General features: G+C 71.0%; 58 protein-coding genes (1 of these 58 running past the window's edge). 28 read left to right on the top strand and 30 right to left on the bottom strand.

The window, feature by feature from the left end; translation table 11 throughout:
* Positions 1–86: the final stretch of a low temperature requirement protein A gene (locus ACPYOG_RS03850; RefSeq protein WP_481292933.1), read on the top strand. 1,090 nt of this gene lie to the left of the window's left edge; only the last 86 of its 1,176 coding nucleotides appear in the window; the start codon falls outside the window, past its left edge; its stop codon occupies positions 84–86.
* Between the two features lie 76 nt (positions 87–162).
* Here ACPYOG_RS03850 and rpsO read toward each other — a convergent pair whose 3' ends face one another.
* The 4 genes from rpsO to pdxR form a co-directional block, all read right to left on the bottom strand.
* Positions 163–432 (bottom strand): 30S ribosomal protein S15, encoded by a 270-nt coding sequence (gene rpsO, locus ACPYOG_RS03845; RefSeq protein WP_090036365.1) that lies wholly within the window; start codon positions 430–432, stop codon positions 163–165.
* 134 nt (positions 433–566) lie between these two features.
* Positions 567–1,328 (bottom strand): VOC family protein, encoded by a 762-nt coding sequence (locus ACPYOG_RS03840; protein ID WP_481292932.1) that lies wholly within the window; start codon positions 1,326–1,328, stop codon positions 567–569.
* An 81-nt stretch (positions 1,329–1,409) separates the two neighbouring features.
* Complete coding sequence (locus tag ACPYOG_RS03835; protein ID WP_481292931.1) at positions 1,410–2,054, bottom strand: acyl-CoA-like ligand-binding transcription factor; 645 nt, start codon at positions 2,052–2,054, stop codon at positions 1,410–1,412.
* Between the two features lie 7 nt (positions 2,055–2,061).
* Positions 2,062–3,516, bottom strand: a complete 1,455-nt coding sequence (gene pdxR / locus ACPYOG_RS03830; protein WP_481292930.1) for a MocR-like pyridoxine biosynthesis transcription factor PdxR — start codon at positions 3,514–3,516, stop codon at positions 2,062–2,064.
* 78 nt (positions 3,517–3,594) lie between these two features.
* Between pdxR and ACPYOG_RS03825 the strand changes: the two genes are divergently transcribed.
* Entirely contained in the window at positions 3,595–4,035 is a 441-nt protein-coding gene (locus ACPYOG_RS03825) for a carboxymuconolactone decarboxylase family protein (RefSeq protein ID WP_481292929.1), read from the top strand.
* A gap of 66 nt (positions 4,036–4,101) precedes the next feature.
* Here the strand turns inward: ACPYOG_RS03825 and ACPYOG_RS03820 are convergent, their stop codons facing one another.
* Positions 4,102–4,476: an FKBP-type peptidyl-prolyl cis-trans isomerase gene (locus ACPYOG_RS03820; protein WP_481292928.1), complete on the bottom strand. Its 375-nt coding sequence runs from the start codon at positions 4,474–4,476 to the stop codon at positions 4,102–4,104.
* Positions 4,477–4,640: 164 nt separating this feature from the next.
* Positions 4,641–6,038 carry an FAD-binding oxidoreductase gene (locus tag ACPYOG_RS03815; protein ID WP_481292927.1) on the bottom strand — a complete coding sequence of 466 codons (1,398 nt, stop codon included), beginning with the start codon at positions 6,036–6,038 and terminating at the stop codon, positions 4,641–4,643.
* 228 nt (positions 6,039–6,266) lie between these two features.
* Between ACPYOG_RS03815 and ACPYOG_RS03810 the strand changes: the two genes are divergently transcribed.
* The 5 genes from ACPYOG_RS03810 (at position 6,267) to ACPYOG_RS03790 (ending at position 10,762) form a co-directional block, all read left to right on the top strand.
* Positions 6,267–7,793, top strand: coding sequence for a DNA-3-methyladenine glycosylase 2 family protein (locus ACPYOG_RS03810; RefSeq protein ID WP_481292941.1), 1,527 nt, complete (start codon positions 6,267–6,269; stop codon positions 7,791–7,793).
* A 35-nt stretch (positions 7,794–7,828) separates the two neighbouring features.
* Positions 7,829–8,590, top strand: coding sequence for a glycosyltransferase family 2 protein (locus ACPYOG_RS03805; protein WP_481292926.1), 762 nt, complete (start codon positions 7,829–7,831; stop codon positions 8,588–8,590).
* Between the two features lie 35 nt (positions 8,591–8,625).
* Positions 8,626–9,501, top strand: a complete 876-nt coding sequence (locus ACPYOG_RS03800) for a fumarylacetoacetate hydrolase family protein (RefSeq protein ID WP_481292925.1) — start codon at positions 8,626–8,628, stop codon at positions 9,499–9,501.
* 37 nt (positions 9,502–9,538) lie between these two features.
* Positions 9,539–10,471, top strand: coding sequence for an alpha/beta fold hydrolase (locus ACPYOG_RS03795; protein WP_481292940.1), 933 nt, complete (start codon positions 9,539–9,541; stop codon positions 10,469–10,471).
* 138 nt (positions 10,472–10,609) lie between these two features.
* Complete coding sequence (locus ACPYOG_RS03790) at positions 10,610–10,762, top strand: hypothetical protein (RefSeq protein WP_481292924.1); 153 nt, start codon at positions 10,610–10,612, stop codon at positions 10,760–10,762.
* 298 nt (positions 10,763–11,060) lie between these two features.
* Here ACPYOG_RS03790 and ACPYOG_RS03785 read toward each other — a convergent pair whose 3' ends face one another.
* The 4 genes from ACPYOG_RS03785 to ACPYOG_RS03770 form a co-directional block, all read right to left on the bottom strand.
* Positions 11,061–12,569 (bottom strand): aspartate ammonia-lyase, encoded by a 1,509-nt coding sequence (locus tag ACPYOG_RS03785; protein WP_481292939.1) that lies wholly within the window; start codon positions 12,567–12,569, stop codon positions 11,061–11,063.
* Between the two features lie 227 nt (positions 12,570–12,796).
* The gene (locus tag ACPYOG_RS03780; protein WP_481292923.1) at positions 12,797–14,179 is read right to left on the bottom strand and encodes an aldehyde dehydrogenase family protein; all 1,383 of its coding nucleotides are present in this window, start codon (positions 14,177–14,179) and stop codon (positions 12,797–12,799) included.
* A 52-nt stretch (positions 14,180–14,231) separates the two neighbouring features.
* On the bottom strand, positions 14,232–14,930 hold the full coding sequence (gene trmB, locus ACPYOG_RS03775; protein ID WP_481292922.1) for a tRNA (guanosine(46)-N7)-methyltransferase TrmB: 699 nt from the start codon (positions 14,928–14,930) through the stop codon (positions 14,232–14,234).
* Between the two features lie 34 nt (positions 14,931–14,964).
* Complete coding sequence (locus tag ACPYOG_RS03770) at positions 14,965–16,413, bottom strand: NCS2 family permease (RefSeq protein WP_481292938.1); 1,449 nt, start codon at positions 16,411–16,413, stop codon at positions 14,965–14,967.
* Between the two features lie 112 nt (positions 16,414–16,525).
* Between ACPYOG_RS03770 and ACPYOG_RS03765 the strand changes: the two genes are divergently transcribed.
* On the top strand, positions 16,526–17,803 hold the full coding sequence (locus ACPYOG_RS03765) for a uracil-xanthine permease family protein (protein ID WP_481292921.1): 1,278 nt from the start codon (positions 16,526–16,528) through the stop codon (positions 17,801–17,803).
* A 14-nt stretch (positions 17,804–17,817) separates the two neighbouring features.
* On the opposite strand, the gene ACPYOG_RS03760 is transcribed toward ACPYOG_RS03765, so the two are convergent.
* From ACPYOG_RS03760 to ACPYOG_RS03750, 3 genes are all read right to left on the bottom strand, one after another.
* Complete coding sequence (locus ACPYOG_RS03760) at positions 17,818–18,150, bottom strand: peptidase (protein ID WP_481292920.1); 333 nt, start codon at positions 18,148–18,150, stop codon at positions 17,818–17,820.
* Complete coding sequence (locus ACPYOG_RS03755; RefSeq protein ID WP_481292919.1) at positions 18,147–19,361, bottom strand: inorganic phosphate transporter; 1,215 nt, start codon at positions 19,359–19,361, stop codon at positions 18,147–18,149. The genes ACPYOG_RS03760 and ACPYOG_RS03755 overlap by 4 nt, the downstream gene beginning before the upstream one ends.
* Before the next feature lie 154 nt (positions 19,362–19,515).
* Positions 19,516–22,122 carry a DEAD/DEAH box helicase gene (locus tag ACPYOG_RS03750; protein ID WP_481292918.1) on the bottom strand — a complete coding sequence of 869 codons (2,607 nt, stop codon included), beginning with the start codon at positions 22,120–22,122 and terminating at the stop codon, positions 19,516–19,518.
* Positions 22,123–22,209: 87 nt separating this feature from the next.
* Between ACPYOG_RS03750 and ACPYOG_RS03745 the strand changes: the two genes are divergently transcribed.
* The 9 genes from ACPYOG_RS03745 to ACPYOG_RS03705 are packed head-to-tail and all read left to right on the top strand — an operon-like array spanning position 22,210 to position 30,818.
* Positions 22,210–23,736, top strand: a complete 1,527-nt coding sequence (locus ACPYOG_RS03745) for a molybdopterin-dependent oxidoreductase (RefSeq protein WP_481292917.1) — start codon at positions 22,210–22,212, stop codon at positions 23,734–23,736.
* Between the two features lie 29 nt (positions 23,737–23,765).
* Positions 23,766–24,896 carry a ThiF family adenylyltransferase gene (locus ACPYOG_RS03740; protein WP_481292916.1) on the top strand — a complete coding sequence of 377 codons (1,131 nt, stop codon included), beginning with the start codon at positions 23,766–23,768 and terminating at the stop codon, positions 24,894–24,896.
* 31 nt (positions 24,897–24,927) lie between these two features.
* Positions 24,928–26,157 (top strand): molybdopterin molybdotransferase MoeA, encoded by a 1,230-nt coding sequence (locus ACPYOG_RS03735; RefSeq protein ID WP_481292915.1) that lies wholly within the window; start codon positions 24,928–24,930, stop codon positions 26,155–26,157.
* Positions 26,154–27,197, top strand: coding sequence for a bifunctional molybdenum cofactor biosynthesis protein MoaC/MoaB (moaCB, locus tag ACPYOG_RS03730; RefSeq protein WP_481292914.1), 1,044 nt, complete (start codon positions 26,154–26,156; stop codon positions 27,195–27,197). Before ACPYOG_RS03735 ends, moaCB begins: the two co-directional genes overlap by 4 nt.
* A complete protein-coding gene (locus ACPYOG_RS03725; RefSeq protein WP_481292913.1) occupies positions 27,194–27,607 on the top strand; it encodes a molybdenum cofactor biosynthesis protein MoaE in 414 nt (137 codons plus the stop codon). The genes moaCB and ACPYOG_RS03725 overlap by 4 nt, the downstream gene beginning before the upstream one ends.
* A 52-nt stretch (positions 27,608–27,659) precedes the next feature.
* Complete coding sequence (locus ACPYOG_RS03720; RefSeq protein ID WP_481292912.1) at positions 27,660–28,070, top strand: TOBE domain-containing protein; 411 nt, start codon at positions 27,660–27,662, stop codon at positions 28,068–28,070.
* Positions 28,067–28,858: a molybdate ABC transporter substrate-binding protein gene (modA, locus tag ACPYOG_RS03715; RefSeq protein ID WP_481292911.1), complete on the top strand. Its 792-nt coding sequence runs from the start codon at positions 28,067–28,069 to the stop codon at positions 28,856–28,858. The genes ACPYOG_RS03720 and modA overlap by 4 nt, the downstream gene beginning before the upstream one ends.
* A gap of 53 nt (positions 28,859–28,911) precedes the next feature.
* Positions 28,912–29,730, top strand: coding sequence for an ABC transporter permease (locus ACPYOG_RS03710; RefSeq protein ID WP_481292937.1), 819 nt, complete (start codon positions 28,912–28,914; stop codon positions 29,728–29,730).
* The gene (locus ACPYOG_RS03705; RefSeq protein ID WP_481292910.1) at positions 29,727–30,818 is read left to right on the top strand and encodes a sulfate/molybdate ABC transporter ATP-binding protein; all 1,092 of its coding nucleotides are present in this window, start codon (positions 29,727–29,729) and stop codon (positions 30,816–30,818) included. The genes ACPYOG_RS03710 and ACPYOG_RS03705 overlap by 4 nt, the downstream gene beginning before the upstream one ends.
* 162 nt (positions 30,819–30,980) lie before the next feature.
* Here the strand turns inward: ACPYOG_RS03705 and ACPYOG_RS03700 are convergent, their stop codons facing one another.
* On the bottom strand, positions 30,981–31,226 hold the full coding sequence (locus tag ACPYOG_RS03700) for a MoaD/ThiS family protein (RefSeq protein ID WP_481292909.1): 246 nt from the start codon (positions 31,224–31,226) through the stop codon (positions 30,981–30,983).
* The gene (gene moaA / locus ACPYOG_RS03695) at positions 31,219–32,313 is read right to left on the bottom strand and encodes a GTP 3',8-cyclase MoaA (RefSeq protein WP_481292908.1); all 1,095 of its coding nucleotides are present in this window, start codon (positions 32,311–32,313) and stop codon (positions 31,219–31,221) included. The genes ACPYOG_RS03700 and moaA overlap by 8 nt, the downstream gene beginning before the upstream one ends.
* 78 nt (positions 32,314–32,391) lie before the next feature.
* On the opposite strand from moaA, the gene ACPYOG_RS03690 reads away from it, so the two are divergent.
* Genes ACPYOG_RS03690 through ACPYOG_RS03680 form a run of 3 tightly spaced genes read left to right on the top strand, consistent with a single transcriptional unit; the run spans position 32,392 to position 34,015 of the window.
* On the top strand, positions 32,392–32,985 hold the full coding sequence (locus ACPYOG_RS03690; RefSeq protein WP_481292907.1) for a sulfite oxidase-like oxidoreductase: 594 nt from the start codon (positions 32,392–32,394) through the stop codon (positions 32,983–32,985).
* A gap of 14 nt (positions 32,986–32,999) precedes the next feature.
* Positions 33,000–33,752 carry an FAD-binding oxidoreductase gene (locus ACPYOG_RS03685; protein ID WP_481292936.1) on the top strand — a complete coding sequence of 251 codons (753 nt, stop codon included), beginning with the start codon at positions 33,000–33,002 and terminating at the stop codon, positions 33,750–33,752.
* Entirely contained in the window at positions 33,749–34,015 is a 267-nt protein-coding gene (locus ACPYOG_RS03680) for a DUF6510 family protein (RefSeq protein WP_481292906.1), read from the top strand. The genes ACPYOG_RS03685 and ACPYOG_RS03680 overlap by 4 nt, the downstream gene beginning before the upstream one ends.
* A 42-nt stretch (positions 34,016–34,057) precedes the next feature.
* Here ACPYOG_RS03680 and ACPYOG_RS03675 read toward each other — a convergent pair whose 3' ends face one another.
* Together ACPYOG_RS03675 and ACPYOG_RS03670 are read right to left on the bottom strand one after the other, a co-directional pair.
* Positions 34,058–36,073 (bottom strand): APC family permease, encoded by a 2,016-nt coding sequence (locus ACPYOG_RS03675; protein WP_481292905.1) that lies wholly within the window; start codon positions 36,071–36,073, stop codon positions 34,058–34,060.
* A 115-nt stretch (positions 36,074–36,188) separates the two neighbouring features.
* Entirely contained in the window at positions 36,189–37,691 is a 1,503-nt protein-coding gene (locus tag ACPYOG_RS03670) for an SDR family NAD(P)-dependent oxidoreductase (protein WP_481292904.1), read from the bottom strand.
* Between the two features lie 29 nt (positions 37,692–37,720).
* Between ACPYOG_RS03670 and ACPYOG_RS03665 the strand changes: the two genes are divergently transcribed.
* Entirely contained in the window at positions 37,721–38,134 is a 414-nt protein-coding gene (locus tag ACPYOG_RS03665; RefSeq protein WP_481292903.1) for a DUF1622 domain-containing protein, read from the top strand.
* A gap of 18 nt (positions 38,135–38,152) precedes the next feature.
* On the opposite strand, the gene ACPYOG_RS03660 is transcribed toward ACPYOG_RS03665, so the two are convergent.
* Positions 38,153–38,539 (bottom strand): DUF5997 family protein, encoded by a 387-nt coding sequence (locus tag ACPYOG_RS03660; protein ID WP_481292902.1) that lies wholly within the window; start codon positions 38,537–38,539, stop codon positions 38,153–38,155.
* A gap of 33 nt (positions 38,540–38,572) precedes the next feature.
* On the opposite strand from ACPYOG_RS03660, the gene ACPYOG_RS03655 reads away from it, so the two are divergent.
* Positions 38,573–39,229, top strand: coding sequence for a LysR family transcriptional regulator substrate-binding protein (locus tag ACPYOG_RS03655; protein ID WP_481292901.1), 657 nt, complete (start codon positions 38,573–38,575; stop codon positions 39,227–39,229).
* Between the two features lie 25 nt (positions 39,230–39,254).
* Here ACPYOG_RS03655 and ACPYOG_RS03650 read toward each other — a convergent pair whose 3' ends face one another.
* From ACPYOG_RS03650 to ACPYOG_RS03635, 4 genes are all read right to left on the bottom strand, one after another.
* Positions 39,255–39,662: a cupin domain-containing protein gene (locus ACPYOG_RS03650; RefSeq protein ID WP_090036291.1), complete on the bottom strand. Its 408-nt coding sequence runs from the start codon at positions 39,660–39,662 to the stop codon at positions 39,255–39,257.
* Positions 39,663–39,722: 60 nt separating this feature from the next.
* The gene (locus tag ACPYOG_RS03645) at positions 39,723–40,646 is read right to left on the bottom strand and encodes an NADP-dependent oxidoreductase (protein WP_481292900.1); all 924 of its coding nucleotides are present in this window, start codon (positions 40,644–40,646) and stop codon (positions 39,723–39,725) included.
* Positions 40,647–40,748: 102 nt separating this feature from the next.
* On the bottom strand, positions 40,749–41,777 hold the full coding sequence (locus ACPYOG_RS03640) for a 6-phosphofructokinase (protein WP_481292899.1): 1,029 nt from the start codon (positions 41,775–41,777) through the stop codon (positions 40,749–40,751).
* A 98-nt stretch (positions 41,778–41,875) separates the two neighbouring features.
* Positions 41,876–42,490, bottom strand: a complete 615-nt coding sequence (locus ACPYOG_RS03635; protein ID WP_481292898.1) for a CYTH domain-containing protein — start codon at positions 42,488–42,490, stop codon at positions 41,876–41,878.
* A 76-nt stretch (positions 42,491–42,566) separates the two neighbouring features.
* On the opposite strand from ACPYOG_RS03635, the gene ACPYOG_RS03630 reads away from it, so the two are divergent.
* Together ACPYOG_RS03630 and ACPYOG_RS03625 are read left to right on the top strand one after the other, a co-directional pair.
* On the top strand, positions 42,567–42,959 hold the full coding sequence (locus ACPYOG_RS03630; protein WP_481292897.1) for a DUF3224 domain-containing protein: 393 nt from the start codon (positions 42,567–42,569) through the stop codon (positions 42,957–42,959).
* A gap of 43 nt (positions 42,960–43,002) precedes the next feature.
* Positions 43,003–43,188, top strand: coding sequence for a hypothetical protein (locus tag ACPYOG_RS03625; RefSeq protein WP_481292896.1), 186 nt, complete (start codon positions 43,003–43,005; stop codon positions 43,186–43,188).
* Between the two features lie 54 nt (positions 43,189–43,242).
* Here ACPYOG_RS03625 and ACPYOG_RS03620 read toward each other — a convergent pair whose 3' ends face one another.
* From ACPYOG_RS03620 to ACPYOG_RS03610, 3 genes are all read right to left on the bottom strand, one after another.
* Positions 43,243–45,402, bottom strand: a complete 2,160-nt coding sequence (locus ACPYOG_RS03620) for a DEAD/DEAH box helicase (RefSeq protein ID WP_481292895.1) — start codon at positions 45,400–45,402, stop codon at positions 43,243–43,245.
* Between the two features lie 169 nt (positions 45,403–45,571).
* Positions 45,572–45,919 carry a DUF6804 family protein gene (locus tag ACPYOG_RS03615; RefSeq protein WP_481292894.1) on the bottom strand — a complete coding sequence of 116 codons (348 nt, stop codon included), beginning with the start codon at positions 45,917–45,919 and terminating at the stop codon, positions 45,572–45,574.
* Between the two features lie 118 nt (positions 45,920–46,037).
* Positions 46,038–46,466 (bottom strand): RbsD/FucU domain-containing protein, encoded by a 429-nt coding sequence (locus tag ACPYOG_RS03610; RefSeq protein ID WP_481292893.1) that lies wholly within the window; start codon positions 46,464–46,466, stop codon positions 46,038–46,040.
* A 187-nt stretch (positions 46,467–46,653) separates the two neighbouring features.
* Here ACPYOG_RS03610 and ACPYOG_RS03605 point away from each other — a divergent pair, with 187 nt between their 5' ends.
* Genes ACPYOG_RS03605 through ACPYOG_RS03595 form a run of 3 tightly spaced genes read left to right on the top strand, consistent with a single transcriptional unit; the run spans position 46,654 to position 48,822 of the window.
* Positions 46,654–46,932: a metal-sensitive transcriptional regulator gene (locus tag ACPYOG_RS03605; protein WP_090036273.1), complete on the top strand. Its 279-nt coding sequence runs from the start codon at positions 46,654–46,656 to the stop codon at positions 46,930–46,932.
* A 10-nt stretch (positions 46,933–46,942) separates the two neighbouring features.
* The gene (locus ACPYOG_RS03600) at positions 46,943–47,473 is read left to right on the top strand and encodes an O-acetyl-ADP-ribose deacetylase (RefSeq protein WP_481292892.1); all 531 of its coding nucleotides are present in this window, start codon (positions 46,943–46,945) and stop codon (positions 47,471–47,473) included.
* Positions 47,470–48,822, top strand: a complete 1,353-nt coding sequence (locus ACPYOG_RS03595; RefSeq protein WP_481292891.1) for a M20/M25/M40 family metallo-hydrolase — start codon at positions 47,470–47,472, stop codon at positions 48,820–48,822. The genes ACPYOG_RS03600 and ACPYOG_RS03595 overlap by 4 nt, the downstream gene beginning before the upstream one ends.
* A 107-nt stretch (positions 48,823–48,929) precedes the next feature.
* Here ACPYOG_RS03595 and ACPYOG_RS03590 read toward each other — a convergent pair whose 3' ends face one another.
* From ACPYOG_RS03590 to ACPYOG_RS03570, 5 genes are all read right to left on the bottom strand, one after another.
* On the bottom strand, positions 48,930–49,541 hold the full coding sequence (locus ACPYOG_RS03590) for an SGNH/GDSL hydrolase family protein (RefSeq protein WP_481292890.1): 612 nt from the start codon (positions 49,539–49,541) through the stop codon (positions 48,930–48,932).
* Between the two features lie 90 nt (positions 49,542–49,631).
* Positions 49,632–50,492: an aldehyde dehydrogenase family protein gene (locus ACPYOG_RS03585; RefSeq protein ID WP_481292889.1), complete on the bottom strand. Its 861-nt coding sequence runs from the start codon at positions 50,490–50,492 to the stop codon at positions 49,632–49,634.
* Positions 50,489–51,985 carry an aldehyde dehydrogenase family protein gene (locus tag ACPYOG_RS03580; protein ID WP_481292888.1) on the bottom strand — a complete coding sequence of 499 codons (1,497 nt, stop codon included), beginning with the start codon at positions 51,983–51,985 and terminating at the stop codon, positions 50,489–50,491. Before ACPYOG_RS03580 ends, ACPYOG_RS03585 begins: the two co-directional genes overlap by 4 nt.
* 13 nt (positions 51,986–51,998) lie before the next feature.
* Complete coding sequence (gene deoC / locus ACPYOG_RS03575) at positions 51,999–53,051, bottom strand: deoxyribose-phosphate aldolase (protein ID WP_481292887.1); 1,053 nt, start codon at positions 53,049–53,051, stop codon at positions 51,999–52,001.
* 31 nt (positions 53,052–53,082) lie between these two features.
* Entirely contained in the window at positions 53,083–54,048 is a 966-nt protein-coding gene (locus ACPYOG_RS03570; RefSeq protein ID WP_481292886.1) for a sugar-binding transcriptional regulator, read from the bottom strand.
* Positions 54,049–54,139: 91 nt separating this feature from the next.
* Here ACPYOG_RS03570 and ACPYOG_RS03565 point away from each other — a divergent pair, with 91 nt between their 5' ends.
* A complete protein-coding gene (locus ACPYOG_RS03565) occupies positions 54,140–55,114 on the top strand; it encodes an ROK family protein (protein ID WP_481292885.1) in 975 nt (324 codons plus the stop codon).
* The last annotated feature ends 193 nt before the right edge of the window (positions 55,115–55,307 follow it).

The following is a 55,307-nucleotide window of genomic DNA, read 5'->3' as shown; positions in this document are numbered from 1 at the left end:
TGGTCGGCGTGACGATCGGGATCGCCCTGGTCGCCGCCGCACTCGTCGCCGCGACGCTGCTGGATCAGGCGGCTGCCCGCCGGTAGCGGCCGGACACGCAGAACGGGCCGCCACCCGAAGGTGACGGCCCGTCCGTAAGAAGTTCGCGGAGTCGATCGAAGACTAGCGACGAAGGCCGAGACGCTCGATCAGCGAGCGGTAACGGCTGATGTCGATGTCCGCCAGGTAACCCAGCAGACGGCGACGCTGTCCGACCAGGAGGAGCAGGCCACGACGCGAGTGGTGGTCGTGCTTGTGCTCCTTGAGGTGCTCGGTGAGATCCTTGATCCGCTTCGTCAGGATCGCGACCTGGACCTCGGGGGATCCGGTGTCACCGGGGTGGGTAGCGTACTCTTCGATGATCGCCTTCTTGGTGTCTGCATCAAGCGCCATAGAGGGATCCCCTTTCAGTTCGTTGCGCGGTGCCCGGGGCCGTATGCCTGGGCTCTCTTGATCCGCGGCCGTTCGACGGCAACTTGTCGAGTCTACCAGAAGGGCCGGATGCGACCGGCCGCGCGACGACGGGCTCAGGCGGGCTCCGGCTCCGGTTCCAGAAGGGCGAAAGCGGCGCCCTGAGGATCGACGATCTCGACCCAGCGGCCCACTCCCGGCGCCGACATGGGCTCGGTGCGCAGCGTCCCTCCGAGCTCGGTCGCACGCGCGCCCGCGGCGTCGAGGTCCGGGACGTTGAAGTAGACGAGCCAGTGGGCCCGCTCCCCCGAATCGGAGCGGTATGCGCCCGCGACGCTCGTCTCCCCCACATCTAAGAGGCCGTAGGGCTCCGTGCCGACGCGCATCTCGCTGATGCCGACGCCCAGCACGGACTCGTAGAACGGGAAGGTGGATGCCGGATCCGCTGCGACGAGCTCCAGCCAGTCGACGGCGCCCGGCTCGTCGCGCAGCCACGGGTCGGCGCGCCGCTGCCAGAGGCCGAACACCCCGCCGGCCGGATCGGCGACGATCGCCAGCCGGACGCCGGGCGACACCTCACCCGGTTCCATCAGGATCGAGCCATCGGCCGCCCGTGCGGCATCCACCGCGACGTCCAGGTCGTCCACCGAGAAATAGACCGTCCAGGTCGCATGGACGTTCCCGGGAGGCAGCGGTCCGATCGCTGCGACGGGCGTACCGCTGAGGGAGGCCATTCCGTATCCGCCGGTGTCCGGGGAAGCGGGGGCCACCTCCCAGCCGAACAGGTCGCGGTAGAACGTGGAGGCGGCGGGCTGGTCACCGGTCTGGAGATCCGCCCAGATGGGAGTGCCCTGCGGGAAGTCGTCTTCGATCGGCATGCGCACACGCTACTCGCGCACGCTGCACGGGTCGAGAGGGGCAGCGGGATGGGCAGCCGACGCGGTACTGCCGGGTCCGGGTCAGATGCCGCGGAGCAGCTCGTCCATGGCCGCCAGCACGACCTCGGCCGGCGACCCGTCGCTGTGGCGCGCCCACCAGAGCAGCGCGGAGAAGTGGGCCGAGCCGAGGGCGTCCGCCAGCACCTGTACGCGCAGGCCTGACGGGTCGGCCTCGAGCCGGCGCGCCAGGAAATCGACCAGGATGTGACGATTCGCCGCGATGGCAGTGAAGCCGAAAGCGATCAGAGCGGGATGCGTTCCCATCAGGGTCATCCGCCGCCGCGTCGCCTCCTCCGCCTCCGGCGTCATGGCCAGCGACTCGCTGATGGCGCGTTCCAGCACGTCGCGGGTCGTCTCGTCGTCGCCGGCCGCATCGAGGACGGCGTGCATCCGGCCGACGACGGGTTCGATGCCGCCCCAGACCAGCGCAGGCTTGCTCGGGAAGTAGCGGAACAGCGTCCTCCGGCCGATGCCGGCCAGGCGCGCGATGTCGTCCATCGTGGTCTGCTCGTAGCCGTGCTCGTCGAAGTGCCGGAGGGCCAGCAGCGCCACGCGCTCGGGGTCGACGTCGGCGGGGCGGCCGCGGCGGCGAGCCCGCGCAGGCGCGGCCTCGGGCGCGGCAGTCTCGGGTGCGGATGCCGCCGCGCGCGAGTCGGGCGAGGTCATCCTCCGATCATGGCACCGGATGGCCGGCCTGCGACGCGCGCTCCCGGTCCACGGCCTGCGCGAGGATCCGGAGCGCATCCGGGAGCTGATCGGCCGCGATCCCGCCGAAGCCCAGCAGGAGCCCGTCGGGCCCAGCGCCCAGCCGGAAGCGCGAGATGGGCTGGACCGCCACGCCGGCACCGGCCGCGCGCTCCTCGACCCTGGCCCCGTCGAATCCCCCGCTCCCCTCGCGGGCGAGCAGGGCGAGGTGCAGACCGGCCGCGGAGGGCACGAGCGCGAGCCCGGGCAGCATCCGTTCGGCCACCTCCACCAGCACCGTGTGACGCTCCTCGTAGTCGCGGGTCGCGCCGCGCACGTGCCGGGCGAAGCCGCCCGAATCGAGGAAGCGCGCCATCGCCCGCTGGGTCACGACGTCGTTGTGCCAGTCGGTCAGCCGCTTCGCATGCCGGAGTGCGGGCAGCAGCCCCGGCGGGGCGATGAGGAAACCGAGGCGGAGGCCCGGGAGCATCGTCTTGGAGAAGGTGCCGACGTAGACGACGCGGCCCTCCCCATCCAATCGCTGCAGCGGGTCGAGGGGGCGGGCGCCGAAGCGGTACTCGCTGTCGTAGTCGTCCTCGATCACCACCGCGTCGTTGCGGGCGGCCCATTCGAGCAGCGCGACCCTCCGCTCGAGGGGAAGGATGCCGCCGAGCGGGAACTGGTGCGACGGTGTCACGTAGACCAGCCGGGCCGGCGGCAGCAGGTCGACACGGAGGCCGTACTCGTCCACGGGGACCGGCACGACGCGCGCGCCCGACATCTCGAAGAGCTGCCGGACGGGCGGGTAGCCGGGGTCCTCGACGGCGACGGTGTCGCCCGGCCGGAGCAGCACCCGGGCGAGCAGGTCGAAGGCTTGCTGGGCGCCGCTCGTGACGATGACGTCGCCGGGGTCCGCCTCCACCGACCGCGCGAGCCCGAGGTGCCGGGCGATCCCCTCCCGCAACCGCTCGACGCCGGACGGATCGCCGTAGAGCCCGGAGCGGCGGAAGCCGCCGCGCAGTTCCGCGGTGACATAGCGACGCCAGGTCTCCAGCGGGAAGAGCGCCGGATCGGGCGAGCCGACGCTGAAGTCGTAGGCGATCGGCCGGGGCTCGGCCCACAGCGGATCGTCGAGATCGCGCCAGGCGGGAGCAGGCCGCACCGCTGCGGCCGGCCGGCGGGAGCGGACGAGTGGATGCGGCGCTCCGGCATAGGCGACGAACGTGCCGGCTCCGACGCGCCCGGTCAGGTACCCCTCCGCCGTGAGCCGCTCGTACGCGGTCGAGACGGTCGAGCGCGAGACCTGCAGCTGTGCGGCGAGCTCACGCGTGGCGGGCAGCCGCTCGCCGGGGCGCAGGCGTCCGTCGAGGACACCATCCCGGAGCTGGCGGTAGATGCGGTCGGCGCGATCCCCTCGGCCGCCGATCGCGACATGCAATTCCACGATTCCTCCGAATGGTCTGATCAGAACCGACGGAATTGGATCTTACACGCAGCCAATCGCGCCCGTAGCGTGACGGGCATGACAGAACGCATCCAGCTCAGCTCCCTCGTCCCCGAGGGGTACCGGAAGATCATCAACCTCGACGGCTACGTCGGCCGCGCGGTCGAAGAGCCCCTCGGCAACCTCGTCCGGCTGCGCGCCTCGCAGATCAACGGCTGCACCTACTGCGTCGACATGCACTCGGTCGACCTGCAGAGCGACGGCCTCCCGCTCCGCAAGGTGTTCGCGGTCAGCGCCTGGCGGGAGTCGCCGTGGTTCACGGACCGCGAGCGGACCGCCCTCGAGCTCACCGAGGCCGTCACGCTGATCCACCAGGCCGGCGTCCCGGACGAGCTCTACGAGCGAGCGCTCGCGGAGTTCGGCGACGAGGGGCTCGCCAACCTGCTGCTCGCGATCGCCACGATCAACGTCTGGAACCGGGTCGCCATCCCGACCCACATGCAGCCCCCGAGCCTCTGACCCTGCCCCCGACGACGAAGCGCTCCCCGGCAGATGCCGAGGAGCGCTTCCGGGGCGTACGCCGATTCAGCTGACGCCGAGCAGGTCGATCACGAAGATGAGAGTCTTGCCGGACAGCGGGTGACCGCCGCCGGCCGGTCCGTAGGCGAGCGCCGGCGGGACGGTGAGCTTGCGGCGTCCACCGACCTTCATGCCCGGGATGCCCTCCTGCCAGCCCTTGATGAGGTTGTTCAGCGGGAAGTCGATCGACTGACCGCGACTCCAGGAGGAGTCGAATTCCTCGCCGGACTCGTACTCGACGCCGAGGTAGTGGACGTCGACCTTGGAGCCGGGCGCGGCCTCAGGTCCTGTGCCCTCGACGATGTCGACGATCTCGAGCGTCTCGGGAGCCGGGCCCTCGGGGGCGTCGACTTCGGGCTTCTGGTTGGTGTTCTCTGCCATAGGTCCCATCCAACCGGTGCGGAGGGGCGGCGTCAAAGTGCGTTCGCTGACCGCGCATCCACGAAGGGGGTTGCGCTCGAGGGGTGCCTGGAGGCATCCTTGACGCATAACTCGATCCCCCGGGAGCGCTGCAGGCATCGCCGCACCACCGGGGGTCGAGTCTGTTAAGGGCCGCCGAAGACCTTGCCGGGGTTGAGGATGCCGAGCGGGTCGAACACGGATTTCAGCTTCACCTGGAGCTCGTAGGAGTCAGGACCAAGCTCCTCTGCGAGCCAGCGGCGCTTCAGCATCCCCACGCCGTGCTCGCCGGTCAGGGTCCCGCCCAGCTCGATGGCGGCGCGGAACAGGTCGCCCGCCGCATCCCACACCGCGTCCGGCACAGTGTCGCCGGTGTAGACGAAGTTGGGGTGCAGGTTGCCGTCTCCCGCGTGCGCCACCGTCGGGATGAGGATGCCGTAGCGCTCCGAGATGCGCTCGATCGCCGCGAACATCTCCGGCATCCGTGATCGCGGCACCGCGACATCCTCGATCAGCACTTCGCCGCCGGATTCCAGGGCCGGGTGGAAGGCGCGCCGCAGGGCGAGCAGCCGCTCGCCCTCCTCGGCATCGGCCGCGACCCGGACCGTGCCTCCGGCCTCGCGGAGGAGCTCGGCGGCAGCACGCGCATCCGCGTCCGCCGTCGGGCCGTCGAACTGCACGAGCAGGTAGGACGCTCCCCCGCTCGCGCCGAATGCCTGCTCGATCGTCTCGCGCCCGAGGTAGGCCGAGATCCGCTCGAGCGCGGGCGCATCGAGCAGTTCCATGACCGCCGGGCAGAGGCGGGCCGCGGTGATGCGTGCCGCGGCCTGCGCCGCCGCGCCGACGTCGGGGACGATCGCCCCGAGGGTCACCGGCTCGCCCGACGGGATCGGCTGCAGCCGCACGGTCGCACCGACGATGACGCCGAGCGTCCCCTCCGACCCGACGAACAGGGCGGTCAGGTCGTAGCCCGTGACGCCCTTGACGGTGCGATGGCCCGTGCGCAGCAGGCGTCCATCCGCGAGGACGACGTCCAGAGCGAGCACAGCCTCCCGGGTGACTCCGTACTTGGCGCACAGCAGTCCGCCGGCATTGGTGGCGATGTTGCCGCCGACGGTCGAGATGGCCCTGCTCGCCGGGTCGGGCGCGAAGAACAGGCCGGACGGCTCGAGTGCCGCATTCAGGTCGCTGTTGATGACACCCGGCTCGACGACGGCGAGCTGGTCCTCGGCCGAGATCTCGAGGATGCGGTTCATCGCCGACACGTCGAGGACGATGGAGCCGTCCGTCCCGTTGGCTCCCCCGGCGAGGCCCGTGCCCGCGCCGCGCGGCACGACCGGGACGCGGAACTCGCTGGCCGCGCGCAGGGTGGCCTGCACGTGCTCGACGGAGCGTGCGGTCACGATCGCGCGCGGCGTGCCCGCCGCGACCCAGCCGGAGCGGTCGGTGCGTGCCGCATCCAGGAGGGCGGGGTCGGTCGTCAGCACGCCGGCTGCGGCGGCGTCCTCGCCGAGCGCGGTCGCGAGCCAGTCGAGAACATCCATGCGTCCAGGCTAGCGAGGCCGATCGCCGGCCCGGGGCTGCGCCTCCGGCGCCGCACACCCGGCGCTGATGTCCGATTTCCGCTATCGGATGTCGGTGGCTGGTGTCACGCTGGGGAGATGAGCACGGTGCAGCACCCCTCGACGGCCACCCCGACGGCGACAGCGCCTGCCACTGTCGCGACCGACGGCCGGCTCGCCGACCCCGTCTTCGCGGAGCGCTACCGCGCCATGAGCGCCCGGGACGCGCGGTTCGACGGGCAGTTCATCACCGGCGTCCATTCGACGGGGATCTACTGCCGCCCCAGTTGTCCGGCCGTGACGCCGAAGCCGGGGAACGTGACCTTCTACCTCACAGCGGCCGCCGCGCACGAAGCCGGGTTGCGCGCCTGCAAGCGCTGCCTCCCGGATGCGGTGCCGGGCTCCCCCGAGTGGAACGTCCGCGACGACCTGGCCGCCCGCGCGATGCGCCTCATCGCCGACGGAACGGTGGAGCGGGATGGCGTCCCCGGGCTCGCACAGCGGCTCGGCTACACGACCCGCCACCTCACGCGCGTCCTGACCGCCGAGCTCGGCGCCGGGCCGCTCGCCCTGGCCCGCGCGCACCGCGCCCAGACGGCACGGCTGCTGCTCACCGGCACCGACCTGGCCGTGACCGACGTGGCCTTCGCGGCCGGCTTCAGCAGCGTCCGCCAGTTCAACGAGACGATGGCCGAGGTGTACCGGATGCCGCCGAGCGCGATCCGGGCGGCGGCGCGGAGGTCCCCCTCGGCGACCCATCGGGAGGCGGGCGCCGTGACCCTCAGCCTCCGGCTGCCGGCTCGTGCGCCGTTCGACGGCGCGTCCGTCATCGGCTTCCTGGCGGCGCGGTCCATCCCCGGCGTCGAGGCGCCCGGTGCAGCCGGTGCCGACTATGCCCGCGCGCTCCGGCTCCCGCACGGCCCGGCCGTGGTGCGGCTCACGCTCACCGGCACGACGGATGCCCCGGCGGTGCAGTGCGACGCCGCCCTCGCCGACGTATCGGACCTCGCCCCGCTGGTCGCACGCGTGCGGCGGCTGCTGGATCTGGATGCGGACGCCCAGGCGATCGACGCCGTCCTCGCCTCCGATCCCGCACTCGCGCCGAGTGTCGCCGCGTCGCCGGGCCTGCGGGTTCCCGGTGCGGTGGACGCCGAGGAGATCGTGTTCCGTGCCCTCATCGGCCAGCAGGTCTCCGTCGCCGCGGCGCGCACCGCCCTGACGCGGCTGACCGAAGCGCTCGGCGAGCCGGTCGAGCTGCGGATTCCGGGCGAGTCTGCGCCGGCGAGCGGCGGATTCACGCGACTCTTCCCCACCGCTGCCGCGATCGCCGAGCGCGGGCGCGAGGTGCTGCGCGGGCCGGGGCGCCGGATCGACGCGGTCGTCGGGGTCGCGGAGGCGCTGGCCGAGGGTCGCCTGACGATCGATATCGGCGAATCGCGGGACGACCTCGAGCAGCGGCTGCTCGCACTGCCGGGGATCGGGCCGTGGACGGCCGGGTACATCGCGCTGCGGGTCCTCGGCAGCCCGGACGTGCTCCTCACCGGTGACCTGGCCCTCCGGCAGGGCGCCGCGCGGTTGGGGCTGCCGTCCGAGCCGCGGGCACTGTTGGCCCACGCGAACGCCTGGGCGCCGTGGCGGAGCTACGCCGGAATGCATCTCTGGAACCGCGCGGTGGAGCTAGGGGCGCCGCGGAGCGGTGCGCGACCCCAGCGCCGAGGGAGCCTGCGACCGAGGTAACGTATTCCCGGCCTGACGCAGCGTAAAGTCTCACCGTGCCCTCCATCTCGGTCGTCATCCCCGCGCTCGACGACGCGGAGATGCTCGCACACTGCCTGACCGACCTGACCGCGCAACTGCGGCCGGCGGACGAGATCATCGTCGTGGACAACGGCAGCACCGACGACACGGCGGCCGTCGCCCGGGCGGGCGGCGCCCGGGTGATCGAGCAGCCGCTGCGCGGGATCTGGCCGGCCGCATCCACCGGGTACGACGCCGCCACCGGCGACATCATCGCCCGGCTGGACGCCGACTCCCGGCCCCCGGCCGACTGGCTGCTGCACATCGAGGCCGAACTCGTCGACGCGCCGGAGGTCGGCGTCCTCACCGGGCGCGGGGTGTTCTACGACGGGAGCACGGTGGTCGCGGGCCTCGGTCAGGTGCTCTACATCGGCGGCTACTTCTGGGCGATCGGGCTCTGGCTCGGGAATCCGCCGGTGTTCGGCTCCAACTTCGCCATGCGCCGCGAGGTGTGGCAGGACGTCCGCGACCGGGTGCACCGGGACCGCGGCGACATCCACGACGATCTGGACCTCTCCCTCCACCTCGACCTGGAGACCACGGTGCGCTACGACGAACGGCTCACGGTCGGCATCTCGGCGCGCCCGTTCGCCACCTGGCGGGGCTTCGGCCGCCGCCTGCGCTGGGCGTACACGACGCTGAGCATGCATTTCCCCGAGCAGTCGCCGTGGCGGCGGAGGGTGGAGCGGCGCCGCGCGCGGGAACACGGTCCCGACGCTCCGGGCGCCGTAGCGTGAGCGGCGGAGGTGCCTCGGCCCGATAGCCTGGACCGGTGAGATTCTCGCACCTCAGCAACGCCGCAGATTCCCGGCCCCGCCTGGCCGCCGTCATCGGAGACGGGGCCCTCTTCCTCGACGAGCTGATGGGCGACGCGCCCCGAGACCTGCAGGAGCTGATCGATCGGGGTGACGAGGGGCTCGCCGAGGTCCGGGGCGTCGTCACCGAGGCGGAAGCCTCGGCGCACGACCTGCCTCCTGTGCACGAGCTGCGTCACGCCTCCGCTGTGCTGCGACCGCCGCACGTCATCGCCATCGGAGCCAACTACGCCGCCCACGCGTCCGAGCTGAAACTGCGCAGCGAGAAAGCGGCGACCGTCTTCAACCTGTGGCCGAACTCGCTCGCCGGCCACGGGGGCACCACCAGCTGGCCCGCCGACCTCTCCACGCAGGTCGACTACGAGGCGGAGCTCGGCGTCATCATCGGCAGGCCCGCCCGCAACGTCCCCGTCCGCGATGCGCTCGACTACGTCTGGGGCTACACGGTCGTCAACGACATCACGGCGCGCGACCTGCAGTTCTCCGAGGCGCAGTGGTCGCGCTGCAAATCGTTCGACGGCTTCACCCCCACCGGCCCGGTCGTCGTCACCGCCGACGAGATCGCCGACCCCCAGGATCTGTGGCTGACGACGAACGTCGACGGCGCGATCCTCCAGGATGCGTCCACCGCCGACATGGTGCGCTCGGTCGCCGAGCTGATCGAGTTCCTCTCGCGCTCCGCGACTATTCCGCCGGGCACCCTCATCTCGACGGGCAGCCCGGGCGGAGCCGGCTACTCGCGCACCCCGCCCGTGTTCCTGCGCGACCGGTCCACCGTCACCGTGTCCATCGGCGGGATCGGCTACCTCACCACGTATTGCCGGGTCACCTGACGCTGCCCTGCAGCACCGCACCGTGGTGGGTTAGCTTATTGCTGTGTCCATCGGAGAGACGCGTCCGGTAACGGGGGGCGACGACGAGGCTGAGCGCCTCGACGCCGCCCTGCCCGACGTCGACTGGTCCATCGCACCCGTCGGGACGGCGTTCTCGCGATTCCGGGCACCGAGCGGCGAGCTGGCCGTCGCCTCGCTCGGCGACCCGGCCGATCCACGGGTGGTCCTCATCCCGGGAGTGACCGGGTCCAAGGAGGACTTCTACCTGCTGGCGCCGATCCTCGTCGCGGCCGGATACTACGTGCAGAGCTTCGATCTGGCCGGGCAGTACGAGTCGGCGGACGCCGGTCCGGTCTCCGGGGGGCACTACACGTACGGACTCCTCGTCGCCGACATCGTCGCGTTCCTGAAGAAGGGCGGCCCGGCGCACGTCCTCGGCTATTCGTTCGCGGGCATCCTGTCCGAGCTCGCGCTCGTGGAGCATCCCGGGCTCTTCCGCTCCTTGACGCTGCTCACGGCGCCACCGGAACCCGGGCAGTCGTTCCGCGGGGTGCGCATCATCGGCTGGCTGAGTTGGTTCGTCACCGCGCGCGGCGGTGCCACCTTGATGATCTGGGGCATCACGACGAACAAGAACAAGGTGTCCGACAGCCGCCTCGCCTTCGTGCGCTCCCGCTTCGCCCTGACCCGCCGGTCCAGCGTCGACGACATCGTCGGGCTGATGAAGCACGTGCCGGATGTGCGCGAGCGCGTCGCCGCGTCCGGCATCCCGGTGCTCGTAGTGACCGGGGATCACGACCTCTGGCCGACGCACCTCCACGCCGCGAACGCACAGGCCCTGAATGCGCGACTCGCTGTCTACCGGACCGGCCACAGCCCGTGCGAGACGGCGCCGCACCAGCTCGGGCGGGACATGATCGCCCTGTTCCGCGAGGCCGAAGCGAGGGACGGCGACGCACCGCGTCGGTGACACCCGTTTGGGGGATGGCGGGGCTGTCCACTCAGGGCGCAATATAGCCCAGCAGCGAGGGAGGTTGAGGATGAGTCGATGTCTGAAGACGACTTCATTCACCCGCCGCACGCACCGCGCTTGCAAGAACACGTAGGAATGATCCGATGGCAGCGTGTCGGGGACGGCGAATGGTCGATGGAGACCGCGCGAGGCCAGTTCGTGGGAGGCGATAGCCGCGTGTGGCGCGTGCGGCTCTACTCGGGCATCGAGCTCGAGTACGACTTGGAGGAGTGGGCGCCCTTCCAGTGAGGGCGTGCCTGAGCGCGAGGGAACCGGGCTGCAGGAGGCGCAGAGTACGCTCTCCTGCCGCTCCGGGAAAGGGCTCGCGGCGCCGAAGTGCTTTCCCCTAGAGTTCAGTGCACGTCGGCTTCCGCCCGAAAGACACGCGAGGCGGGATCACCGTCGACGGGCGTCGACGCTCGGAGCAGCGAGAGTCACGGCGTCGGCGCCCTGATCGCCATGCCGGGCACGACGACTGCTACCAGGGTGCCAGTAGACAACTTGCTCTGCCTAGAGAGCGATCCCAAATATATGTATTTTCGAAAGTTTACTCGCGCTCGGCGCGCGCCTGCGCAATGGCCTCCGCCTCGACGACCGGGATCGCGGTCGTGATGACCTCGAGGCCGCTGAGCCGGGCGGGCGACAGCAGGCGGGTGACCTCGTCGCGGCTCATCAGTTTGGCCTCGACCACCAGGTCGGCGACGTTACGGCCGGTCAGCAGGGCGGACTTCGCGAGCGCGGCCGCCGCTGCGTAGCCGATGTGCGGTGTCAGGGCCGTGATGACGCCGACCGAGGAGCCGACCATGGCGCCCAGGCGCTCCTCGTTGGCGCTGATGCCCTCGACGCAGTTCACCCGCAGCGTGTGGAACGCCTGCGTCATCCACGTGACGCTCTGCATCAGGGAGTGGGCGATCACCGGCTCGAAGGCGTTGAGCTGGAGCTGGCCGCCCTCCGCCGCCATGGTGACCGTGACATCGGCCCCGGCGACGGAGAACGCGACCTGGTTGACGACCTCCGGGATGACCGGGTTGACCTTGCCGGGCATGATGCTGGAGCCCGCCTGGCGTGGCGGGAGGTTGATCTCGCCGAGTCCGGCCTGCGGGCCGGAGGAGAGCAGGCGGAGGTCGTTGCAGATCTTCGAGAGCTTGATGGCGCTCCGCTTCAGGGAGCCGGAGAAGGACATGAACGCGCCGGCGTCGCTGGTCGACTCGATCAGGTCGGGAGCCGTCTCCAGATTGAGGCCGGTGATGGCGTTGAGGTGGCGCACGGCCGAGGCCGCATAGCCCGGGTCCGCCGTGATCCCGGTGCCGATGGCGGTCGCGCCGAGGTTGACCTCGGCGAGCAGCCACTTGGTCTCGGTGAGCCGGGCGTGATCCTCGGTCAGGGTCGTCGCGAAGCCGTGGAACTCCTGCCCGAGGGTCATCGGCACCGCGTCCTGCAGCTGCGTCCGCCCGACCTTGAGGATGTTGCGGAACTCCTCGGCCTTGCGCGCGAACGAGTCACGGAGGAGTGCGAGCTCGTCGAGGAGGTGAGCGAGGGAGAACGTGAGGCCGATCTTGATGGCCGTCGGGTAGGTGTCGTTCGTGCTCTGGCTGCGGTTGACGTCGTCGATCGGGTGCATGTGGGCATAGTCGCCCTTCTCGCGTCCGTCGAGCTCGAGCGCGAGGTTGGCGATCACCTCGTTGGCGTTCATGTTCGTCGAGGTGCCGGCGCCTCCCTGCATCACGCCCACGACGAACTGGTCGTGGTAGCCGCCGTCGATGATGAGCTGGCAGGCCCGGTCGATGAGTTCGGCCTTGTGCTGCTCCAGCACGCCGATCTCCAGGTTGGCGCGGGCGGCCGCCTGCTTGACGCTCGCGAGCGCGACGATGAGGTCCGGGTAGACGGAGATGGGCCGCTTGGCGATCGGGAAGTTCTCCAGCGCCCGCGAGGTGTGGACGCCCCAGTAAGCGTCCGCGGGGATCTCACGACTGCCGAGGGAGTCGGTCTCCGTGCGGGTGGGTCGCCCGTCGGGACTCGCGGTGGGGACGTCGGACACGTTCTCCGACGCGTCGATGACGGTCTGGTCGGTGCTTTGGGCGATCACGGGGATGGGGGATGTCTTCGAGTCGTTCACTGTCGCTATCGGGTTCACGGTTGGCTCCGTTGCCTCTCGTCGTGCGTTGGCGTGCATATCTGACCGGTTGTTCGTGGCCTCCGGCAGAGACGAGCCTACTCCTGACCCGTCGGCGCCCCTTGGACGCTCTGTACGACGATCGGGCTGTCCACTGGACGCCGTGTCCATCAGCCGAGCTTCCGGAGCAGACCGCGCGCGAAGCGGTCCTTCGCCTCGGTGTACGGCGGGTAGACCAACTGCATCGTGTCGGGGCCGAGCGGCTTGCTGAGCACGGCCTTCTCGTGGCTGAACGTCCGCACGGAGCGCTCGCCATGATAGGCGCCCGAGCCGCTCTCCCCCACCCCGCCGAAGGGAAGGCCGGCCACGGCGAGGTGCGCAGCGGGGATGCCGAAGCCCACCGCTCCCGAGCTCGTTTCGGTGAGGATGCGGCGGCGCGCCTTCGCGCTGGCGGTGAAGACGTACAGGGCGAGCGGCCTGTCGCCGGCGCGGATGACGCGGATGGCATCGTCCAGCCCGTCGACCGGGAGGATCGGGAGGATCGGGCCGAAGATCTCCTCCGCCATCGCGGGCGCATCGGCGGCGACGTCGACGAGGACGGTCGGCGCCAGGTACCGGGTCGCGGCATCGTGGTCGCCGCCGACGGCCGCTGTGCCCGAGCCCAGCATCCCGGTCAGCCGTTCGAACTGACGATCGTTGACGATGCGACCGTAGTCCGGGCTCTGCGCGGGGTCGTCGCCGTAGAGCGCGTGCACTGCGTCGCGCAGGGCGTCGGCGAGCCGCGGAACGACCGCACGGTCAGCGAGGACGTAGTCCGGGGCGACGCAGGTCTGGCCGGCGTTCATGAACTTGCCCCAGGCGATGCGGCGTGCCGCAGCTGCCAGGTCGATGGTGTCGTCGACGTAGACCGGCGACTTGCCTCCGAGCTCCAGGGTGACCGGGGTGAGGTGCTCGACGGCGGCCGCCGCCACGATGCGTCCGACGCGGCCGTTGCCCGTGTAGAAGATGTGGTCGAAGCGCTGGCTCAGGAGCTCGGTGGTGCCCTCCACTCCGCCCTCGACGACCGCGACGGCCCGCGTATCCAGATACTGCGGGATGAGGCGGGCCATCGTCGCGGACGTCGCCGGCGCCAGCTCGCTCGGCTTCAGCACGACGGCGTCGCCGGCGGCGAGTGCCCCGACGAGCGGCGCGAGCAGCAGCTGCACGGGGTAGTTCCACGGCGCGATGACGAGGACGACGCCGACCGGCTCCAGGATGGTGGAGGCGCGGGCCGGGAGCAGGGCGCCGGGCACCGGGACCCGTCGGGGACGCAGCCAGCGGCGGAGGTGCTTCAGCGTGTGGTCGATCTCGCCCACGACGAAGCCGAGCTCGGCGATCTGCGACTCGGTGGGGTTCTTGGCGAGGTCGGCGAGCAGGGCGTCCTCGAAGTCGGCGGAGCGCTCGGTGAGCATCCGCCGCAGTGCCTTCAGCTGACCCAGCCGCCACGCGAGCGGCTTGGTGATCCCCCGCTCGAAGCCGGACCGGAGTTCCTCGACCGTGCGCGCATGCGTCATGCGCCCATCATACGAATGGGGCCGCGCCGGTCCGCTACGGCCGGCGCTCGGCTCAGCGCGCGGAGGCTCTGCGGCTGGGGCGGTAGGCGAGGTCGAAGATGGCGTGACCGAGACGTTCGCCCCTGCGCTCGAACTTGGTCACCGGGCGGTCCTCGGGGCGCGGGACGAAACGGGCTTCGCCGGCGAGGTTGGTGAGACCCGGCTCCGCGTCGAGCACCTCGATCATGTGCTCCGCGTACGGCTCCCAGTCGGTGGCGAGCCGCAGGACGCCCTCCGGCGCGAGCGCGCGCACGAGAAGCCGGGCGAACTCAGGCTGGACGATGCGCCGCCGGTGGTGCCGTGCCTTCGGCCACGGGTCCGGGAAGAAGATGAGGATCTCGTCGATGGACCCTGGGGCGAGCCCGTGCTCGAACACCTCCACGGCGTCGTGCCGGACGATGCGGATGTTGCGCACATCCCGATCCCGCATCGCGCCCAGCACGCGGCCGACACCGGCGCCGTGCACCTCGATTCCGAGGACGTCGCGATCGGGATGCCGTTCGGCGAGCGTCAGCAGGTTCTCGCCGTTGCCGAAGCCGATCTCCACGATCCGCGGCGCGCGGCGGCCGAAGACCGCATCCAGGTCGAGCGGCGAGCCGTCGAAGTCCAGGCCGAAGGTCGGCCACAGGTCGTCGATCGCACGGCGCTGCGCCTCGGTCTTACGGCCGCGGACGACGAAGCTGCGCGGCCGGACGGCGGGGGTCGGTTCCATCCCCCCATTGTCGCAGCGCTCCGGACCGGTGCTGCTACATGTGCCCGAGCAGGCCCTCGATCGGCCCACGGGCGAAGTACACCAGGAATCCGATCGCCACCACCCAGAGCAGCGGGCTGATCTGGCGGCCCTTTCCGGCGAGCGAGCGGATGACCACCCAGCTGATGAAGCCTGCGCCGATGCCATTGGCGATGGAGTAGGTGAGCGGCATCACGATGATCGTCAGGAACACGGGCAGCACGACCGAGAACTCGCTCAGATCGATGTGACGGATCTGGACGACCATCAGGGCTCCGACGATCACCAGGGCCGCGGCAGCCACCTCCAGCGGCACGACCTGGGTGAGCGGCGTGAAGAACATGGCGAGCAGGAACAGCGCGCCGGTGACCACGCTGGCGAAGCCGGTCTTGGCTCCCTCACCGATCCCCGACGCCGACTCGATGAACACCGTGTTGGAGGACGAGGAGGTGCCACCGCCGACGATCGCGCCGACACCCTCCACGATCAGCGCGGACTGGAGGCGCGGGAAGGTGCCGTCCTCGTTCGCCAGGCCCGCACTGCGCGCCAGGCCGGTCATCGAGCCCATGGCGTCGAAGAAGTTGGTGAAGACGAGCGTGAAGATGAGCATGGTCGCGGCGAGGGCGCCGATGCGGCCGAACGCGCCGAACAGGTCCACGTGGCCCACGAGGCTCAGGTCGGGCAGGGAGACGAGCGAGGTGGGCAGCTGCGGGACGGTGAGATTCCATCCGGCGGGGTTCTTGCCCATCGACGGGCCGACGTGCCAGATCGCCTCGGCGATGATCGCGACCACCGTCGCCCCGACGATGCCGATGAGCAGCGCGCCCTTGACCTTGCGCGCCATCAGCACGCCCATGATCGCCAGGGCGATCAGGAAGGTGATCGTCGGCAGGGTGGCGATGGAACCGGCGTCACCCAGCTGCACGGGAGGCGACGAGAATCCGGTGGTGCGCACGAATCCGCTGTCGACCAGTCCGATGAACGCGATGAACAGACCGATGCCGACGGTGATCGCCGTCTTCAGCGGTGCCGGCACGGCGTTGAAGATCAGCTTGCGGAGGCCGGTGGCCGACAGCACCACGATGATGATCCCGTTGATGACGACCAGGCCCATCGCCTCCTGCCAGCTCAGGATCTTCACCACGTTGACGGCGAGGAACGAGTTGATCCCCAGTCCCGCAGCGAACGCGAACGGCAGTCGCGCGACCAGGCCGAACAACACGGTCATCACGCCGGCGCTCAGGGCCGTCACGGCGGCGACCTGCGAGGTGCCGAGCGCGTGGCCCAGCACATCCTTCGTCCCGCCCAGGATGAGCGGGTTGAGGATGACGATGTAGGCCATCGTGACGAAGGTGAGGACGCCGCCGCGCACCTCGGTGCCCCAGGTGGTGCCCCGTGCGGTGATCTCGAAGAAGCGGTCGAAACGCCCCGTGGTTTTCGTGGGCGCGCTGGTCGTAGCGGAAATGGTGACTCCCGTAGGATCGGTGGGCGGTGCCCGGCGAAGACTCAGGTCGGTCGAGTATGCGCGAGTTGCGCAGCACCAGCCTATTCCGACTCCCACCTGACGAAGGACACGCATGGCACTGCCCTGGACCCTGCACAACGACGGCACGAAAGTGGGAGCGCACGAGATCGTGCTCCCCGGCGAGCGGCTGACCTGGCCGCGCACGATCGGACTCGGCGCCCAGCATGTCGTGGCGATGTTCGGAGCCACCTTCCTCGTGCCGCTGCTGACCGGATTCCCGCCTGCGACCACCCTGCTGTTCTCGGGCGTCGGGACGCTGCTGTTCCTCGTGATCACCGGGAACCGGCTCCCGAGCTACCTGGGGTCGTCGTTCGCGTTCATCGTGCCGATCATCGCGGCGACGAAGGCGCACGGGATGCCGTCGGCTCTCTTCGGGATCGTGGTCACCGGCGTGCTCCTCGCCCTGGTCGGCCTCATCGTCGTGCTGACGGGGACGCGCTGGATCGACGCGCTGATGCCCCCGGTCGTGGCTGGAGCGATCGTCGCCCTGATCGGGTTCAACCTCGCACCGGCCGCCGGCGCGAACTTCGCCAAGGCGCCGGTGACCGCTCTCGTCACGCTGGCCGCGGTCATCCTCTGCACGGTGCTCTTCCGGGGAATGCTCGGGAGGCTGTCCATCTTCCTCGGCGTCGCCGTCGGCTACGTCTTCGCCGTCCTCGCCGGCCAGGTCGACTTCAGCAACGTCGCGAAGGCGGCATGGATCGGCTTCCCGCAGTTCACGCTGCCCGCGAACCCGTTCACAGCTCCCGCATCGACCTGGGGCATCCTGCCCGCCTTCCTCCCCGTGGTGCTCGTGCTGATCGCGGAGAACGTCGGGCACATCCGCGGCGTCGCGCAGCTCACCGACCCGTCCGTCAACCGGGTGACCGGCCGGGCGCTCCTCGCCGACGGCGTCGCGACCACGATCGCCGGGTTCTTCGGCGGCTCCGGCACCACGACGTACGGCGAGAACATCGGTGTGATGGCCGCGACGCGCGTCTACTCGACAGCGGCGTACTGGGTCGCGGGCATCGTGGCCGTGCTGCTCGGCCTGTCGCCGAAGGTCGGAGCGGTGATCGCCACCATCCCTCCGGGCGTTCTCGGCGGCGTCACGACGGCGCTCTACGGCCTGATCGGCGTCATCGGCGTCAAGATCTGGCTGGACAACAAGGTCGACTTCTCGAAGCCGACGAACCAGTTCACCGCTGCGACGGCACTCATCATCGGCATCGGAGACTTCACGCTCAATCTCGGCCGGCTCACCTTCAACGGGATCGCGCTGGGCGCCATCGCCGCGATCGTCGTCTACCACGTGATGGCGGCCGTCTCCCGCGCCCGCGGGACCGACTGAGCCGACGACCCCGCCTACTGGTGGAAGAACGGGATGATCAGGTACAGCCCGTAGAGCACCGCGAGGCCGCACAGGGTGAAGCAGGCGCAGGCGGCTGCGAGAGCCAGCCGCTTCTGACCGGTGCTCAGCGGGTTCTTCCGCTGCGCCTTCTCCGCCTTGCGCTGCAGCTTCGCGGCCCTCTCGGGCGTCAGCACGGTGATCGCGTCGGTGAACTCGACCGGCTCGACGAACAGCGCCCGGCCGGCGACGGCGAGCAGCCGCGTCCCGAGCGCGTAGAGCGCCACGACCACGCACGCGCCGATGAGCGACGCGGCGAAGACGACGACGAAGGCGGCCCAGTCGATCATGCGGACTCCTTCTTCGGCCGCTGCCTCTTGAGCGGCTTCACCTTCTCGATCTTGACGACCTTGCCGGAAGCAGCGACGTCGCTCCTGCCCTGGACCGGCAGCGGTGCCACCGCGTTCGCGCTGCTGACGCGATTGCGGCTCGCCCGCCAGAAGATGTAGACCACGATGGCCAGGCCGATAACGAGGTCGATCGCCACGCCGACCGGTCCGAGGTTCGCGAGCAGCCCGGCGGCCGCGCCCACGATCGCGGCGGACGGCAGGGTGAGGAGCCAGCCGAGACCGATGCGGCCGGCGGTCCCCCAGCGCACCGACGAGCCACGGCGGCCGAGGCCCGAACCGATCACCGAGCCGGACGCCACCTGCGTGGTCGAGAGAGCGAAGCCCAGGTGGCTGGAGGCGAGGATCGTGGCGGCGGTGCTGGTCTCGGCGGCGAAGCCCTGTGCCGGCTTGACATCTGTGAGGCCGCGGCCGAGCGTGCGGATGATGCGCCAGCCACCGGAGTAGGTGCCGAGGGCGATCGCCATCGCGCAGGCGATCACGACCCAGATCTGCGGGCCCGAGCCGAGCGGCTGGATCCCGGCGGCGATGAGGGTGAGGGTGATGACGCCCATGGTCTTCTGCGCGTCGTTGGTGCCGTGCGAGAGCGCCACGAGCGACGACGAGAAGATCTGCCCGTACCGGAAGCCGCCGCGGCCGTCGGGGCGGCCGTCGTAGCGCCGGGTGATCCAGTACGCGAGCTTGGTCGCGCCCCAGGCGACCACTCCGGCCGTGAAGGGTGCGATGAGCGCCGGCAGGATGACCTTGTCGAGCACCACGATGAAATCGATGGCTTGGAGGCCGGCGCCGACGATGGCCGCTCCGATCAGCCCGCCGAAGAGGGCGTGGCTGGAGGACGACGGGAGTCCGTACAGCCAGGTCACCATGTTCCAGACGATGGCTCCGACGAGTCCGGCGAAGATCAGGACCGGCGTGATCTGCACACCACCGCTTCCCTCCCGGATGATTCCGCCCGAGATCGTCTTGGCGACCTCTGTCGACAGGAAGGCGCCGATCAGGTTGAGCACTGCGGCGAGCGCGACGGCCACCCGGGGTCGCATCGCCCCTGTCGCGATGGGGGTCGCCATCGCGTTGGCCGTGTCGTGGAAGCCGTTCGTGAAGTCGAAGAAGAGCGCCAGCGCGATGACCAGCACGACGATGAGGGTGAGGTCCACCGTTCCCTTTCCCGCGTTGACGCTGCCTCGTTGTCGGATGCTGTCCCTCGCGAGGGATTCATCGAAAATTCATGCACATGACCTGGCGCCGTTAGAACGCCGATCCGATGCTCGCACGACCTCCTGGCGAGGTCAAACCCGGGCTGCCGACGGATCAGAGCGGGCCGACGGAGACGACTCTCACTACGGCGACACTCTCACGTGCCGAGTCTTCGAGAAAGACATCGGCCGTTATCCCCCAATCGTGATCCCCCTCGGGGTCTGCGATGATCTGGCGCACCCGCCAGAGGCCTTCCTGCCCGTCCGGTTTCTCGTCGACGAGGAGCATGGCGGCGGACCGCGCGGACGCGTCGGTGAGGATCTCGTCGTGCTCGGCGTAGTACGCCTCGAGGGCCGCATCCCACTGCGCTTCGGTGAACGGGGGCGCCGCGGCGCCCGGCCCTTCGGCTCCGGTCAGTGCTGCCGCCTCTACCTCCAGCATCCCGAGGTCGGCGACGCGGTCGAGCGCGGCCAGCTGGATGCGGCGGAACAGCTCGTTGCGCACCAGCACGAAGAACGCACGGCGGTTGGTGGTGACGTTGCGGGGCGCCGGGGGGCTGAGCTCCGCCGTCTCTGCGGTGTGCCTGGCGAGATCCGGGTGGACCAGCTCCTCCCACTCGTCGAGCAGGCTGGAGTCGACCTGCCGGACCAGCTCGCCCAGCCACTCGATGATGTCGCGCAGTTCTTCGGTGCGGAGATCGAGCGGGACGGTCTGGTTGAGCGCCCGGTACGCGTCGGACAGGTAGCGCAGGACCACGCCCTCCGACCGCGCGAGCTTGTAGAACGCGATGAACTCGCCGAACGTCATGGCCCGCTCGTACAGGTCGCGCACGACCGATTTGGGGCTCAGCTCGAAGTCGGCGACCCAGGGCTGGCTGGACGCGTAGGTGGCGAACGCTTCGTGCAGCAGCACGTCGTGGGGTTTCGGATGCGTGACCTCCTCGAGCGCCTCCATCCGCTCCTCGTACTCCACGCCGTCCGCCTTCATCGCGGCGATGGCCTCGCCGCGCGCGTTGAACTGCTGCGACGAGAGCACCGGCCGGGGATCGTCGAGGGTCGCTTCGACGACCGAGACGATATCGAGGGCGAACACCGGCGACTCAGCGTCGAACAGCTCGAAGGCGGCGAGCGCGAACGGCGACAGCGGCTGGTTGAGGGCGAAGTTGGGCTGGAGGTCGACCGTCAGCCGGATCCACACCTCGCCGCCCTCGCGGACCGCCTCCACGACGCCGGCGGTGAGCAGCGACCGGTACAGCTCGATCGCGCGCCGGGCGAGCGCGAGTTGCCGCTTCCGGGGTTCGTGGTTGTCGAAGACGAGCTCGCGCACATGCCGGAAGACGTCGCCGCCGCGGCCGATCACGTTGATGAGCATCGCGCTGGTGATCTGCATCGACGAGGTGAGCGTCTCCGGCTCGGCCTCGACGAGCCGGCGGAAGGACGGCTCGCCCCAGGAGACGAAGCCTTCCGGAGCCTTCTTCCGCACGATCTTGCGACGCTTCTTGGGGTCGTCTCCGGCCTTCTCGATGGCCTTCAGATTCTCGGACTCGTGCTCGGGGGCCTGCGCAACGACCGTTCCGGCCGTGTCGTAGCCGGCGCGCCCGGCCCGGCCCGCGATCTGGTGGAACTCGCGGGCGTTGAGCTGCCGCATCCGTGTCCCGTCGAACTTCGTGAGGGCGGTGAGGAGCACGGTCCGGATGGGGACGTTGATGCCGACGCCCAAGGTGTCGGTCCCGCAGATGACCCGCAGCATCCCGCGCTGGGCCAGCTGCTCGACCAGACGCCGGTACTTGGGCAGCATCCCCGCGTGGTGCACGCCGATCCCCTGACGCAGCAGCCGGGAGAGCGTCTTGCCGAAACTCGTCGTGAACCGGAACTCGCCGATGGCGGCGGCGATCGCATCCCGCTGCTCCCGACTCGCGATCTTGGCGCTCGACAGCGACTGAGCCCGCTCCAGCGCCGCCAGCTGCGAGAAGTGCACGACGTAGACAGGCGCCTGACCGGTGCTCAGAAGGTCCTCGATGGTCTCGTGCACCGGGGTGACTTCGTAGTAGTAGTGCAGGGGAACGGGACGTTCGACGCCGGTCACGGTCGCGGTGGCGCGCCCGGTGCGGCGCTCCAGATCGGCGGCGAGCGCCGTGACGTCCCCCAGCGTGGCCGACATGAGCACGAACTGCGTGCGCGGCAGCGTGAGGAGGGGCACCTGCCAGGCCCAGCCGCGTTCCGGGTCGGAGTAGAAGTGGAACTCGTCCATGACGGCCTGCCCCACCGGCGTCTCGTCTCCGTGCCGCAGCGCGAGGTTGGCGAGGATCTCCGCGGTCGCGCACATGATCGGCGCGTCGGCGTTGACGGAGGAGTCGCCGGTCGTCATACCGACGTTCTCGGCACCGAAGATCTCGACCAGCGCGAAGAACTTCTCCGACACCAGGGCCTTGATCGGCGCCGTGTAGTACGTGCGCTCCCCACGGGCCAGCGCTGCGAAGTGCGCGCCGACGGCGACCAGCGACTTCCCCGTCCCCGTGGGCGTGCTCAGGATGACGTTCGCTCCCCCGACGACCTCGATCACGGACTCGTCCTGTGCCGGGTACAGCCGGATGCCGCCCGCCTCCACCCACTCGACGAAGGTGTCGTAGACGGCGTCCTCCGACACCGAGCCCGGACCCGCCCAGCCGGGGATGTCCTCGAGGCGCAGGCGTCGAGCGGTGGACGTGGTGGTGTCGGACATGATGCCCCCAGCCTCCCATGCTCGCGCATGTGCCGCGCCCGCATCCGCTATTGGCGGCCACACAGCCGGCGGCTCTACGTTTACCCCATGACGGACTTCTGGCGGCCGGCAGGTGCCGGCGTCGCGAGCGTTCTCGCGGGCGTGGGCGCCGCCGAGCTGGTGAGCGCGTTCGTCGTGCAGAACGGCAGTCCCGTCCTCACCGTGGGCGCCCTGCTGATCGATCTCGCGCCCGGATGGGTGAAGGAGGCCGTGATCGGCCTGTTCGGCACCGGCGACAAGGCCTTCCTCATCGTGTCGCTGGCCGTCGTCGTCATCATCGGCGCCGGGCTGGCCGGCTGGCTCGAGCGCGTGCGGCCGCCGGTGGGCCGCATCCTGATCGGGGTCGGCGGCGCGGTCGGCGTGCTGGCGGCTGTCACGCGTTCGGGCAACGGAATCGTGGATGCGGTGCCCTCGGCCCTCGCGGCGCTGGTCGGCATCCTGCTGCTCGGCTGGCTCATCGGGATCCTGCGCGACACGCAGCCGACGCGCGTGGCTCCGCTCGGGCGCGTGAGCCGGCGGCGCTTCCTCACCACCACGGCGGCGACCGCCGCGGCAGGGGCGGTCGCACTCGTGGTCGGCCAGGCGGTCGCAGGCGGTTTCCGCGCGGCATCGGCCGCCCGAGCAGCGTTCCACCTGCCGCGGCCCGCGCGCACGGCGCCCCCGATTCCGCCGGGGGCGTCGTTCGACATCCCGGGCCTTTCGCCGCTCATCACGCCGAACGCCGACTTCTACCGCATCGATACGGCTCTGCAGATCCCCGGTATCGCGCCGGAGGACTGGCGCTTGAAGATCACCGGGATGGTCGAGCACGAGGTGGACCTGACCTTCGCCGAACTGCTGGCGCTCCCCCTGGAAGAGTCCACGACGACCCTCACCTGCGTGTCCAACGAGGTGGGCGGTGACCTCATCGGCAACGCGACCTGGCTCGGCTACCCCATCCGGCATCTCCTCGCCCGCGCGAAGCCGAAGCCGGACGCCGACATGGTCCTCTCGACGAGCCAGGACGGCTGGACCGCCGGCACCCCGATCGAAGCCCTCACCGACGAGCGCAACGCCATCCTCGCGGTCGGGATGAACGGGCAGCCGCTGCCGCTCGAGCACGGCTACCCGGTGCGGATGGTCGTGCCCGGGCTGTACGGCTACGTCTCCGCGACCAAGTGGGTCGTCTCGCTGGAGGTCACCCGCTTCGACCAGCACACGGCGTACTGGACGGACCGCGGCTGGTCGGAGCGCGGGCCGGTGAAGCTGTCATCGCGAATCGACGTGCCCGCATCCGGACGACAGGTGAACGCGGGGACGGTCACCGTCGCCGGAGTCGCCTGGTCGCAGCACGTGGGCGTGAGCGCTGTGCACGTTCGCGTGGACGAGGGCGAATGGCAGGAGGCGACGCTCGCCGACGCGATCTCCCCCGACACCTGGCGCCAGTGGCGGTACGCCTGGCAGGCGACCCCCGGCACCCACACACTGCGGGTGCGGGCGACCGACGCGAAGGGGATGGTGCAGACCTCGACGGTCCGCGACGTCGTTCCCGACGGTGCGACGGGGCTGCACAGCATCCAGGTGACAGTGGCGTGAGCGCCGGCGCAGTGTGATTGGCTGAGGACATGTCCCTTCCACCTCTGGTCGAACCCGGGCCCGAGCTGAGCCTCGAACGCGCCGCGCGGTACGCGCGCACGACGCAGCTGCCGGGATTCGGACCGCTCGCCCAGCGCCGCCTGCGCAACGCGCGGGTGCTCGTCGTGGGCGCGGGCGGACTCGGATCCGCCGTGCTCCCGCTCCTGGCGTCGGCCGGATTCGGGACGATCGGAATCGTGGACGACGACCGGGTCGAGCTGAGCAACCTGCCGCGGCAGAGCATCCACACCCCTGCCGCCCTCGGGCGATCCAAGGTGGAGTCGGCCGCCGCAGCCGTGCACGCGCTCGACGCCGAGACCGAGGTGCGGATCTTCGCCGAGCGGCTGACCGCGGGAAACGCGCGAGGGATCCTCACGGGCTTCGACCTCGTGCTCGACGGCAGCGACAACTTCCCCACCCGGTACCTGGTGGACGACGCAGCGACGCTCGCCGGCATCCCGGTCGTGTGGGGCGCCGTCCACCAGACGGGTGGACAGGCGGGGCTGAGCTGGGCGGCGCAGGGACCGACGTACCGCGATCTGTTCCCGGTCCCGCCGGCTCCCGGCACCGTCGCCAGTTGCGCGGAGGCCGGCGCGCTGCCCTCGGTGTGCGGGGTGATCGGGAGCCTCCTGGTGGGCGAGGCGATCAAGCTGGTGACCGGGACCGGCGAACCGCTCCTCGGCCGCGTCGTCGTGCACGATGCGTTGCGCGGGACGTTCCGCGAGCTCGCGTACGAACGCGATCCGCAGGCGGCGCCGGTGACGGAGCTGATCGACTACGACCTGTTCTGCGGCGTCACGGACACGATGTCGGCGGCGGAGCTCCACGCGCGCCTGCTCGCGGGTGAGCCGCACACGCTGCTGGATGTGCGGGAGCCATGGGAGGCGGACGTCGCGTCGCTCCCCGGGTCGCTGTTGGTTCCCTTGCGGGTGGTGCAGGCCGACCCGGCGGGTGTCGCGGTGCGGCTGCCCGCGGATCCACTGGTGATCGTCTGTCACCTCGGGATCCGGGCGGAGACCGCCCGGCGGCTGCTCGCCGAGGTGGGGACGCGCGGCGTCGTCCTCGCGGGCGGGATCGACGCCTGGTCCCGGGACGTCGACCCGGAGGTCCCCCGGTACTGACCGGCACGCCCCTTCGCGGGATACTGAGCGTATGACACGCGACCTCTCCGCGCCGGCGCGCACCGTCGAGGAGCATGCCGGGATCGTGGCGCGGATGCTCGAGCCGCTCTCCGAGGAACCCGCAGCCGAGACCGTCCCGCTCGACCGCGCCGTCGGCCGGGTGACCGTGGACGAGCTGCGGTCGGAGGTCGACCTGCCGCTGTTCCGCAACTCCCAGATGGACGGCTACGCCGTACGCGCGGCCGACATCCACTCGGTGCCCGTCGCCCTCGAGGTGAGCGGCGACATCCCGGCCGGTCACACGGTCCCGGTGACGCTCGTCCCCGGCACGGCTCTCCGCATCATGACGGGCGCGCCTGTGCCCAGCGGGGCCGACGCGATCGTGCCCGTCGAGGACACGGAGCTGGTGCTGGGCCGCGACGACGACCTCGCCGGGGCGGTGGTCGAGGTCCGGCGTTCGCGCGCTCCCGGCGAGTACGTGCGGGAGCGCGGCAGCGACGTCCGCCGCGGCGACATCCTGGTCGCGGCAGGCACCCGGCTGGGTCCGCATCACCTGGCCGCGCTCGCAGCGGCCGGGGTCGAGAACGTGGCGGTACGCGCGCGGCTGCGGGTCGGCATCCTGACCACCGGATCGGAGCTCGTCGCGAACGGAGCGCCCGGCTTCGGCCAGGTCTACGACGCGAACAGCATCGCCCTCGCGGCGCTCGTGGAGGAGGCCGGCGCCGTCGTCTCGGTGCGTGCCAGCAGCGACGACGCCCCGGAGGCGTTCGAGCGCGTCCTCGACGATGCGCTCCGGCAGAGCGACCTCGTGATCACCTCCGGCGGGATCTCGAAGGGCGCCTACGAGGTCGTGCGGGAGGTGCTGCTCCCGCGCGGCGCCGACGTCACCACGGTCGCCATGCAGCCCGGCGGCCCCCAGGCGACCGCCGTAGTGGACGGGGTGCCGGTCCTCGCCTTCCCCGGCAATCCGGTGAGCACGCAGGTGTCGTTCGTCGTCTTCCTGCGCGGGCCGCTGCGCGAAGCGGCCGGGCTGCCCGCGGTGTCTCCGCGGCAGGCCGCGCTGAGCGAGGGGGTGCGGTCGGTGGCCGGCCGGCGCCAGTTCCTCCGCGGACGCCTGGACGATGCGGGGGGCGTCGCCCCGGTCTCCGGCCCGTCGTCGCACCTGGTCGCCGGGATGGCCAAGGCCGACGTGCTCATCGACCTGCCCACCGAGACGGAGTCGCTCGACGCGGGCTCGGTCGTGACAGTCTGGACGCTATGACGCAGCTCACCCACCTGGACGCCGACGGCCGCGCCCGCATGGTCGATGTCGGAGGCAAGCCGGAGACCGACCGCGAGGCCGTTGCACGCGGGCGGTTCGTGACGACACCCGAGGTGATCCGCCTCGTGGCGGCCGACGACCTCCCCAAGGCCGACGTGCTGGCCACCGCCCGCATCGCGGGGATCGGCGGCGCCAAGCGGACGAGCGAGCTCATCCCGCTCTGCCATCCCCTGCCGCTGAACGGCGTCCGCGTCGACTTCGAGCTGGATGCGGAGGCGGGCGTCATCGAGATCGAGGTGGTGGCACGCACCCACGGGCGCACGGGCGTCGAGATGGAGGCGCTCACGGCCGTCGCGGTCGCCGGGCTCACCCTCCACGACATGGTGAAGGCGGTCGACCCGGCCGCGAGCCTGACGGACGTGCGGCTCGTCGCCAAGAGCGGCGGGAAGCGCGGTGACTGGCGGAGGGATGCCGAGGCTGCGCCCACGGAGGGCGGCGCAACCATGGAAGGCGGCACGGAAAGCGCGGCGACAGCGGAGCGCGGCCGCAGCATCGAGCCGTCGACGAGCACCACCGTTCCCGCCATCGTTCTCGTCGCCTCTACGCGCGCCGCCTCCGGCGTCTACGAGGATGTGACCGGTCCGGTCATCGCCGACTGGCTGGCCGAGCGGCGCCTCCCGGCCGAGGTGCGCGTGGTCGCGGACGCCGACGTGGATGCGGCCCTGCGCCAATCCGTCGCCGAACGCCCCCGGGTGCTCATCAGCACGGGCGGCACCGGCGTCTCCCCCACCGATCGCACGCCGGAGGCCACCGCCGCGGTCCTCGACCGGCAGCTCCCCGGCGTGGCCGAGGCGCTGCGTGCCCGGGGTGCCGCGGCCACGCCGCTGGCGGCCCTGAGCCGCGGGCTGGTCGGTGTTGCCGGCTCGACGCTCGTGGTGAATCTGCCGGGCTCGCGCGGCGGCGTGGTGGACGGCCTCGCCGTCCTGGACGAGCTCCTCCCGCACCTGTTGGACCAGCTGCGGGGAGGCGATCACTCATGAGCCACGTACTGGCGGCCGTCACCGGGGACCCGCTCGACCCGTCCACGGTCGATGAGTTCGTCTGGGAGGCGGAGGCCGGGGCCGTCGTCTCGTTCCGCGGTGTCGTGCGCGACCACGACGGCGGGAAGGGCGTCGTGTCGCTCGACTACCGCGCGCATCCCGAGGCCGAGGGCTTCCTCCGCGAGTGCTGCGAGGAGGTGGCGCGGACGACAGGGCTGCGGGTCGCCGCCCAGCACCGCGTCGGCTCTTTGACGATCGGCGACCTCGCTCTGATCGCCGCGGTCGCGGCACCCCATCGAACCGAGGCGTTCGCTGCCTGCGCCGAGCTGGTCGAGATCATCAAGGCGCGCGTCCCGATCTGGAAGCGACAGCACTTCACCGACGGCGAGTCGGAGTGGGTCGGGCTCTGACCCTCGGTCCCTTCGCTTCCCCATCCGCATCCGCGGCTCTACGATAGTTTTCATGCCGCAGATACGGATCCGGGATGCCGCCCTCTATCTCGGCGTGAGCGACGACACCGTCCGTCGCTGGATCGAGGGAGGTGTGCTCGCGAGCGAGCACGACGCCGCAGGTCGCAGTGTCGTCGACGGCCTGGAGCTCGCCCGCCTCGCGAAGCAGAACGCGGTGCTGCCCGACGATCCGTCCGGCGCCGGCGGTTCGGCGAGGAACCGCTTCGTCGGCCTGGTGACCGACATCGTCATGGACCGGGTGATGGCCCAGGTCGAGCTCCAGTGCGGTCCGCACCGCGTGGTGTCCCTGATCAGCAGCGAGGCGGTCCGCGAGCTGGGCCTCGAACTGGGATCGGTCGCGGTGGCCGTCGTCAAGGCGACCAATGTGATCGTGGAGGCTCCCGGCACGGCGGCCACGCGATGAGGCGCACACGCGTTGCGTCCGCGGCCGTGCTCGCCGCAGCCGCGGTCGCGCTCGCCGGCTGCAGCGCCGCCTCCGCCGGAGCGCCTCCGCCGACGAGGTCCGACACCAAAGTCACCGGGACCGTCACCGTCTTCGCCGCCGCCTCCCTCACGAAGACATTCACGGCGCTCGGCACAGCGTACGAGGCCGCGCATCCGGGCGCCGAGGTCACCTTCTCGTTCGCGGGGTCCTCCGACCTCGTCTCCCAGCTGACCGCGGGCGCGCCCGCCGACGTCTTCGCCTCGGCGGATCAAGCCAACATGCGCAAGGCCGTCGCGGGAGAGGTCATCGAAGGCTCGCCCGTGGACTTCGCCACGAACGTCCTCGCCATCGTCGTGCCTCCCGGGAACCCCGCGCACGTGACACGCTTCGCCGACCTCGCGTCCCCCTCCATCAAGACCGTGATCTGCGCACCGCAGGTGCCGTGCGGCGCGGCGACGGCGACCGTCGAGAAGTCGTCGGAGGTCACCCTGCATGCGGTCAGCGAGGAGTCCTCGGTCACCGATGTGCTCGGCAAGGTCAGCTCGGGCGAAGCGGATGCGGGCATCGTCTACCGGACGGATGCGGAGGGCGCAGGCGCACGGGTGGAGTCCATCCCGTTCCCCGAGGCCGCGAAGACGGTGAACGTCTACCCGATCGCCGCCGTCGCCCATGCATCGAACGCGGGCGGAGCTGCGGCGTTCATCGCCTACGTCACCGGTCCAGCCGGGCGGAAGGCGCTCGCGGCCGCCGGGTTCGGCGCCCCGTGAGCACGGAGGCCGGCAGCCGCGGGCGGGGCGGCCGCGGGCTGGGCGGCCGCGGGCTGGGCGCGCTGGGTCTCGGAGTCCCCCGCTGGATCGTCGCCGTCGCAGCCGTCGGCGGACTCTTCGTGCTGCTTCCGCTCGTGGCGATCGCCGCCCACGTCGACTGGCTGCACTTCATCCCGCTGATCACCTCGGCATCCTCAGTGGATGCGCTGCTGCTCAGTCTGCGCACGTCGCTGCTCGCGACCGTCGGCTGCCTGGTGCTGGGCGTACCGATGGCCATCGTGCTGGCGCGCGTCCCCTTCGCCGGGCGTCGGGTGGTGCGCGCGATCGTGCTCCTCCCGCTCGTGCTGCCTCCGGTCGTCGCCGGCTTGGCTCTGCTCGCCCTGTACGGCCGGCGCGGCCTCCTCGGCGGGACGCTCGACGTCGCGTTCTCCACCCCGGCGGTGGTGATCGCGCAGACGTTCGTCGCGCTGCCCTTCCTCGTCCTGAGCCTGGAGGGCGCGCTGCGGTCGGCCGGCGAGCGGTACGAGGCCGTCGCCGCGACGCTCGGCGCGCGTCCCTCGACCGTGCTGTTCCGGGTGACCCTGCCGCTGGTGCTTCCCGCCGTGGTCTCCGGCGCCATCCTGTCGTTCGCCCGGGCGCTGGGCGAGTTCGGCGCGACCCTCACCTTCGCCGGCAGCCTGCAGGGAGTGACGCGCACCCTCCCGCTGGAGATCTACCTGCAGCGCGAGAACGACCCGCAGGCCGCGGCCGCCCTCTCGCTCGTGCTCGTGGCGGTCGCGATCGTCGTCGTCGCCCTCGCGCACGGAGCCGGCGAGGGCCTCCGGCCCCGGCCCGGGACACGAATCCGGGTGGCCGGCCGGAGCGCCACGTGACTCTGCGGATGACCGCCTCCCTCGCCTCCCGTGACGTCGTGGTCGAGCTGACGGTGGCACGTGGTGAGACGCTCGCGGTGCTCGGCCCGAACGGTGCAGGCAAGTCCACGGTGCTCGGGATGCTCGCCGGCCTCCTCCGCCCGGACACGGGCCGGGCTTCGCTGGGTGACGACGTTCTGTTCGACCTGCCCGGCGAGTGGCTGCCGCCGCACCGGCGCGGCGTCGCCCTGCTCGCCCAGGACGCCCTGCTCTTCCCCCACCTCAGCGTCCGCAGCAACGTGGCGTTCGGTCCGCGAGCCTCCGGTGCCTCACGGGCCGAGGCGGCGAAGCGGGCGGCCGAGTGGATGGGACGCACCGGAACGACCGCGTTCGCCGACCGCCGGCCCGGGGAGTTGTCCGGTGGGCAGGCGCAGCGCGTCGCCATCGCCCGCGCCCTCGCGGCCGAGCCGAGCCTCCTGCTCCTGGACGAGCCGCTGTCGGCGCTCGATGTCGCCGTCGCCGCAGAGGTCCGCGGCACGTTGGCAGAGGTGCTGCCCGGCCGCACGACCGTCCTCGTCACCCACGATGCGCTCGACGCGTACCTCCTCGCCGACCGCGTCGCGGTCATGCACGACGGCCGTATCGTGGAGGCGGGTCCGACCCGTCAGGTGCTGGAGCGACCACGGCATCCGTTCACCGCGGAGCTCTCCGGGCTGACGCTCCTGCACGGTGTGCGGACGAGCGCCGGCATACACACGAGCGGCGGGATGCACCTGCCCGGCGAGGCGGTCGACGGCCTCGCTGTCGGTGCGCCGGCGCTCGCGGCGATCCGTCCGTCGGCCGTGCGCCTCGCCCCGGCCGACGGCCCCGGCGCCAGTGCCGGCGCTTCGCCGAGCTCGGCCGGCCGACTCGTCCATCCGCCCGAGGACGGCGCACGCATCCCGGCCACCATCACGGCGCTCGAGCCGCAGGCCGACCTCGTCCGGGTGCGGACCGACCGCCTGATCGCCCTCGTCCCTCCGGGCGTCCTCGCCGACCTCCGCCTGCGCGTCGGCGCCGCGATCACCCTCCACGTCCCCGAGGACGCCGTCGCCATCTACCCCGCCTGAGCAATCCCACATTCGTCACGAATGTGGCCCTGAGCAGCGTCAGAACCCACATTCGTCACGAATGTCGCCCTTGACCCCGACAGAAGCCAGCAGCCCACATTCGTCACGAATGCGCACCTACAGAGCGTCAGAACCCACATTCGTCACGAATGTCGGCGGCGCTCAGCCCCCGGCGAAGGGCGGCAGGACATCGACGGTGCCGGACAGCTCCCGCGAGGGGTCGCGCGAGACCACCCCGGCGACGAGGAACGAGCCGGAGCGGACCACCCGCTCCATCGGCTCGCCGTAGCGCGCGACGAGTTTCGCCTGCAGCCCGCCGACCGTGGCGTCTGCCAGCTCGACGCGCTCCTCCCCTCGTCCGGCCGCATCCTCGGCCGCGGCGAAGTACCGCACCAGCACCTCAGCCACCGATCGCCCCCATGCTGCGCTTGGGCGGGGCGAACCCGGCCGCGTCCATCCCGTGCCCGGCCTGCTTGCCCCACATCGCCGCTCGCCACCACTGGGCGATCTCGTCGTCGTCGGCTCCGCCGCGCAGGAGCCCCCGCAGATCCGTCTCGTCGTCCCCGAACAGGCACGAGCGCACCGTGCCCTCCGCGGTGATCCGGGTGCGGTCGCAGGCGGCGCAGAACGAGCGGGTGACGGAGGCGATGATGCCCACCGTCGCCGGCGCACCGTTGAGCATCCACCCGTCGACCAGCCAGTCCTCGGCCGGCGCGTGCGGGTCGTCGCGCCCGGCCTCGGTCAAGGTGAACCGCTCGCCGAGCACGGCGAGGAGTTCGTCGGCGGGCACCATGTTCTCGCGCAGCCACGAGCGGTCGGCGTCGAGCGGCATCTGCTCGATGAAACGCAGACGGCACCCGTTCTCCAGCGCCCAGGCCAGCAGCGACGGCGCGTCGTGCAGTGTCTCGCGCATCATCACGGCGTTGAGCTTCAGCGGAGTCAGGCCGGCGTCGTGGGCGGCGCGGATGCCGGCGAGAACGGCCGGGAGCCGGTCGCGGCGGGTCAGCCGGGCGAAGTGCTCGCGGTCGACGGTGTCCAGCGAGACGTTGACCCGCGTCAGTCCGGCTTCGACGAGAGAGTGGATGCGGTGGTCCAGCCCGATGCCGTTGGTCGTGATGGAGAGGTCGACGCCGGGCGCCACCGCGGCCGAGCGGCCGACGATCTCGGCCAGGTCGGCGCGCATCAGCGGCTCGCCGCCCGTGAAGCGCACCTCGCGCACCCCCAGCTCGCGCACACCGATCCCGACCAGACGGGCGATCTCCGCCGCGCTCAGCAGGTCGTCGCGCGGGATCGCCGGCAGACCCTCGGCCGGCATGCAGTACGTGCAGCGCAGGGAGCACTTCTCGGTCACCGAGACCCGGAGGTCGCGAGCGACCCTCCCGAAGCGGTCGATCAGGCCGGGATGCGCCGGCCGCCCAGCGAGCTCCGGCACCGCACCCGGCACCACCGCGGGCGCGGGCGCGCGCAGCGGGAGTCCCAGGTTGACGGCGGTCATGCTCCACCATAACCCGGCCGGGGCGGGAGACCGAGTCCGCCGTAGACCCGGCGACGCGCACCGCAATATGCTGCCGTCATGCCAATCATCTCCTCCGGCTTCCTCGGCCGTCGCAGGACGGACGACCCGCGCCTCCCACCGGGGCAGTACCTCACCGAGGGCTTCCCCGTCCTCTCCGCGGGGCCGACGCCCCGCATCTCCCGGGACGACTGGACCTTCACCATCACGACGGAGAAGGGCGACGTGCACCGCTGGAACTGGGACGAGTTCCTCGCCCTCCCGCAGGAGGACGTGAGCACCGACATCCACTGCGTCACCAGCTGGTCCAAGCTCGGCACGTCCTGGCGCGGCGTCTCGCTCGACACGCTGTTCCGGGATGTCGACACCTCGTACGAGTACACGATGGCGCACTCGTACGGCGGCTACACGACGAACGTCCCGCTCGCCGACCTGCTCTGCGGCAAGGCCTGGATCGCCCACAGCTTCGACGGCAAGGACCTGGAGCCTGAGCACGGCGGCCCCGCCCGCCTGCTGGTGCCCCATCTCTACTTCTGGAAGAGCGCCAAATGGGTCGACGGGCTGCAGATGCTCCCCCAGGACCAGCCCGGCTTCTGGGAGCAGAACGGCTACAACATGTACGGAGACCCGTGGAAGGAACAGCGCTACTGGTGAGCAGCGTATGGCGGGTGGCCGACGTGGTCGACACGCGGATGGAGACCCCGACGGCACGCACACTGCGACTGCGCATCCCGGGGCTGCGCGGTCACCTCGCGGGCCAGCACGTCGACATCCGGCTGACGGCCCCGGACGGCTATCAGGCGGTCCGGTCGTACTCGATCGCCTCCGGCGGCGGCCGCGGGGCGCTGGAGCCGCACGGACTCGCGGAGGACGAGCTGGAGCTGACGGTGGAGGAGCTCGCCGACGGCGAGGTCTCCCCCTACCTCGTGCGCGGCCTGCAGATCGACGACCAGCTGGAGCTGCGCGGTCCCGTCGGAGGCTGGTTCGTCTGGCATGACGGCGATGCGGGACCGGTCCAGCTCATCGCGGGCGGCTCCGGCATCGTTCCGCTCATGTCGATGGCACGCGCCCATGCTGCCGCGGGCAGCAGCGCGCCGTTCCGGATGCTGTACTCGCTGCGCAGCCCCTTCTCCGGCTACTACACCGACGAGCTCCACGCCCTCGCCGCCGAGGCCGCGGCGCCCCTGCAGGTCGACTACGTCTACACCCGCCAGGCTCCCCCGGGCGCGAGCACGCAGGCCGGCCGGCTCACCGCGGAGGGATTGATGCGGCGGGTGCTCCCGGCATCAGACGCCCCCACCTTCTTCGTCTGCGGCTCGACGCCCTTCGTCGAGGCCGTCGCCGGCTGGCTGGTCGATGCCGGCCACGACGCGGCTCGCGTCCGCACCGAGCGCTACGGCGGCATCGGAGGAACGCCATGACGGATCAGGACTACCTCGACGGCAATGCGGCCGCCGGGATGCTGTCGGAGGTCTTCGCGGCCGACGTCACCACGGCGATCGGCTGCTGCGCCAACTGCGGCGACCAGTCGGTGGTCGCACGCGGCCGGGTCTACGTCGACCAGCACGGCCTGGTCATGCGCTGCTCCGTCTGCGGCGACGTGCTGGCGGTCGCCGCCGAGCGCGCCGGCCGGCTCTGCCTCGACCTGCGCGGGCTCGCCTGGCTGGAGTTCGCGGTCGAGTAGCCGTCGCGTCGTCGGCCGTCGGGCCGTCGGACCGTCGGGCCGTCAGGAGACGTGCACCGCGGGGCGGCGCTTGACGTCCTTCTCGGACTCGCGCAGCACCTCACGGGTGACGGGCGCGACCTCTCCGACCCCGGTGATCAGGAACCGGAACATGTTCGAGATCGGGTTGCCCTCGGTCCACTGGAAGTAGATGGTCGGGACGACCCCGGTGATGTCGCGCGTCTCGATCAGCACCGCGGCGATCGTGTTGGGCACGTTGCCGCTCTTCACCTGCAGCACCCGGAAGCCGTGCTTGACGACGCCGTGCACCACGAGGTCCTCTTCGAAGTCGGAGGAGTCGGACGGCAGCACTTCGAGGAAGATCGTGCGAGAGCGCTGAGGGATGTGGCTGAACTTCCGCTCGTCCCTGTTCTTCTGCTCGTACTCGGTGATGGTGTCGACGTCCGGCTCGTGCGAGATGATGCGGATCTCGCCCTCCTCCGCATCCTCCAGGATGTAGTCGAGCGCCGTCACGTCGAACGTCACGGAGGTCGCGCGCAACTGGAAGGACCGGCCGATGCGCGAAACGATCGAGACGATCAGGATGGCGAGGATGAAGAGGGTCGCGATCCGCAGGCCGTCGGGCCGCTCGATGATGTTGTCGACCGTGGTGTAGACGAAGATCGCGGTGATGATCCCGAACGCCACCATGCGCCGCGGCTGCCGCTTGCGCCGCGCCGACAGGGTCACGGCGAGGGACGCCGAGGTGATGAGGACCAGAACGCCGGTCGCGTAGGCGCCGCCCTGTGCATCCACGCTCGCTTCGAAGATGAGGGTGATGAGGAAGGCGATCGCCGTGAACACGAGCACCAGCGGCCGCACCGCGCGTGCCCACTGCGGCGCCATGCCGTATCGCGGCAGGTACCGCGGCACCAGGTTGAGCAAGCCGGCCATGGCCGAGGCGCCGGCGAACCAGAGGATGAGGATGGTGCTGACGTCGTAGACCGTGCCGAAGCCGTTGCCCAGGTATTCGTGCGCCAGGTAGGCGAGCGCGCGTCCATTCGCCGGTCCCCCCGGCTCGAAGGCCGCATGCGGGATGAGCAGCGTCGTGGTGAAGCTCGACGTGATGAGGAACACGCTCATGATGATCGCGGCGGTGGTGAGCAGGCGGCCCGCCCCGCGGATCCGTCCGGCGGGACGCGCGGGATCGTCGTCCGGTCGTCCCTTGATCTGCGGCATCACGGCGACGCCGGTCTCGAACCCGGAGAGCCCGAGCGCGAGGCGCGGGAAGACGATCAGGGCGACTCCGATGACGAGCAGCGGGTTGCCGTTCCCCCGGAAGAGCGCGTCCCACCAGTCTCCGACGAGGGCCGGACGCTGGAACACCTCCACGATGGACGAGCCGACGACGACCACGTTGAGCGCCAGGTACACGGCGACCAGCACCACCGCGATTCCGATCGCCTCCTTGAACCCCTTGAGGAACACCGCGCCGAGGAGGGCGAGCAGGAACAGGGTGATGAGCACGTTGTTGCCGTGGAACCAGGCCGGGGCGAAGGGGTTCTCGATGGCGTGCGCGGAGGCGTCCGCCGCCGACAGCGTGATCGTGATCATGAAGTCGGTCGCGGCGAAGCCGAGCAGGACGAGGACGAGCAGCTTGCCTGCCCACCAGGGCAGCAGACGCTCGAGCATCGCGATCGACCCGGAGCCCTGGAAGCTCTCGCGCGCCACCCGGCGGTAGACGGGCAGCGCGCCGAGCAGGGTCAGCGCGACCAGCACGATGGTGGCGAACGGGGAGACGAGCCCAGCGGCGAGCGCCGCGATGGCGGGCTGGTAGCCGAGGGTCGAGAAGTAGTCGACACCGGTCAGGCACATGACCTGCCACCAGTTGTGCGTGTGCTGGGGGTTCTGGCCGTGCGGTCCCTGCTGGGTGCCTTGCTCGTCCACGAGCCCGGTGAGGAGCCAGCGTCGCACTCGGCCGCCCTTCGCGGCCCGGGGCGCCGCGTGGGCCTGACCGGGCTCCGGGAGGGTGCTGGCCGGCATCACGCGCTGCCCCTCCTGCCCTGGAGTGCTCGACATTCGCGTCCCTTCGCCGGCGTCCGGGTCCTCGGCCTCTGGATCTCCGGCCGCTCGATCTCCGGCCGCTCGATCCCCGGCCGCTCGATCCTCCGCGTCCCGGTCCTGAGCGTAGCGGTCACCAGGCCGAGGCACGGTAGTCCTTCAGGAAGACGCCGTGCAGGTCCTCGCCGGCCTCGCCGCGGACGATCGGGTCGTACACGCGCGCGGCGCCGTCGACCAGGTCGAGCGGGGCGTGGAAGCCCTCCTCCGCGAGCCGCACCTTGGTGTGGTGCGGTCGCTCGTCGGTGATCCAGCCGGTGTCGACGCTGGTCATCAGGATGTTGTCGCTCTCGAACAGCTCGCCGGCGCTGGTGCGCGTCAGCATGTTCAGCGCCGCCTTGGACATGTTGGTGTGCGGGTGCCCTGCGCCCTTGTACCGGCGGCCGAACACCCCCTCCATGGCGGACACGTTGACGATGTACGAGCGCCCCGCAGCGGCGAGCGGCGGCCGCAGCCGGTCGATCAGGATGAACGGCGCGGTCTGGTTGCAGAGCTGGACTTCGAGCAGCTCGAGCGCGTCGATACTGCCGATGGCCTGCGTCCAGCTGTTGACGTGGGCGACATCCGGCACCAGCCCGCCGGCGTCGATCGCCGTCCCGTCGGCGTGCCGGGCGAGCGAGGAGGAGCCGGCGGTCATCGCCGCCGTGGCCAGGTCGTCCGCTGTGAGCGCCGCGGGTCCGGCGAGCTCGGCGATCGTTCCCCGCACATCGGCGGCCGAGAGCAGTGGATGCGCCGCGACCGACCGCTCCAGGGCGAGAGGATGCGGGTCCGCCGTGTGGCCGAACGTCTCCAGCTCCGGCAGCGGACCGTCGGGGAGCGGCTGCGTCTCCGCCTCCGCGAGGAGCGAGTAGGAGCCGGGAGAGCGGCGGACCGTCTGCGCGGCGTTGTTGATGAGGATGTCGAGCGCTCCCCGCTCGGCGACCGAGTCGGCGAGGGCGATCACCTGGGCCGGGTCGCGGAGGTCGATGCCGACGACGCGCAGGCGGTCGATCCAACGGCCGGCGTCGGGCAGCTGCGAGAAGCGTCGGACGGCGTCCCGCGGGAATCGCGTCGTGATGGTCAGATGCGCGCCGTCGCGGAGGAGGCGGAGGGCGATGTGCATGCCGATCTTCGCGCGTCCCCCGGTCAGCAGGGCGCGCTTGCCGGTCAGGTCCGTGCTCGCGGTCCGCTTGGCGTGACTGAACGCGGCGCAGGACGGGCACAGCTGATGGTAGAACCAGTCCACCTCGGTGTAGTGCTGCTTGCAGATGTAGCAGGGGCGCGAGGTGAGGAGGGTGCCGGCGGTGTGCGATCCCGTCGTGCCGGAGGTGAGCTCGCGCCCGCGGGTCTCGTCGTCGATGCGGTCGGGTGCGCCGGTCGCGGTCGCGGCGATCACCGCGCGGTCCGCCTCCTGCACCTGCTCGCGCAGCTCCCGTCGTCTCGCCACCTTCGACGCTTTGAACATGTGCGCGGTCGCTCGTCGCACCGCGACGTAGTCGGGGTGCTCCTTGTCGAGCTCGTGGAGCTGCGCGAGCACCCGCAGGGTGGCGGCGAGATCGTCAGGGTCGAGGCCCGGAGTGGCCGGGGATTCGGGAGGCACCGGAGAATTCTACGTGGCACGATGAGCCCATGGATGCGCATGCGCTGTTCGAGGCGACCGCGATCGCCTTCGAGTTCGCAGGGGTGGCCGCGATGGCGATCGGCTTCGTGGTCGCGATCGGGCTGGCCCTGTACGCCTGGCGACGTCAGCGGAGCGGGCGCGCGGCGTTCCGGACGCTGCGCGAGAGCTTCGGCGGCGTCATCCTGCTCGGGCTCGAGATCCTCGTCGCCGCGGACCTGGTGAAGACGGTCACCTCGACTCCGTCGCTCACCGATGCGTTCGTGCTCGGCATCATCGTGCTAATCCGCACCATCCTGAGCTTCTCGCTGCAGATCGAGATCGACGGCGTGGCGCCGTGGAGGCGGGCGCTGGTCACTGGTCCCGAGGTGCTCACCCGGGCTGCGCGGTCAGCCGCCCGGTCACCGGAGGGCGAAGCGCCGTAACCGTTCCGCCGGTATCGGTCACTCACCCGCGTGCTGCGCGGCACGCTCCGCATCCCGCTGCTTCACGCGCGCGTTCTCGGCGCGGACCGCCGCTTGCGTCGCCCGCTCGTCCACGAGCCAGCGCGGCGGGTCGGCCAGCAGCGCCTTGATCTCGGCGGTCGTCAGCGCCTCCGTGATGCCGCCCCGCGCGAGCCCGGAGTTGGAGACGCCCAGCTTGCGCGCCACGACGTCGCGCGGATGCGGTCCCTCGGTGCGCAGGGTCTGCAGCCACTGGGGCGGATCGGCGGTCAGCGCATCCAGCTCGGTGCGGCTGATCTCGCGGTCGCGGAAGTCGTCCGGCGCCGCCGGCAGGTAGATGCCGAGCTTCTTGGCCGCTGTGGCCGGTTTCATGGTCTGCGCCTTCATGTGCTCCAGGCTACCGTTCGCTAACCTCGACAGGTGTCCTCCCGCTTCGCCATCGCCTTCCCGCTCGGTGTGACGCCGGGCAAGTGGACGCGCGCCTTCGAACAGCGCTTCCCCCACGTGGAGCTGGTGGTCCGGCCGAGCGAGGACCCGCTGGCCGTCCTCGCAGCCGGTGACGCGGACATGGTGTTCGTCCGGGATGCGCACGCCGACGACGACCACCGCCATCTCATCCCGCTGTACACCGAGGACGTCGTGGTGGTCATGCATCACGAGCATCTGCTGACCCTCGAGGAGGAGCTGCACCTCGCCGACCTCGCCGACGAGCCGCGGGTGGCCGGCGCGCCGTCGGAGGCGTTGATGCGCCGCGTGGCCGCGGGCGACGGCATCGCCCTGCTCCCCGCCTCCGTGGCCAAGGCGCTGCGGCGGAAGGACGTGGTGGCGCTGCACCTGGAGGACGGCCCGCAGAGCAGCATCGGGCTGACCTGGCCGCGCGAGGGGCAGCATCCCCTGGTCGACGATTTCATCGGGATCGTGCGCGGCCGCACCGCGCACAGCTCCCGCGACCCCGGCGTCGCCGCGCGGGAGGCCGCCGGCGCGCGCAAGGTCACCGGTGCGCGCAAAGCGACCGGAGCGCGCAAGGCCACCGGCGCACGCAAGCCCGGCGGCGGCCGGAAGCGTCCCCGCCGCTGAAGGCTGTGAGGCGCGAGCGCACCGCTTACGAGACGGAGGCCCCGATCAGGGAGAGCAGCGCCTCCGCATACGCAGTGGCCGCGTCCTCGTCCTCGAAGAAGCGCTCCTCGCTCCCGATCAGCACCGTCACCCGGTAGCCGTCGGCGGTGCGCGCCAGGTCGCGGAACGTTCCGCCCAGCAGTTCGCGCAGCTGGTCCTCGCGCGGGATCCACAGGGCGTCCTCGACGGCGAGCGAGTCGAGGGCCCACTCGGTGGTGCCGTTGAAACCCAGGATCGTCCCGGTGTCGAAGTGATGCGGCTCGATGGTCATGTCGCTGACCGTGAACCGCTCGCCTCCCATGTCGGGCCGGTCGATGGCGAACGTGTCCCCCGACGCCGGCTGCCAGCGCAGGCCCGCCGCGCGCAGCTGCCGCGCGATGTCCTCGGTGATCATGGGATGCTCCTCTCGTCGGAAGTCGATGGCCCGTCGACATGCCCGCGGGCCGGTCGCCGCTCAGTCCGTGACGACCACGACCTTGCCGCGCACGTGTCCCGCCTCGAGCCGTGCGTACGCCTCCACGGTCCGCTCGATCGGGTAGATGGAGTCGATGGGCAGCACCAGCTCGTTCTCGGCGAGCAGCTCGGCCAGCTCGGAGAGCTCGGCGTTGCCCGCCGCTCGCCCGCCGACGTTGCGCGCGCCGTGCGCCGCCGGTCCGAAGGTCGTGATCGAGTTCACCCGGTCCATCGGGACGCCGAGCTCGAGCGCCGCCTCGACGGTGTCCGCCCCGTGGTTGTCGAGGACCGCTGTCACCCGGTCGTCGTCCAGCGCATCCCGGACTCGCTCTGCCAGCCCGTCGCCATACTCGACGGGGATGACACCCAGCGACTCGAGGAACTCGTGGTTCTCCTCGCTCGCCGTCCCGATGACTGTCGCACCGGAGCGCACCGCCAGTTGGGCCGCGAGCACTCCGACCCCGCCGGCCGCCGCGCTCACCAGGACCGTGTCGTGCTCGCCGATCCCGAGCGAGCGGAACGAGGCCATGGCCGTACGCCCCACCACGCCCAGCGAACCGGCCGCCTCGAAGGTGAGGGCGTCGGGCTTGGCGACGACCTGGCCGTCCTCGGGCACGACGACGAAGTCCGCGATCGCGGCGAACGGCACGGTGCCGAGCACCGCCTGACCGAGCTCGAACCGGGTCACGCCCTCGCCGAGCTCCTCGACGAATCCCGAGAAGTCCTGCCCGATGCCGCTGGGGAGCGTGACGCCCATGCGCGCCGCCGCGGCCTCGTCGCGGTACGCCTTGCAGTCCATCGGATTGAGGCCGGCGGCCATCACGCGCACCAGGAGCTGGCCCGGTCCCGGCCACGGCCGTTCCCGCTCCACCACGTGCAGGTAGTCACGCGAACCGAACTCATCGAACTGGACGAAACGCGGCACGGACCGCTCCTTCCCTCTCGTACGAGGGAGCCTAGCCCCGGAAGCCACGCAAATGGCCCGGAACAGCTGTGAGCGGCGAGCGGCGGCTTCGCGTGCTCAGCCTCAGCCGAACAGCAGCGCGGCCTCTTCGTACCGTGCGGGCGGAACCGTCTTGAGGCCTCCGGTGGCATCCGCGATGGAGACGTTGACCACGTCCGTGCCGCGGAGCGAGACCATCGAGCCCCAGCGTCCCTCGTAGACCGCGTCGACCGCAGCCATGCCCAGGCGCGTGGCCAGCACGCGGTCGTAGGCGCTGGGGACGCCACCGCGCTGCATGTGGCCGAGGACGGTCGCGCGCGACTCGATTCCGGTGCGCTCCTCGATCATGGGCGCCAGCATCTCGCCGATGCCGCCGAGGCGCGGGCGGTTGAACGCATCCAGTCCCTTGTGCGAGTGCGCCTCCTCCATCGTGTCCAGGTGGAAACCCTCGGACACGACGATGACGGGGGCCCGGCCGCGGTCGCGCACCGACTCCACCCACTCGCAGATCTGCTCGATGGACTGGGGCTGCTCGGGGATGAGGATGGCGTGAGCGCCGCCCGCCATGCCGGAGTGGAGCGCGATCCAGCCGACGTGACGGCCCATCACCTCGACGACCATGCAGCGCTGGTGCGACTCGGCGGTGGTGCGGAGCCGGTCGATCGCCTCGGTCGCGATCTCCACCGCGGTGTCGAAGCCGAAGGAGTAGTCGGTCGCGGCCAGGTCGTTGTCGATCGTCTTCGGAACGCCGACGATGCGGACGCCGGCGTCGGTCAGGCGGCGGGCTGCGGTCAGCGTGCCCTCGCCGCCGATGGCGATGATGGAGTCGATGCCGTGCGCATCCATCATCCGCTGGATGTTCTCGGGACCTCCCGAGTCGCCCTCGAAGGGGTTGGTGCGGCTGGAGCCGAGGATGGTGCCGCCCTGGCGGGAGAGGCCGCGGACGCTGTGCCGGTCGAGCGGCATGATGTCGCCGTCGACCACGCCGCGCCAGCCGTAGCGGAAGCCGGCGAACTCGGAGCGGTACACGCGATCGCCCTTCAGGACCGCGCCGCGGATGACCGCGTTCAGGCCCGGGCAGTCGCCGCCGCTGGTGAGGATGCCGATCTTCATGCTGCTCCGTTTCTCAAGACGTCCCCTGAATCATGCCCGGACGCGGACGGCTGCACAAAATCGCACTGGACGAAGGGCACCGACCGGTGGTAGGCGGATCAGAGGCCGAGGGCGCGCTGCAGCTTCGACGAACTGGTGGAGGGATGCGCTCCGGCGGCGAGCAAGCGCTCCTCGATCCCGTCCAGCAGGGCGGTGCGGCGCTCACGCGTGTCGGGTGCTCCGGCGAGCAGTTCGACCTCCCACTCCCGCCACTCCTGCGTGCCGCCGGTACGGAGATTCTCGCTCCGCACGTGGTCGTCGGTGAGCTCGGCCACCTCGAAGCCCGCCGCGTCCTGCAGCAGCACGCTGTCGCGGTGGTTGGTGATGCGGGCGATGGGGACGAGCGGCTCGTCGCCGATGAGGTCACGGAGGTGCTCGCGGAGGGCGGCAGGCGGCTCCTCGCCGTCGCTCAGTTCCCAGTGCAGCTCGGTGCGGCCCTCCTCAGCCGGGAGCTTGACGTGCCAGCCGGCATCGTGCCCCCCGGTTCGCATCCGCAGCGCCGTCGTGTGGCGGGCCAGCGTGAGGTCGGCGGTGTCGAAGTAGGTGGCCACGAGTTCGTGGCGCTCCGGTTCGCCCTGCACCGCGACCGCGCCCACGCCGACGAGCAGTGGATGCCGGGCCTCGGCATCCACGTCGTACTTGCGTTCGATCTCGGTCTGGGAGTGATGGTGCACATCCCCTGTCTAGCCCAGATTGCCCGTGTCGCGAAATTTCAAGAGGCGCACGCCCGGCACCCCTTACGGTGAGCGTATGACGACAGAGACGATCACCGCCCGCTTCGACGTGACCGGCTGGGAGCCGGCTCCGCTCCCCGGGATCGAGGGCGACTGGGTCGGCGCGATCGTCATGCGGAAGACGTACACCGACGGTCTCGTGGGCGAGTCCGTCGCGCATTTCGTCTCGTCCGGCACCGAGGAGGACGGCCGCGGCTACCTCGCCGCCGAGCGCATCACCGGGCAGCTCGACGACGGCCGCGCCGGATCGGTGACGGTGCATCACGGCGCGCTGCAGCATCCCGACGACGACTCCGCCTTCGGCTACATCGTCCCGGGGACCGGCACCGGCGACTTCACGGGATTCCAGGGACGCGCACGGATCGTGCACGACGACCGCGGCCCGTTCTTCGTCTTCGAGCTGGTCTGAACCCGGCCTTCACGACCGCGACGCCCGGCGGTACTCTCGGGGCATGAGCGACCCGAGAGAAGACGACGACCTGGACGACTTCCGCGAGGCGCAGGAGGCCGACTACGAGCCGGAGCCCGTCGTGCGTGACCCCGACGACCTCCCCGCGGTCGACGACGAGGACGACGAACTGCTCCCCGACGACGACCGTCCCGTCCCGCTGGACCCGGACGACACCGAGATCGCCTGACCCGCGCCCACCCGATCTGCGCCGACCCGACCTGGGCCGACCCGACCCGGGCCGTTACGCGAGGGCGTCGGAGAGCAGGTGGATGAGCGCGTCGAGCTGGACGGAGTCGGTCGAGCCGGCCTCGACATCGCTCCCGTCCAGGGCGCGGGCCGCAAGGCCCTGCTTGGCGTCGATCAGCTCGGCGATCTTGGAGTCGATGGTCTGCGCCGCGATGATCCGCCACGCCGTGACCGGCTCCTCCTGCCCGATGCGGTGGACGCGGTCGATGGCCTGCGTCTGCTCGGCCGCCGTCCACGAGAGCTCGGCGAGCACCACGTTGGATGCGGCCTGCAGGTTGAGGCCGACGCCCGCCGCGGTCAGCGAGCACACCGCGACCGCGACCTCCGGGTCGTTGTTGAACGCGTCGATCTCCTTCTGGCGCGCCAGCGCGGACTGGTCGCCGCGGATCGAGATCGTCTTCAGGTCGCGGGCGGCGAACGCCTCCTCCGCCGCATCCATCACGTCGATGTGCTTGGCGAAGAAGACCACCTTGCCGACCGAACGGGCCAGCTGAGCCGTGTAGTCCGAGGCCAGCCCGGCCTTCGCCTGACCGATCTTCCGGACCATCGTGAAGACGTTGTCGCCGGACTTCGCCGACTTCGCCTCCTCCAGCTCCGACTGGGCGACCAGGCGGATGAGGTGCCGGCGGTGGGCGTCGTCGTCGCCCTCGAACGAGTCGGGCCGTCCCGCCGCAGCGGCGCGGTGGAAGCGGGCGACGAGGCGCGCGGCCAGGTCCTTCTCGGCCTGGCGGATGGAGCGCCCGAGCTCGTCGTCCAGCTCGACCGGCAGGTCGACGACGCGCCGGCTGGGCAGGTCGGCGGCGACGTCGATCTTGCGGCGGCGCACGATGCCCATGTCGATGACGGCCTCGCGGGCGGCGGCGTAGAAGCCGAAGTCGGCCGGCGTTAGCTCGGTCTCCTCCAGGTGCTCCATCAGCTGCGCGGTCGGCTTGCTGCCGTCGATCCAGCCGAGGAACTGCCAGATCGCCTTGAAGTCGTCGATGTCGTTGATCAGCGGCGTACCGGTCAGCGCGACCATCAGCGGGTCGGGAGTCGACTGCCGGATGGCGTCGGCCAGGCCGAGGACCAGCCGTGACCGCTGGGAGTGCAGGTTCTTGATGAAGTGGGCCTCATCCACGACCATGCCCTGGAAGCCCAGCGTGCTCAGCCAGGACAGGTGCCGGTCGAGCACCTCGTAGTTGACGATGACCACGTCGGCGAAGGCGTCGAGTCCCTCGCCGTCGCCGTGGATCACGGTCGCGCGACGGTGCGGCGTCCAGCGCTCGACCTCGCGCGCCCAGTTCATCTTCACCACGTTGGGGACGACGGCGAGCAGGGGGTACGCGCCGGCCACCGAGGCCGCGAGCAGCGACTGCGCGGTCTTGCCGAGGCCCGGCTCGTCCGCGAGCAGGAAGCTGCGGTGGCCGAGGCGCACGCTCTCGATGAAGCGCGACTGGTGGTGCATGAGCTCCAGGCCCTGCGGCGAGTACCGGTCGATCAGCGGGGCGGGAGGAAGGTCCATGCTCGCCGCCTGGCCGCCTGCGCCGTACTCGAACGACTTGAACAGCGGCCCCAGCAGCTCCCAGGAGTCGAGCCGCCGGCGCGGGGTCGGCGCAGCGGGCGCCGCCCGCGAGAAGTCGGGAGCGAGGAACGGATTCGACAGCTGCCGGGCCTTCACCGACTGCGGCACGACCTGCTTCTCCGCCAGCTCCGGCGGAATGACGCTGTCCTGCTTCGCGACCGGGCGCTCGATGGTGATGATCAGGTCGTCCGGCGAGAGGGCGGTCCCCGACTCCAGCAGCCAGTCGCGGCGCATCTTCTGCGCGGTCGCGGTGGACGCCGACTCGCTCTCCAGCAGCGATATCAGCGAGGTGTCGCGGGCCGCCGTCTTCGCCAGGATGGTGGCGATGCCGTCGAGCCGCTTGAGCTGCTCGGCACGGGCGGCGTCGCTGAGCTCCGGGTCCGTCTTCGCGCGGGCGCGCTCCTCGCGCATCAGGAAGGCGATCACCTGGAACTTGGTGCGGTTCGTGGGTCCGAGCTTCTTGCCGTCGGCGGCCTTCGCCTCCACCTCGCGCACCTTGCGGGCGAGGATGGGGATCAGCCCGTCGTTGTTGGCGTGCCGGTTCTTCCGCTGCTGCGGCCTGGTCGGGCTGGTGCGCTGACCGGAACGAGACATGGTCCTCCAGTGGAGGCGTCGCGCTGTCGAAGGGTGCGACGCCGTTTGGGCGTGACGCCGGCGGGGCGAGGAGCACGGTACCGAGTGGACCGGGCTCGACGCGGGTGACGCCGGGAGTGCGCGGCACAGGATGGCCGCGCAGCATCCATTTTACGGCACGGAACGCGGTTCAGCGACGCGTGTCTGCAGGGATCTTGATCGTGACCGCCGCAGCGACGAACACGACGGCTCCGGCGATCGCCAAGCCCTGCAGCACCAGGTCGCCGAGCGGCAGCGGCCACACCGGATTCCAGACCACAGCGACCGGGATGAGACCGGCGAGCCACCACCACAGCCGGGCCTGGCCGGCGAAGACGCACAGGATGAGGGCGAGGATGCTGACGGCGTACCGGACGTAGAGGTACCAGTCGCTCGACACCAGCGCGAGGCCGGCCAGCAGCACGATGGCGCCGAGGAGGCCCGGTGCGAGGGCGGCGCGGCTGAAGGCGGGCTGCTGCGGCGTGTGTGGTCCAGGCATCGGGAGTCCACTCTACGCGGCGGCTCGGTGGCAGAAATACGCCCGCCCGGTGCGGAGGACTCTCGGTCTCCGGCCGGGCGGGCGGGCTGTGTGATTGCGGGATGCGGGACGCGGCGGGTTACAGCGTGCCACGACGGAACAGGAACGCGCAGGGCGGTGCGTCGGAGCCGACACGGACCGTGACGGCGGCGGTTCGGGCGAGCTCGAGGAACGGGTCGAGCTCGAGGCGGGTCATGGGTACTCGGCGCAGTTCGGCATCGGACGCGATCCCGTTCACCGCGAACGCGACGTCGGGGACGTCGTAGGGCTCTGCGGCGAGATCGAGGAACACGATCGGCGAGGCATCCTGCTGGTCGAGCGGGAACACGGAGAGGATCGCTTCGGCGGCGGCCTCTGTCGTGACGTCGTCGCCCAAGAGGACGACGGGGGCGGTGATCTGATCTTCCGGGTAGCCGCTGCCGACGAGGGTAAGCGTTTGGCCATCGTGCATCGCGTCGAGTGCGCTCAAGAGCGCACCAGACAGCAGCGGGCTGAGGTTCTTCAGCAAAGTCGGGCCTTTCCTGTTAAACGAATATTTCTCAACCCCTCCCTGGAGGATAGACCCATCAGTATGTCCACACACACCCCCCCGTTGAGGGGATATCCCGCGTTCACTCCTTGTCAGCTTGGGCCCCCGGCGCTGGCTCCCATTTACCCCCTCCGGGTATGGACGGCTCCGGGATTATCCTGAGGGGGTGATCGCAGACATCAAGAAGCGTGCACTGCACCGCACGCGCATCCTCGAGGGCCAGCTCCGGGGCCTGGAGAAGATGATCGAGAACGAGGACTACTGCGTGGACATCATCACCCAGTCCCTCGCCATCCAGAAGTCGCTCGGCTCGCTCAACAAGCTGCTGGTCGAGAACCACCTCCGCACGCACGTGTCGGAGATGTTCGAGGAGGGCGGAAGCGCACGCGACGACGCCATTCTCGAACTGCTCAAGGTCTACGAGCTCTCCAACAACCGCGGCTGACCCGGCGAGCATGGCTGAGGAGCTCATCCGCATCGTCCGCGGAGACATCACCGACGAGACCGTGGATGCGATCGTCAACGCCGCCAACAGCTCACTGCTGGGCGGCGGAGGGGTGGACGGCGCCATCCACCGGCGAGGCGGGCCGGCCATCCTCGCGGCGACGAGGCAGCTGCGTGCCACCACGCTGCCGGACGGGTTGCCCACGGGCCAAGCGGTGGCAACCACGGCGGGCGACCTCCCAGCGACCTGGGTCATCCACACGGTCGGACCGGTGTGGTCGGTGCGCGAGGACCGCACTCCGCTGCTGCAGAACGCGTATCGGTCCTCGCTGCGGGTCGCCCGGGAGCTGGGCGCCCGGACGGTCGCCTTCCCGGCGATCTCCGCCGGGATCTACGGCTGGCCCATGGACGACGCGGCACGGATCGCGATCAGCACCGTGCGCGCCGTGCTCTCCTCGGGAGTCGGATCGGTCGAGCACGTGCGCTTCGTCTTGTTCTCGGACGCGGCGTTCGACGCCTTCCGCACGGCGGCCGGCGAGTGACGGACGTCCACGCCGAGGACGTGGGGACGGAGGAGGCGCTCGAGCGCCTCCGGACGCTGCTGCGCATCCCGACCGTGTCGCGCACTCCCGTCGCGGAGACCGACTGGGCCGCCTTCGACCGTTTCGCGGACGCCCTGCCCACGCTGTACCCGGCCCTGCACGAGGTCCTCGAGCGTGAACGGCACGGGCACTCCCTGCTGTACCGCTGGCGCGGCCATGCGGACGGCGCCCCGACCGTGCTCATGGCCCACTACGACGTCGTACCGGCGACCGACGAGGGCTGGACGCATCCCCCGTTCGCCGGCGAGATCACCGGAAGCGGCGAGCAGCGGGTGCTCTGGGCCCGCGGCGCCATCGACGACAAGGGCGCGCTCGTCGCGATCCTGGAGGCAGTGGATGGCCTGGTGCGCCAGGGCTTCCGGCCGGCGAACGATGTGTACCTGAGCTTCGGGCACGACGAGGAGACGGTCGGCTCCGGAGCGAAGGCCATCGCCGCCGTGCTCGCCGGCCGCGGCATCCATCCGGCGCTCGTGCTCGACGAAGGCGGCGCGGTGGTGGAGCGCATCTTCCCGGGCGTGAGCGCCCCGATCGCCGTGGTGGGCGTGAGCGAGAAGGGCATCACGAGTGTCCGGCTCACCGTCGAGCAGCACGGAGGCCACGCCTCCACTCCCCCGCGGATGACCGCGACCGTCCGGCTGGCGAGGGCCATCACCCGCCTCGACGCGCGGCCGTTCCCCTCCCGGCTGAGCGAGACCAACCTGCGGATGGTGGAGACGCTCGGAGCGCACGCGACCGGTCCCCTGCGTGCGGTGTTCACCCGCGCCCGCCGGCTGCAGCCGGTGCTGCGCGCCGTGCTCGGACGGCTCAGCGACGAGACCCGCGCGATGGTCCGGACCACGACGGCGGTCACGCAACTGCACGGCAGTCTCGCTGCGAACGCGCTACCCGAGGTCGCGGAGGCGATCGTGAACACGCGTATCGCCGTCGGATCGACGGTCGCGGAGACCCTCGACCATCTGCGCCGCGCCATCCATGACGACGCCGTGCGCGTGGAGGCGGTGGATGCGAGCGAGCCCTCTCCGGTGTCGCCGTCGGAGGGTCCGGAATGGGACCGGCTGGCCGCCGCGATCGCCGCCGTGCACCCCCGGGCGATCGTCACGCCGTACGTCATGCTGGGCGCGAGCGACAGCCGGCACTTCACCGGACTCTGCGATGCCGTGTACCGCTTCACGCCGTTCGAGCTGAGCGCGGAGGAGCGCGCCGCCCTGCACGCGCGCGACGAGCGCATCCACGTCGCCACCTGGCTCCGCGGCATCGCCGTCTACGAGCGCCTGCTCCGCGCCTCCTGACCCGCGCGCCCATCGCCCACCGTCGAGTCCGCAGAGATTGCACGGCCGCGCGGCGTTTCGCGTGCAGTCTTTGCGGACTCGATGGTGGGGATGGAGCGCGGGGAGGGTCAGGCGGCGCCGCCGAGGTCGGGGAGGGTGATGGCGCGGCTGTTCGGGGGGAGATCGCGGAGGCGCTCGAGCGCGGGTGCGAGCTCGGCCGCCCAGACGCGGTAGCCCTCGGTGTTCAGGTGGAGGCGGTCCTCCGTGTAGGCGGGGTTGAGCTCGCCGTCCTCCAGCGCCATCGCGGGCCAGAGGTCGAGCCAGCCGGCGTGCACCGTCGGCGCGAACTGCCACAGGTGGCGGTTGATGTCGCGGATCTGGTCGGCGAACTCGTGCCCGCGCGGCATCACTGACTGCACGAGGATGCGTGTTTCCTGCAGGTCCTTGCGCAGGGTCACGAGCATGGTCTCGATGTTGCGGACGACATGCTCCACCGACCGGCGCCAGGCGAGGTCGTTGGTCCCGATCAGCAGCGCGATGGTCGCCGGGCGCGCGTCGATCACATCGTCGAGGCGCGCGAGCACGTCGTCGGTGGTGTCCCCCGCTGCCCCGAAGTTGCGGACCACCTCACCGGGGAGGAGCGCGCCCCAATCGCCGCCCTGGGTCAGGCTGTCCCCGACCAGGGCCAGCTCACCGCGCTCCGGACCCCACCCCTGCTCCGGTCTCGACTCCTCCGGCATCCCGCACTCCCCTCGTCGTACCCCATCCTCCCCCACTACCGCGGGCAGAGGAAGGAACGGGCACGGAAAGGAGGCGCCGCCGCGGCCGTCCTACAGCAACGACTTGGTGTGCCAGACGGTCTTCGTCTCGGTGAAGAATGCGATCCGGTCGAGCGACGGAGCGGCCGCGTCGGCACCGTTCTCCGGCGGGAGCACGCGCTTCAGCGTGTCGGCGGCCGCGATCTGCAGGTCCACCCAGTCGAGGTCGCCCGCACCGACCAGGTCCAGCGCGTTGACGTCGGCGTGCGAGGCCAGCCACGGCGCGATCTCGTCCGGCGAGCCGGTGAGGATGTTGACGACGCCGCCCGGCACATCGCTCGTCGCGAGCACCTCGCTGAGGCTGATCGCCGAGAGCGGGAAGCGCTCGCTGGCGATGACCACGACGGTGTTCCCCGCCACGAGCGCCGGTGCGATCGCACTGACGAACCCGAGCAGGCTGGAGTCCTGCGGCGCGACGATCGCGACGACGCCGGTCGGCTCCGGCACCGAGATGTTGAAGTACGGGCCGGCGACCGGGTTGGCGTTGCCCGCGACCTGCGCGAACTTGTCCGCCCATCCCGCGTACCAGACCCAGCGGTCGATCGCCTCGTCGACCTGCGCGGCGGCGGCGGACGCCGAGGCGCCCTCCGCCTTCTGGATCTCGTCGACGAACTGCGCCCGGCGGCCTTCCATCAGTTCGGCGATGCGGTACAGCACCTGGCCGCGGTTGTAGGCGGTCGCGCCGGACCAGCCGGAGACGGCGGCGCGGGCGGCGACCACCGCATCCCGGGCGTCCTTGCGGGAGGCTTTGGCCGCGTTGGCCAGGAACGCGCCCTTCGCGGTCACCACCTCGTACGTGCGGCCGGACTCGCTGCGCGGGAACGCGCCGCCGATGTAGAGCTTGTAGGTCTTCGGAACGGCCAGGCGGGTCATCGAACGGCTCCCTTGCGAGTGAGACGGGCGGGGATGGATGCGGCGGCCGGCAACGACCGCCCGGGCACCAGATACGCGCCCAGGCCGTGCCGGCCGCCCTCGCGCCCGTAGCCGGACTCCTTGTAGCCGCCGAACGGGCTGGCCGGGTCGAAGCGGTTGAAGGTGTTCGCCCAGACCACACCGGCGCGCAGCTTGTCGGCGACGGCCAGGATGCGGCTGCCCTTCTCCGACCAGATGCCGGCCGAGAGCCCGTACGGCGTGTTGTTGGCCTTGGCGATCGCCTCCGCCGGCGTACGGAACGTCAGCACCGACAGCACCGGCCCGAAGATCTCCTCGCGGGCGATCCGGTGGCTGGTGGAGACGTTGTCGAAGATCGTCGGCGCGAACCAGAAGCCGTTCTCCGGGATGGCGCACTCCGCCGTCCAGCGCTCCGCGCCCTCCGCCTCGCCGATGTCCGAGAGCTCCCGGATGCGCTGAAGCTGCTCGGCCGAGTTGATCGCGCCGATGTCGGTGTTCTTGTCGAGCGGATCGCCGAGGCGCAGCGTGGAGAGACGCCGTTTCAGCCGGTCGACGACCTCGTCGTGGATGGACTCCTGGACGAGGAGCCGGCTGCCGGCGCAGCAGACGTGACCCTGGTTGAAGAAGATGCCGTTCACGATTCCCTCGACCGCCTGGTCGATGGGCGCGTCGTCGAAGACGATGTTCGCCGCCTTGCCGCCGAGCTCCAGGGTCAGCTTCTTGGATGTCCCGGCGACCGAGCGCGCGATCTCCCGGCCGACAGCGGTCGAGCCGGTGAAGGCGACCTTGTTCACGTCGGGGTGCGCGACGAGCTCGCGGCCGGTCTCGCCCGCTCCCGTCACGATGTTGACGACACCCGCCGGCAGGCCAGCCTGCTGCACGATCTCCGCGAACAGCAGCGCGGTGAGCGGGGTCGTCTCAGCGGGCTTCAGCACGACCGTGTTGCCGGCTGCGAGTGCCGGGGCGATCTTCCAGGCCAGCATCAGCAGCGGGAAGTTCCACGGGATGACCTGCGCGGCGACGCCGAGGGCGCGGGGCGCGGGGCCGAGGCCCGCGTGGTCGAGCTTGTCGGCCCATCCCGCGTAGTAGAAGAACCAGGCCGCGACGAGCGGGATGTCCACATCCCGGCTCTCCTTGATCGGCTTGCCGTTGTCGAGGCTCTCGGCCACGGCCAGCTCGCGGGAGCGCTCCTGGAGGAGGCGGGCGATGCGGAACAGGTACTTGCCGCGGTCGCTGCCGCTCATCCGCGACCAGACGCGGTCGTAGGCACGGCGCGCGGCGGCGACCGCCGCATCCACGTCGGAGGCGTCGGCGGTCGCGATGGTCGCGATCCGCTCCTCCGTGGCCGGCGAGATGGTCTGGAACGGCGTGCCGTGCCCGGCCACGAACTCGCCGTCGATGAACAGCCCGTACTCGTCGCGCAGGTTCAGGATCGACCGCGACTCGGGAGCCGGGGCGTATTCGAGGAAACTCATGTCAGATCCGCTTTCAGTCGATCGTCACGTAGTCGGCGCCGGAGTAGTGCCCGGTCGCCAGCTTCTGCCGCTGCAGCAGCACGTCGTTGAGGAGGCTGGAGGCGCCGAACCGGAACAGGTGCGGCTGCAGCCAGCGCTCCCCGACCGTCTCGGCCACGGTCACGAGGTACCGGATGGCGTCCTTCGACGAGCGGATGCCGCCCGCCGGCTTGACGCCGATCTCTTCGCCGGTGAGCCGGTGCCAGTCGCGCACGACCTCCAGCATCAGCAGCGTGACCGGGAGCGTCGCGGCGGGCGACACCTTGCCAGTGGACGTCTTGATGAAGTCGCCGCCGGCCAGGATGCTGAGCCAGGACGCGCGACGGACATTGTCGTAGGTGTTCAGCTCGCCGGTCTCCAGGATCACCTTGAGGTGCGCGTACGTGCCGTCGTCGCGGCGGCACGCCTCCTTCACCGCCACGATCTCGTCGAAGACCAGGCCGTAGCGGCCGGAGAGGAAGGCGCCGCGGTCGATGACCATGTCGATCTCGTCGGCGCCGGCGGCGACCGCGTCCGCAGTGTCGGCCAGCTTGACCTTCAGGGAGGCGCGTCCGCTCGGGAACGCCGTCGCGACCGCAGCGACGTTGATGCCGCCGCCGTGCCCGGCCGCGTCGCCCCCTGCACGCCGGATCGCACCCGCGTGGGCTGCGCCCAGCGCGTCCACCGCGTACGGCACCATGTCGCCGTACACGCACACGGCCGCGGGCCGCGGCGTCGTGAGGTCCGACGGATCGGGGGTGAGCGCCTTCGCCACGAGCGAGCGCACCTTGCCCGGGGTGTCCGCGCCCTCGAGGGTCGTCAGGTCGATGAGCTCGATGATCGTGTCGAGCGCGCGCTTCTTGCTGCTCGTCTTGATCGAGCGGGTGCCGAGGCCGGCGGCGCGCTGTTCGAGCCCCACCGCATCCACCCCCGGGATGCCGCTCAGATAGCGGCGCAACGACCCCTCGGTCAGGTCGCCGCCGAGCACGTCGACGGCGCGGGCCGCCGGCGCGAGCGTGCGCACGGGCGGCGTTGTCTCGATGGTCACGTGGTCCTCCAGGTGCTGCTGAATCCGGCCATCAGGCCGGGGTGCTCGGGACTGTGCGCCCGAGCAGGTCGTTGGCGGTCGATTCATCGGTGATCAGGATGGTGCAGAGCCCGCTCGCGACGACGGCGTGCGCGACACTGTGCTTGGGCTCGCCGGCGATGACCGCGATGGAGGTGCGCGCCGCACGCAGCTCGTCCAGGCTGAGACCGAGGGTGCGGGAGTTCAGCTCGGGATCGGCCACCTGGCCGTCCTCGGTGATGAAGCGGCCGACCACATCGCCCACCGCTCCCTTCTCGGCCAGCGCCGCGACATCCTCGACCGAGAGGTAACCCGAGTCGACGTGGACGGAGCTGGTGTCGACGACGCCCGCGCTGAACAGGTACGCGTTGGCGGCGCGGGCGAGCTCGAGGACGCTCTGCACCGAGCGGTCGGCCTCGATCGCCCTGCGGGTGGCGGCATGCTCGAAGATCGCCGGGCTCGGCAGCAGGGTCGCGGTGCCCTGCGCCTTGCGCGCGATGACCACGGCCGTGTCGGCCGCGGCGGTGGCCTGCCGTGTGGAGGAGACGCTCCCGTTGATCTGGACCGGGTTCACGCCGACGGCCCAACCGGGCCGCAGCCGCGCCGCGACGGCGTGCAGCGTGCGGCCCCAGCTCACACCGAGGGTCCGCGGGACGGGGCGCAGGGTGGTCAGGTAGTCGGCGGCGGCTTGCGCGACCCTCCCCTGCACCTCGGAGTCGGACTCGGCGGCCGGCACGACCACCGCATCCATGAGACCGTAGAAGGCGCAGAGCTCGCGCTCCAGCGAGAACCGCCGCGCGCTCGGGTGCACGATCTCGATGCGTACGAAACCGTTCTCGCGGGCGGCGACCAGCAGGCGGCCGACCTTCCAGCGCGAGACGTTGAGGGCGACGCCGATCTCATCCTGCGTCTTGCCGGCTTCGTAGTAGAGCTCCGCGGCTTTGACGGCGAGGATCTCGTCCGTATCGTTCAGTGCCACCTCACCAGCTTAGGAAGGGGATGCGCGCAGGAGCAACATGTGCGTGGTCACTGCTCAAATGAGCACGCACCGATTCGTTTATCGTTGGGTCGTGCCTTCAGACCCCACGCCTGCCGCCACGACCGGCGCCACCCCCTACGCACTCGCCGTCGACTTCGGCGGAACCAAGGTGGAGGCGGCCCTGGTGGATGCCGACGGGCGCCTCGTCGCCGGATCGCGCCACCGCCGGCCCACCGGACGGACAGCGACCGTGCCCGAGCTGGAGGAGTCGGTGGGCGGCGTCGTGGGCGCGAGCGCCGCATCCCTCCCGGCGGATGGCCGGATCGTCGGCGTCGGCATCGGCAGCGCCGGTCCCGTCGACCGCAGGCTCGGCCTCGTGTCCCCGCTGAACGTCCCGCACTGGCGCGACTACCCGATGCGCGACTTCGTGGCGCGGGTCGCCGCGGAGCTGGGGCTCGACGTGCCGGTGACGCTCGAAATGGACGGCGTGGCCATCACCATGGCGGAGCACTGGGTGGGCGCGGCGCAGGGCGTCGACAACGTGATGGGCATGGTCATCTCCACCGGGATCGGCGGCGGGCTCATCGTCGGCGGTCGCGTGATCACGGGACCGACCGGCAACGCGGGCCACATCGGCCATGTGGAGGTGGGCGAGCTCCGCGGCGAGGACACCTTCGGCAACCCCTACGCACTGGAGGCCATGGCGTCCGGCCCGCACACCGTCGCGTGGGCGCGACAGCACGGCTTCGCGGGCGCGACGGGCGAAGAGCTGGCCGCCGCCTACGCCGCGGGCGACCCCGTCGCCCGTGCGGCCATCGCGCGCACCGGCCAGGCGGTCGGCCGGGCGATCGCGTCGGCCACCGCACTCCTCGACCTGGAGCTGGTGGCGATCGGGGGCGGGTTCTCGCACTCGACTCCGGACCTCTTCGACCACATGCGCTCGGTCGTGGGGCAGCACTACTTCCCGTTCGTGCGCAAAGTCCGCATCGTCCCGTCCGCCCTCTCCTCTGAGGGCCCCCTCATCGGTGCGGCCGCCCTCATCCACCGCGCCCACCTCCTCCCCTAGCCGCGCGCCTGCGCCCCACCATCGAGTCCGCAAAGACTGCACAGAATCGGCTCGAAAACGTGCAGTCTTCGCGGACTCGATGGTGGGGCGGGGGGCGAGGGGGGTTAGTCCTCGAGGTCTGTCTCTTATACACATCTCCGAGCCCACGAGACACTCGCTAATCTGGGGGGGCGTGTTTTTGTTTGGGGGGGGG

It is taken from the genome of Leifsonia sp. HAY1-4F (assembly GCF_056755275.1).
This window is presented reverse-complemented; position numbering and strand designations above follow the sequence as displayed.

Bases quoted from the DNA above. Each gene is read 5' to 3' on its own strand.
- ACPYOG_RS03720 (WP_481292912.1), top strand. From the start codon at position 27,660: ATGCCGCAGATACGGATCCGGGATGCCGCCCTCTATCTCGGCGTGAGC.
- ACPYOG_RS03690 (WP_481292907.1), top strand. From the start codon at position 32,392: ATGCCAATCATCTCCTCCGGCTTCCTCGGCCGTCGCAGGACGGACGAC.
- ACPYOG_RS03825 (WP_481292929.1), top strand. From the start codon at position 3,595: ATGACAGAACGCATCCAGCTCAGCTCCCTCGTCCCCGAGGGGTACCGG.
- ACPYOG_RS03660 (WP_481292902.1), bottom strand. From the start codon at position 38,539: ATGAAGGCGCAGACCATGAAACCGGCCACAGCGGCCAAGAAGCTCGGC.
- ACPYOG_RS03580 (WP_481292888.1), bottom strand. From the start codon at position 51,985: ATGAGTTTCCTCGAATACGCCCCGGCTCCCGAGTCGCGGTCGATCCTG.
- ACPYOG_RS03585 (WP_481292889.1), bottom strand. From the start codon at position 50,492: ATGACCCGCCTGGCCGTTCCGAAGACCTACAAGCTCTACATCGGCGGC.
- ACPYOG_RS03740 (WP_481292916.1), top strand. From the start codon at position 23,766: ATGTCCCTTCCACCTCTGGTCGAACCCGGGCCCGAGCTGAGCCTCGAA.
- ACPYOG_RS03625 (WP_481292896.1), top strand. From the start codon at position 43,003: ATGAGCGACCCGAGAGAAGACGACGACCTGGACGACTTCCGCGAGGCG.
- trmB (WP_481292922.1), bottom strand. From the start codon at position 14,930: ATGGAACCGACCCCCGCCGTCCGGCCGCGCAGCTTCGTCGTCCGCGGC.
- moaA (WP_481292908.1), bottom strand. From the start codon at position 32,313: ATGACCGCCGTCAACCTGGGACTCCCGCTGCGCGCGCCCGCGCCCGCG.
- ACPYOG_RS03650 (WP_090036291.1), bottom strand. From the start codon at position 39,662: ATGATCACCGAGGACATCGCGCGGCAGCTGCGCGCGGCGGGCCTGCGC.
- ACPYOG_RS03810 (WP_481292941.1), top strand. From the start codon at position 6,267: ATGAGCGCCCGGGACGCGCGGTTCGACGGGCAGTTCATCACCGGCGTC.
- ACPYOG_RS03760 (WP_481292920.1), bottom strand. From the start codon at position 18,150: ATGATCGACTGGGCCGCCTTCGTCGTCGTCTTCGCCGCGTCGCTCATC.
- ACPYOG_RS03835 (WP_481292931.1), bottom strand. From the start codon at position 2,054: ATGACCTCGCCCGACTCGCGCGCGGCGGCATCCGCACCCGAGACTGCC.
- ACPYOG_RS03665 (WP_481292903.1), top strand. From the start codon at position 37,721: ATGGATGCGCATGCGCTGTTCGAGGCGACCGCGATCGCCTTCGAGTTC.
- ACPYOG_RS03765 (WP_481292921.1), top strand. From the start codon at position 16,526: ATGGCACTGCCCTGGACCCTGCACAACGACGGCACGAAAGTGGGAGCG.
- ACPYOG_RS03630 (WP_481292897.1), top strand. From the start codon at position 42,567: ATGACGACAGAGACGATCACCGCCCGCTTCGACGTGACCGGCTGGGAG.
- ACPYOG_RS03615 (WP_481292894.1), bottom strand. From the start codon at position 45,919: ATGCCTGGACCACACACGCCGCAGCAGCCCGCCTTCAGCCGCGCCGCC.
- ACPYOG_RS03820 (WP_481292928.1), bottom strand. From the start codon at position 4,476: ATGGCAGAGAACACCAACCAGAAGCCCGAAGTCGACGCCCCCGAGGGC.
- ACPYOG_RS03620 (WP_481292895.1), bottom strand. From the start codon at position 45,402: ATGTCTCGTTCCGGTCAGCGCACCAGCCCGACCAGGCCGCAGCAGCGG.
- moaCB (WP_481292914.1), top strand. From the start codon at position 26,154: ATGACGCAGCTCACCCACCTGGACGCCGACGGCCGCGCCCGCATGGTC.
- ACPYOG_RS03840 (WP_481292932.1), bottom strand. From the start codon at position 1,328: ATGCCGATCGAAGACGACTTCCCGCAGGGCACTCCCATCTGGGCGGAT.
- ACPYOG_RS03790 (WP_481292924.1), top strand. From the start codon at position 10,610: ATGATCCGATGGCAGCGTGTCGGGGACGGCGAATGGTCGATGGAGACC.
- ACPYOG_RS03735 (WP_481292915.1), top strand. From the start codon at position 24,928: ATGACACGCGACCTCTCCGCGCCGGCGCGCACCGTCGAGGAGCATGCC.
- rpsO (WP_090036365.1), bottom strand. From the start codon at position 432: ATGGCGCTTGATGCAGACACCAAGAAGGCGATCATCGAAGAGTACGCT.
- ACPYOG_RS03745 (WP_481292917.1), top strand. From the start codon at position 22,210: ATGACGGACTTCTGGCGGCCGGCAGGTGCCGGCGTCGCGAGCGTTCTC.
- ACPYOG_RS03675 (WP_481292905.1), bottom strand. From the start codon at position 36,073: ATGTCGAGCACTCCAGGGCAGGAGGGGCAGCGCGTGATGCCGGCCAGC.
- ACPYOG_RS03600 (WP_481292892.1), top strand. From the start codon at position 46,943: ATGGCTGAGGAGCTCATCCGCATCGTCCGCGGAGACATCACCGACGAG.
- ACPYOG_RS03590 (WP_481292890.1), bottom strand. From the start codon at position 49,541: ATGCCGGAGGAGTCGAGACCGGAGCAGGGGTGGGGTCCGGAGCGCGGT.
- ACPYOG_RS03640 (WP_481292899.1), bottom strand. From the start codon at position 41,777: ATGAAGATCGGCATCCTCACCAGCGGCGGCGACTGCCCGGGCCTGAAC.
- ACPYOG_RS03815 (WP_481292927.1), bottom strand. From the start codon at position 6,038: ATGGATGTTCTCGACTGGCTCGCGACCGCGCTCGGCGAGGACGCCGCC.
- ACPYOG_RS03750 (WP_481292918.1), bottom strand. From the start codon at position 22,122: ATGTCCGACACCACCACGTCCACCGCTCGACGCCTGCGCCTCGAGGAC.
- modA (WP_481292911.1), top strand. From the start codon at position 28,067: ATGAGGCGCACACGCGTTGCGTCCGCGGCCGTGCTCGCCGCAGCCGCG.
- ACPYOG_RS03780 (WP_481292923.1), bottom strand. From the start codon at position 14,179: ATGACGCATGCGCGCACGGTCGAGGAACTCCGGTCCGGCTTCGAGCGG.
- ACPYOG_RS03725 (WP_481292913.1), top strand. From the start codon at position 27,194: ATGAGCCACGTACTGGCGGCCGTCACCGGGGACCCGCTCGACCCGTCC.
- ACPYOG_RS03680 (WP_481292906.1), top strand. From the start codon at position 33,749: ATGACGGATCAGGACTACCTCGACGGCAATGCGGCCGCCGGGATGCTG.